Origin of the sequence: Shewanella indica (genome assembly GCF_033842865.1) — a bacterium.
Lineage (GTDB): Bacteria > Pseudomonadota > Gammaproteobacteria > Enterobacterales > Shewanellaceae > Shewanella > Shewanella indica.
On record NZ_JAWXXR010000001.1, the window covers coordinates 3296600 to 3354270 of the forward strand.

Genomic DNA, 57671 nt, shown 5'->3' on the forward strand with positions numbered 1-57671 from the left:
TAGTCGCGGGGCACAGAAGTGCCGGACTGGGAACGATACTCCACCTTGGACAGCAAGGCGTGCAGCGCATGGCCGAATTCATGGAACAGGGTACCGGCTTCATCGAAGGTCAGCAGCGTCGGCTCATTGCCACTGGGACGAGGGTAATTGAGCACGTTGACTATGATGGGCTGCTCGTTGACGCCATCGACCACCGCCTGACGGCGATAGGCATTGGACCAGGCGCCGCCGCGTTTGCTGTCACGGACATAGTAATCGCCAAAGAAGATACCGATAACGCTGCCGTCTTTGTCTTTCACCTCGAAGGTACGTACATCCGGGTGATACTTGGGCAGATCGTCACGCTCGGTGACACTGATGCCATAGAGGCGGTTGGCGGTGTAGAACACGCCCTTGAGGGTGTTTTCCAGCGAGAAGTAAGGCTTGGTCTGCTGTTCGTTGAAGCTGTACTTAGCGACACGTATCTTGTCGGCATAGTACCACCAGTCCCAGGCGGCCAGTTTGAAGTCCTTGCCTTCACTGTCGATAAGCTTTTGCATCTCGGCCTTTTCGGCTTCGGCCTGGGCCAGGGCGGCGGGCCAAATTTTATCCAGCAGGGCGTAGACATTTTCCGGAGTCTTGGCGGTACGCTCTTCCAGCACATAGTGGGCGTGGCTCGGATAGCCCAGAAGCTGGGCTCGTTTGGCTCTAAGAGCCGCCAGCTCTGCCAGCACCTTCTTGTTGTCGTGGGCGTTGTCGTTGTTACCGCGCTCGATATAACCCTTGTAGAGTTTTTCTCTCAGCTCACGATTATCGGCATAGGTCAAAAACGGGGTGACAGAGGGGCGTTGAGTGGTAAATACCCACTTGCCGGAATGGCCGCGCTTGATGGCCGCCTGGGCGGCAACGTCAATCACATCCTGCGGCAGACCGGCCAGATCGGCCTGTTTGTCTATCACAAGTTCAAAGTCGTTGGTTTCTGCCAGCACATTATCGCCGAACTCCAGGCTCAGCTTGCCAATCGCCTCATTGAGCTTTCGAAGCTCCGCTTTACCTGCGTCATCCAGGTTGGCACCGCCGCGGCTGAAGCGTTTGTAGGTGTCTTCGAGCAGCTTCTGCTGCGCCGGGTTCAGTACCAGCTGATCTTTTTGCTGATAGACAGTCTTGACCCGCTGAAACAGGGCGTTGTTCAGGTAAATATCATCGCGACTGGAAGATAACAGCGGGGATACTTCCTTGGAGATCTTCTGCATCTCGGCAGAGGTGTCGGCGCTGGTGAGGTTATAAAACACCCCTGACACCTTGGTCAGCAAGGCGCCACTGCGTTCCATGGCTTCTATGGTGTTGGCAAAGTCAGCGGCGGCCGGATTGTTTATGATGGCCTGAATTTCCGCTTTGCGCTCGGCAATCCCTTGTTTGAAGGCCGGCAGGTAATGCTCGGACTGGATGCGATCAAAGGCGGGGATTTCAAGGTAAGTATTCCAGGGCTGGAAGAAAGGGTTGTCCCGGGTTTGTTCGGCCTTGGCAGCGGCTGGGTTTGTGCCTGTGCCATTCTGGAGCGCAGGCGTTTGGGTTTGGGCAGATGTGTCGCTCTGGGATACAGGCTGGTTGTCGCAGGCGCTCAGTGTCAGCGCCAATCCCAGGGCCAGAGCCACTGGAGAGAGGGTCATTCCCTTCATTGTTATTCCTCTATGCTGGTGTTTATCTCCCGTATGGCGCGGCGGGCCGCGCCGAAGCCGTCCTTAGTAACATGGCGTATTGAAAAAGGCCAATTTTGTCCTGTTTAGTTTGTAACAAAATTTAGCGAATGCAGTATCGAAACTGTATCTGTGGCACACTCTCAGGCCTTTGATAATAAAAGATAACAAAAGCCACCCTGCCATGATGATAAGAACAGTTTCCCGTTTATCCCTGTCGCTGTCCCTGTGCTTGTTCGCTCCTTTTGTAAGCGCAGAGAGCGGCTTTACGCCTCAGGCTTCGAGCCAGACTTCAAGCGTAAGCGCTGCCCAAGGTACTGAGTCTGCATTGAGTAAAGTCTCGCCACTGTCGAAAACCTTGGCCCAGTACAGTCTTGACCGCTACGGCAGCGAGATGGAACAGAGCCTCGCCGAGTTGGTGTACTTCAATACCGAGGCTATCCCAGGGTTGACGCCCGACACCAATCCGGAATTCATCGGCTTCAAGCAGGCGCTCAAGGCCCAAGCGGAGCAGTTGGGGCTGGATTATGCCGATCACGGTTATGTGCTCTTGATAGGCCTTGGCGAAGACAGGGGCGGCGGCGCTAACAAGCTAGGCATTATTACTCACGGGGATGTGCAACCGGCCAATTCAACCCTTTGGCACCAGAGTCCCTATCAACTGGATACTCAATCGCAACCGGGCAAGCTGATAGGCCGCGGCACCGAAGATGACAAGGGGCCGATAGTCACCGCCATGTACGCCATGAAGGCGCTCAAGGACAAGTCGGTAAAACTGAATCGCCGCATTGAGCTTATGGTATATCTGGCCGAGGAGTCGGACTGGGAGCCGCTGAAAGTGTTTCTCAAGGACTATCAAGCGGCCGATATGAATATCACCATAGACGCCGAATATCCTGTGGTCACCGCCGAGAAGGGCTGGAGTCAGATAAAACTCACGATACCTGAAGCCAAAGTCAAGGCGCCTAATTTCGATAAACCGCAGCTGCAGCATTTCAGCGGTGGCTCCTTTGCCAGCCAGATCCCCCAGCAGGCCTTGGCCCTGATCCGCGGAGCCGACAGCGCCATGGTCAGCCGTTTGCAACGCGCCGCAGACTCCCAGCAGGGGATGCGCTATGATTTTACCCTGGATTTCGACAGCCTGGAGATCGCCGCCAACGGCAAATCGGCCCATTCCTCAACCCCTGAAGATGGTGTCAATGCAGTAACGCATCTGGCTGCGCTGTTGGAGTCTGAGGCATTCGCACCGAGCCAGTCGGCATTAACCCTGGCATTTATCAATGAAATGATAGGCTTGGACCTCTATGCCCAGCGCTTTGGTGAGCTGGGCTATAGCGATGACTTTATGGGGCCTATGTCGCTGGCGCCGACTGTGGTGGAGTGGGGGCAGGGGGGGACCAGCATTACGCTTAACCTAAGGCGCCCCGTAGGCAAGAGCCCGGAAACTTTGGATAAACAGCTGTCTGCGGCGCTGGCCGGTTGGCAGCAATCCCACGGCGTGACTCTGGTCGATGTCAGCAGCTATTGGGGCGAGCCCAAAGTGATGGATAAGGCGCCGCATCTGCAGACCCTGCTCAATGTGTTTGCCGAGTTTACCGGTATTGCCGACCCTAAACCTGTTGCTATTGGCGGTTCCACCAACAGTAAACTGTTTCCCAATGCCCTCAGTTTTGGTCCGGCCATGCCGGATGTCGAGTATACAGGCCACAGTGAACATGAGTTTATCACCCGCGAGCAGTTGCAGCTGAACCTTAAGATGTACACCGCCGCCATGGTGGAGTTGGCGGTAAACCCGGGATCATAAGTCTCAGCTTTCTAGGTAATCGCTGCTGAGATAACCGCTTCCGAGTCAGGCACCGCTACGTGGACTGGCAGTAGGCGCCTTTATCACAGTGCTGTGCCCTATACTCTTAAACCGGGCCCTGCTCCAGGCAGGGCACTTGTTCCAAAGCCTGATCCCAAGCGGCGCGCGTCTGACAAAAAATGTGCGCCTGGGGAGTCAGGCCCGGCTCATCGTCCAGGCTGCCTGCGGGTATTTGCAGCAGGCGGCCACCCTCGACCGCTTGGGGCAGCGCCGAGCCGCAAACGGCGCAAAAGTTGCGGCTGTGGCGGGTACCGGGTAGGGTAAACGCAGTAATGGCGTCCTGGCCACTGAGCCAGGTTAACTCGGCGCTGTCTGAAAACAGATTGGCACTGTGGGCCGAACCTGAATCCTTGCGGCAGCGACTGCAGTGACACAAAAAGAATTGCTGCAGCTCAGCGTTGATTTCAAAACGAACCTTGCCGCAAAGGCAACTGCCTCGATAGTGCTTCATACCTCCTCCTTGGTGTTGATAGGTTACTCCCTTTCGAGCCCTTGCCAAAATCTTGGTTGCCCCTCCAGGCTCACTGGAGCAAGGAATAAGCAAACGAGTTCATTCTAATGGCGTCGGTTGCCTGTAATGTAGGTCACCGAATCAAACCGCCAGTGTTGTACTTTGGACTTGAATCCGGGTTATCTGTTACCTAGGAGTCACTTTTTACTTCATAGTGTTGAAAAGTAGCTATAAAAAGATTTGAGCTGTGATTAGTTGCCAGGCTTTATTACTCAGCACGATTCTCTGTTTTGCACTAACAATGCACGCGATATGGCGCAAACTCGGACAGCAACCAGTCGATAAACAGCGCCGATTTACGTGGCAGACTGCTGGACTTGGGGGTTAACAGATAATAGCTGTAGGGGCTGATAAAGGGGGCTTCAAAGGGGATCACCAGAGTGCCGGCCTTGAGCTGATCTTCGATAAAGAAACGCGGGATCAGCGCCGCCCCCATGCCGCTGGCGGCGGCCTGACTCAGCATATAGAAATGCTCGACGCCAAACTTCTGCTCTGTGGTAAGTTTTATCCCCAGTTGCCTGGCCCAGTAAGGCCAAAGCTCAGGACGGGTGGTGTGTTTCAGCAGCGTCACCTGGTTGATATCTTCCAGTTGCTTTAGCTTGGGAGCCAGCAGTGGTGAGCACACCAGACACAGCTCTTCATCCATCAGTTTGATCACATTCACTCCCTGAGGCTCACTGGTGGCGGAGCGAATGGCGATGTCGTAGCGACCGCTGGCAAAGTCGACGGCGAAGTCGCCTATGGTGAGATCCACATACAATTGCGGAAAGCGTGACTTAAATTCCTCCATTCTTGGGATTAACCAGTTGATGGTCAGGCTGGGCAACACATTGATAGCCAGGGTCTGCGCCTTGAGACTTTGACGTTTCAACTCGGCGGTGGCATTGGCCAGGGTCTGCAGTGCCGCCTGCACCTGCGGCAGGTATTGCCGCCCCTCATCAGTGAGCGCCAGTTGCCTGTGTTGACGCACAAACAGACTGAACCCCAGAAAACTCTCGAGTAAGCGCACCTGTTTGCTGATGGCACCGTGGGTCACATACAGCTCCTGCGCCGCCAGGGTAATGCTTTGTAGCCTTGCCGCCGCCTCGAATGAACGCAGGGCATTGAGAGGCGGTAATTCCTGAAACATGTTTTCTCCGCTGTTTATTGTGTGAGAAAATCTCACGTGAAAACGAGAATAACTCCTTTGCCTTTTGCGGGCAAACTGCGTCTAATAGCAATCCTTCAACTCAGTATTCGATAACATAAAAATGGCATTTGAACTCACTCTGCAATTGGCTACGGTTCTGTTTTTGGTTGCTCTGGTGGCGGGCTTTATTGACTCTATCGCCGGTGGCGGTGGTCTGTTGACTATTCCGGCGCTTATGTGGGCCGGACTGCCTCCGGCGACTGCGCTCGGCACCAACAAGCTACAGGCCTGTGGTGGCAGTTTCTTCGCCAGCCTCTACTTTGTCCGTAAAGGAATGGTGAATTTGGGTGAGATGAAACTGGCAATTGGCTGCGCCTTTGTCGGCGCCTCAGTCGGTACGATTTTGGTTCAGTTGATAGATGCCAGTGTGCTGGAGTTGATGCTGCCGTTTCTTATTTTGGCTATTGGTTGTTACTTCTTGTTTTCCAAAAAAATCACCGAAGATGACCGCGCCAGGGTTCTGACACCTGGGGTATTTGCCTTTACCGCCGCACTCGGGGTGGGTTTGTATGACGGCTTTTTCGGCCCGGGCACCGGCAGCTTCTTTGCCCTGGCGTTTGTGTCTTTGGCGGGGTTCGGTCTGGCCAAGGCGACGGCTCATGCCAAGGTACTGAATTTTTCCACCAATATTGCTTCGCTCATCTTTTTTGCCCTCGGTGGCAAGGTGGTGTGGCTGCTGGGGTTGGTGATGCTGGCAGGGCAGGCCGCCGGGGCGACTCTGGGCTCTCGTCTGGTGATCACCAAGGGCAGCAAGGTCATCAAGCCGCTGGTGGTGGTCATGTCTCTGGTGATGAGCCTCAAGCTGCTGGCCGATCAATATCAGTGGAGTTTTTAAACCCAAATAAGACAGACGGCTGAGTGGTAAGCACTCGGTCGCAGAACCTCGGCAGACGCATATACTATTGCATTGATTTTGCATACCATAAGGCTCACGTATTCGCCTGCAATCTTAGCGCCCAATGAAATTTATCCATACCTCGGACTGGCATATCGGTCGGCAACTGCACAACGAGTCGCTGCTGGATGAACAAGCTTATATGCTTGAGCAGATAGTGGCACTTGCCGCTGAGCATCAGGTTGATGCCCTGGTGGTTGCCGGTGACATATATGACCGTTCGATCCCGCCTGCCAGCGCGGTTGCCCTGCTGGATAAGTTCCTCAATACCCTGCTCAATGAGCATCAAATTCCTGTGCTTATGATAGCCGGCAATCACGACGGCCAGGAGCGGCTGGGGTTTGCGGCGCGGCAAATGGCCGCCAGCGGCCTTTATATTAGCGGCCCTCTGCAAGCGCAGGTTAAGCCGCTTATCCTCAAAGGCCGTGACGGCGATGCCTGTTTCTATCCCATTCCCTATGCCGAGCCGGCGCAGGTAAGGCATGTGCTGGAGGTAGATGCCGGCAGTCATCAGCAGGCGATGGCCTGCTTGCTGGAGCAGGTTCAGGCGCACGACAGCCAAGGCCTGCCCAAGGTAGTGGTGGCCCACTGTTTCCTCGATGGCGGCAATGAGTCTGAATCCGAGCGGCCCTTGAGTATCGGCGGCGCCGATAAAATCGACCCTGCACTCTTTTGCGGCTTTGACTACGCAGCGCTCGGGCATCTGCATGGCCCGCAATACAAGGGCGCCGAGCACGTGCGTTATTCGGGCTCGCCGCTGAAATATTCCTTCAGTGAACACAAACAGAAAAAATCCGTGACTCTGGTGGAGCTGAGCGCAGCTAATACCCCAAAAATCACTCTGCTACCGCTAAAACCCAGGCGGGATGTGAGGGTGATTGAAGGCCTGCTCGATGAACTGTTGCAACAGGGCGAAAAAGATCCGGGGCGGGAAGATTACCTGATGGTGCGTCTGCTCGATACCCAGGCGCTGCTGGATCCCATGGGCAAACTGCGCGGCGTCTATCCCAATGTGTTGCATCTCGAGCGCACGGGCCTGATGTCCCGGCAGCAGGGGCAGGAGATTGGCCGCGACAGAATCAAAAAAGGTGAGCTCGACATGTTCAGCGATTTTTTCAGTCAGGTGCAGGGTGAAGCCATGACAGAGGCACAGCAGCAGACCATGAGCCGTTTGATTGAAGAGTTGCACAGGGAGCAGGAACAATGAGACCGCTGATTTTGGAAATGCGCGCCTTCGGCCCCTTCGCCGATTGTCAGCGCATCGACTTTACCGAGCTGGGCGACAAGCCGCTGTTTCTGATCAATGGCCCCACAGGGGCGGGCAAGACCACGATTCTGGATGCCATCTGTTTTGCCCTGTACGGCAAAACCACAGGTAACGAGCGAGAAGGCAGCCAGATGCGCTGCGATAATGCCGATGACGGCCTGCTCACCGAAGTGTATTTCAGTTTTGAATTGGGGCAAAAACGCTACAGCATTCGTCGTTGCCCCGAGCAGCAAAGAGCCAAAAGCCGGGGCGAGGGTTTTACCCTGCAAAAGAGCGAGGCGGAACTCAAGCGGCTGATGCCCGATGGCACTGAAGAGTTGCTGGTGGCCAGTAAGGTCACGGATGCCAACGCCTGCATCGAAGAGTTGACCGGCCTGGATGTGGATCAGTTTCGCCAGGTGATGGTGCTGCCCCAGGGCAAGTTCCGCGAGCTTTTGCTGGCAGACTCCAAAGAGCGGGAAAAGATCTTCAGCCAGCTGTTTCAAACCCATATCTACCGCCGCATTGAAGAGCGCCTCAAACAGCAGGCGCTGGAAATCAAGGCAAAGGCCAGAGACTTGCAATCACGCCGCGCCGGGATTTTGGAAACCGCCGGTGTCGAGAGTCTCGAGCAGTTGACCGCGGAAATTGCCGCTCTGACCCCCTCTTTGACCGAGGCGACAGGTAACAAACAAAAAGCCAGCGAAGCCTTGGCCCAGAGTGCCAAAACGCTCGATAACGCCAAGGCGTTAACCGCCGAGTTTGAGCGCCGCAAGCTGCTACAAACCCAGCTTGATGCGCTTGAGCAGCGGCGCGCTGAAATCGAGCTGCACCAGCAGACATTGGAGAAAGCCCGCAAGGCTGAAAAGCTGCTGCCAAGCCTCAAAGAGTTGCAGTTTCGCCAGCAGGAGTGGCAGCAGGCTAAAGCCAAGGAGGCTGACTATGCCAAGCAGTTGCAGAGCGCCGAGCAGCGTCTGAAACAGGCTACAGATGACAAGGCAACACTCGCCGAGTTGGATGAGCAAGCTAATAAGCTGCGACGAGAGCTTGAACAACTCGACAAGCTGCAGCCGGCTATTAATGAGCTCAAGCAACTGACCGAGGAGCATGAGCTTGGCCTAGTGGAGCTTGGGCGCCTTGAACGGGTAGAGCAGCAGAGCCACACTGAGCTGGAACAATGGCAGCAGCAACAACAACAGCTTAAGTCAGAGGAGAAGGAACTGTGCTCAAGCGCCGAGCGCCAAGGGCCGTTGCATCAAGCTCTGGCGGCGTTGAACACTCGCCTGGAGAAGACGAAGCAGCTCGGGCACATTAAGCAAAAATGGCAGCAAGCCCAAGCTGGCCTGCAGCAGGCCGAGGCCTATGGTCATCAATGCAAGGCTGAAAGACAGAGCGCCGAAACGGAACATCAAAGGTTGCAACTGGCCTGGCATACAGGCCAGGCGGCTATTCTGGCGGCCAAGCTGCAGCCGGGGCAGCCTTGCCCCGTATGCGGCGGCTTGGATCATCCGGCACCGGCCGAGATGGCGCAGGATATTCCGGGTGAAGCCGAGCTCAATCGGGCGAGAGACGCCGAGCAGCAAGCCTCGGCAAGGCATGAGGCGGCCCGCAGTGATTATCGTCATATCAAGCGGCAAACCGAGGAGTTGCAGCTCGAGCTGCAGCGCTTGAGCGCTGAGTTACACGCCTTTATCGCCGCGGATGTTACGACAGGTGATACGGCTGATGTTACGACAGGTGATACGGCTGATGTTAAGACTGGTGTTACGGCTGATGTTAAGACTGGTGTTACAACAGAGGTTAAGGCTGACGCCGCTATGGATGCCGACTCCTATGTCAAAGCCGATCTCGCTAGTGAAATAGACAGGCTTGAGTCCCGGCGCAGGCAGCTGCTCAATGAGTTGCAACAGGCCGAAGCGGCTCAAACCCGCCTCAATAACTGCAGGAAGCAATTGCAGCAGGCCGAGCAGCAAGTGGAGCAGCGACTCAAACACAGCGAGACTCAATTACAGCAGTTGCAGCAGCTAAGAGAGCAGTTGAGTCTTGCGGGAGTCCGTAAAGACGCGGCGCTTGCTGCTCTGCCCGGTGAATATCATGCTTTGGCAGCCGAGGCGGCGCTTGAACTGATGGCGCGGCAACTTGAGCAAAAGCAGAGTGAGTGGCAACAGCTTAAACAGCGACAGCAAGATATCAATCAACAGTATACCGAGGCCGTCAGCCAGCATAAGGCGCTGATGCAGGCCTTGACATCGGGCCGTGAAGACAGCGCCCGGGCCGAGCAGTTTGCCATCAAAGCGCAGCAAACGCTTGATGATGCCCTGAAGCAATCTGGATTTACTGATCGCCAAACTTTGGAACAGGCGCAGCTGGATGAAGCGCAGATGCAGGCATTGGCTGAGAAGATAGAAGTTTGGCGCACGCAGCGCTTTGAGCAGCAGGCGCTGCTCAAAGCCATGGATGAGCGGCTCGCCGGACAAAGCCTGCCTGAGCTTGGGCAGCTTGAAAGCTTCTGGCAGCAACAGCAGCAGCAACTCGCCGAGGCGGAGTCTGCCTGGCAGACGCTCAACAACCGAATGCAGAGCCTTAAAGGCACAGAAGCCCAGCTCAATAAAGAAGCGCTAGCTACGCAGGCGCTGGAGCAGGAATACGCGCTTATTGGCACTCTGAGTGATGTGGCCAATGGCAACAGTCATAGCAAGGTGAGTCTGCAGCGCTTTGTGCTCAGTGTTTTGCTCGATGATGTGCTGCTCGAGGCCAGTCGCCGTTTGGCGCTGATGAGCAAAGGCCGCTACCGCTTGCTGCGCAAAGAGGACAGGGCCAAGGGCAATAAGGCCTCTGGTCTGGAGCTTGAGGTGGAAGATGCATACAGCTCCAAGGTGCGCCCTGTGGCGACACTTAGCGGCGGTGAGAGTTTTATGGCGGCCTTGTCGCTGGCGCTGGGACTCTCTGATGTGGTGCAAGCTTATGCCGGTGGTATCAAGCTCGATACCCTGTTTATTGATGAAGGTTTTGGCAGTCTGGATCAGGACTCGCTGGAGCTGGCGGTTCGCACCCTGATGGATCTGCAATCCAGTGGCCGCATGATAGGGGTTATCTCCCATGTATCAGAGATGAAAGAGCAGATAAGCTGCCGTATTGATATCAACAAGCATGCACTGGGCAGCAGCATTCGCCTGGTTACAGTTTGATGCAAATGGGGCAATTTTGTCGGTCAATTCCGAAATCCACCCAGTAATCATGGGGTTTTGGCGAATAATACTTGTCTCAGGGACTTTTTTTGATATAAGTTTGCAGTTGGCCCCTTGAAAATAGGGGTTCCAGCTATTGGTTTTTTCAGTTTGAACTCGGTGAGGCAACAGTTGCAGACAGATAGAATATCCTGGTTGAGTATAATCCCTATGCGTTTGCAGACCTTACCATCCTTTCACAAGAAGCTGCTGCTCAGCTCTGGGTTATTGGTGGGCGCGGCGCTGCTTTGGCCCGGGACTCATGAAGTCACCCCACAACGTATTCCCTTGCATCTGGATATTGAAGCTCTGCTGCCTCAAGTCGGCACTGAGCCTTCGGTTGTTGAGTTGGCCGGTCCGGACTTTGAACGCGTGATCCAAAGTGGTGACACCCTCAGTGTATTGTTTCAAAAGGCGGGGGTTGGCCAGCAGACCATGTACAAGGTGTTGGAAGCCGATTTGGATATCTTGGCACTCGATACCCTGCAACCGGGTAACAGGATCCGTTTCTGGCTTGATGAACAGGGCAATCTGACCCAGTTGGAACTCTACTTCAACGCCGCGCATCAGGTACTGTTCAAGCGCTTCGACGATGGCGGTTATGGGGTTGAAGAGATCAACATCGAAGGCGTCTGGCAAAACCGGATTGTCAGCGGTGAGATCCAAGGTTCTTTCTATCGCTCGGCGCAGCGAGTCGGTCTGAGCGCCGCCGAAATTCAAAAAATTGAAAGCTTGTTGAAAGAAAAGCTCAATTTTGCCCGGGATCTCCGTGCCGGTGACCACTTTTCTGTGCTGATGAATGATCAGTACATAGAAGGGGAGTCGACCGGTGTCAGCCAGGTGTTGGGATTACGCATTCAAAACGGCCGCAATGAAATCACTGCGTTTCAGAGCACAGATGGCAACTTCTATGATGAGAAAGGGCGGAGTTTGGCGCGGGCCTTCCAGCGGATCCCGCTGGAGAAACGCTATAGGATCAGCTCATCATTCAACCCCAATCGCCGTCACCCGGTCACAGGGCGGGTTTCACCCCATAACGGCACCGACTTTGCCGTACCGATAGGCACCAAGGTAGTAGCACCGGGTGACGGAGTGGTGACTCTGGTGACCAATCATAGATACGCCGGTAAATATATAGTGATAGAACATGGCAACAAATACCGTACCCGATATCTGCATCTGTCCAAACCTTTGGTGCATAAGGGGCAGAGGGTCAGTCGTGGTCAGGTTATTGCGCTTTCCGGTAATACCGGGCGTTCGACCGGGCCGCATCTGCATTATGAGTTTCATGTCAACGGGCGGCCGGTGAATGCCATGAAGGCGGATATCCCCATGGCCAGCCAACTCTCCAAAGAGCAGATGCGTGAGTTCAGTCAATTGGTCAGCACCCGTAAGATGGTGATGGATCTCGGTTAAGTTTATTAATTATTGGTTTTGCAGTAGCCAGCGCTTAACGGCGCTGGCTTTTTTTATAAGCCAATTTTACCCATCCAGACCCATTTGTTAGGGTGTGGAGAAAACCTGAGTGCAACAGGAGGAAAAATGAAGTTATGGCATGCACTGATATTGGTGTTATTGAGCCTGGCGCTGCCGGTTATGGCGGCTGAAGAGCCCCCAAAACCTTATTCGGAGCAGAGTATTTACGACAAACCCTTGATAGAGCGCTATGTGCTCGATGAGCTCAAGTCGATACGGCAAGACATGCAGTCGCTGGAAAAACGGGTCACGGTCGATATTACCGACCGTGAGTTGGCGGTGGCCGACAAGTCGATGAACTACGCCAATGTGACCGTGACCTACTTCTTCTATCTTATTGCCGCCGCTGTGTCATTGATCGCCTTGGTAGGGTGGCAGTCACTCAAGGATATTCGCGACAAGACCCAGGAGATGGCCAACGAGAAGCTGGAGGCGATTGCCGCCCAATATGAGAAAAAGTTTCAGGAGATGGAGCGTGAGCTGAAACGAAAGAGCCGGATCATTACTGAAAACAACAAGGAAATTGAACGGATCAACGAGATACACAACCTGTGGATCCGTGCTCAACATTCGCAGACGCCGGAGCAGCGAATCGAAATCTACAACGATATTCTCAAAATACGTCCGGGCGATCTCGAAGCCTTGACCTACAAGGCCGATGCCGCCATGGAAATGGGCGAGTATCACTGGGCGATGAGCATCTGTAACCGGGTGTTGGAAGTGGATCCCAAGAACGCCAATGCGCTTTATCAGCGGGCCTGCGCCTTTACCCGCATGGGCTCGGAAGAGCAGGCGATTTCCGATCTGGAATTGGCTGTGGGTTTCAGTGCCTCACTCAGTGAGGCGGCCAAGGAGGAGAAAGACTTTGATTCCCTGCATGGCTACAAACGTTTTGACGATCTGATCAGCGACGACTGACAGTAATGTCGGGCAATTATCTAGTTCTGCGGAAGGGTTAACCTGCCTGCTGTAGCCGCTGTTGATACTTAAGGGCGCAGCGGCACAGTTTGCCCTTGAGTGCCGGGCAGCCGCCGCAGGGGGATTTCTTAAAGGGGCGCAGCGCAAAGCTCATGCTGCCGGTCTGGGGTTTTAGGCTGTGAAGTTGTCCGAGTTCGACAGAAGCTTGATTGGCGGCAATCCAGGTGCTGGCTCGGTTTTGCAGCTCTGCCTTGAGCAGTTTCTTTTGCGGTTTTTTGAGCTTCTTTTGCCGGGAGAGTTCAGTGGGCAGTTGCTGCTCTAATGCACTAACCAAGCCTTTGCCAAGGCGTTTGCGGCTGGACTTGCCGAGTGCGGGTTGCGTCTTTTTCAACGCCTTCTTGGCCTGCTTATGGCATATCTTGGAAATATGCTTGCTTATCTTGGGCATAAACCACTCCACATCTAATTGGTATCGTCTGCTAAAACAGAAAAGCGCTGTCATATGCCGACCTGGTTAATCGCAGCATTCAATGACGGCCTGAAAAGTCAGAGTAAAAAAGCAAAGTCGATACCTGGAACTGAAAGTGATTTTAAATGAAAACCATTATCAGTCAATAAAAGATTGTTAATAAACAGAACTCTCCTGTGGTTACTTTTATCTTCAATGAGGGTTTGATAGACGGTTGAAACAGATGACCCGGCAAATGCCGGGTCATAGTTATTCTATCTGACGGGTTATTTGACCTGACAGGTTGAATATCAGATGCAGCGCTGTTTCAGGTTTACTCTTGGGCGAGAGTCACTTCATTCCTGCAAGAGGGGACCGGAGCCGAAAACCCTAACCTTGAATTCGTTTTAGATAATCCAATGCGCCACAAACCGCAGCTACCTGGGCGGCATTGCACTGTTCATCGCTTGCCTGCGGGCTGTCGGGGTAGACTTCCGTGGTGCAGGTGTATGGGGCATTGGTAACCGAGGCACATAAACCAAGTTGCTTGAGCGGATAACGGATAACGCCGTGGTCGACCACAGGAGAGCCGATGATCTTGCCGTCTTTGTCGGCCGGAGCGATATGGGTCACTTTGGCGACCGCTTCGATAATGGCTCGTTGGAATTCAGGTTGCGGCATGGCTTCATCATCTACCACATAAAAACCGTCCGGGATCTCGCCGGGAGCTATGATTTTGCCATCGCGGGCCGCCAGCGCCGGGCGAAACTCGGTTTCATCCGTGTCTGTGGTTTCATGCAGATCGATATGAGCCAGGAAAGGGGCGCCGTGGCTAGCAACCAGAGCCATCAATGCGGCAGACTCTTCTGCCGGGCTGGGTTCAAAGAAGGAGCGGTTGGGATCGATAGCCAAGGGATTCCAACGGTTGATGACTTCGTATCCCCAAGGGCTGACACAGGGGACGACCAGGAGGTTGAAATCCGCTTGATAGCGCTCGGCTTCCTGCTCAAGAAACTGCAGCGCACCTTGAACGCCACTGGTTTCATAACCGTGGATCCCGCCAGTGACCAATACCCAGGGCTTATTTGCCTGTGGTGATTTACTCTGCAGGGCGAGCAGGGGATAACGTTCCGGGTCATAACTTAAGGCGCCGTACCGGCGGCATTCAAAAGCTGTCTTGAGGGCATAGATCTTGTCGAGCACCTGTTCACGGTAGCTGCGTTTAATGCTTTGGGTGGCGCGCCAGGCGGATTTTTCGGCCTCTCCCCAGGGAGTACCTGGAGTGCCTATAGGGTATTCTTGACTCATGGATTGCCTCCTTATTTCTTTTATAAAACGTGTATGAATGGCGTATGAATAGCAAAACGCAGCCCATTGGACTGCGTTTATTCTTGAGGAAAATGTTACTGGGCGTTAAAGGCCTGACCGTTTTCCTGCAGGCTGTCGTCGCCCATCAGATATAGATAAACGGGCATTATCTGCTCTGGCGTCTTGAGATCCAGTGGGTTCTCTGCCGGATAAGCCTTGGCGCGCATGCCGGTGCGGGTTGCTCCCGGATTGATACTGTTGGCGCGCACCTGGGTGCCTTCACATTCATGAGCCAGCACCTGCATCATGCCTTCGGTAGCAAACTTGGAGAAGGCGTATGGGCCCCAGTAAGCGCGGCCCTTACGGCCAACACTGCTGGAGGTAAAAATAATTGAGGCGTGCTCGGCCTTGCGCATCACAGGCAACAGTGCCTTGGTCATCATAACTTCCGCCACCACATTGACCTTGAGCAGATCTTCCAGTGACTGAATATCGATATGTTCAAACGGCCCCAAAGCGCCCAACAGGCTGGCATTATGCAGCAGGCCATCGAGCTTGCCGAATTGCTGCTCTATGGTTTCGGCCATGTCGCGGTAGTTTTGTTCGCTGGCGCCCTTGAGATCCAGAGGTACAATCGCTGGCGTCGGGCCGCCGGCGGCTTCAATTTCATCGTAAACGGCTTCCAGCTTCTTGACCGTCTTGCCCAGCAGGATCACTGTGGCGCCATGGGCGGCATAGGTTTTGGCTGCGGTTTTACCGATACCGTCGCCGGCACCGGTTACCAGAATAGTTTTGCCCTTGAGAAGATCTTTTGCTGCTTGATATTCCAACATGGGGAGTTATTTCCTCTTCGCGCTAAAGCCCGCCAATACTCGACTCACTACAGCGGTATACATCTGTTTAAAACAAATGACTGTTCATAGTTACTTTTCGTTGCGGTCAACTGTGACAAAAATGTAGCTAACTCAATATTTTTACGTTAACTTGAGACAGGCTGAGTACAGATTTCAGCTCCTCTGGTCACAGTGTCTGGGGTATTGTGACCAATTTCTTGGGGAAAACAAAATTATTACAACAAGATTTGGGGAAAAAAGATGAAAAGACTCATTTTGGGTGTTGCAATCACATCTGCACTTGGACTGACAGCATGTGGTGAAGACAGCTATAACGAACTTAAGGATAAGACCGAGCCGCTCATCCCTGAGTCCCATTTGGTGTTTGATCCTGCCAAAGCTGAAGTTCCCTTGCCAAACGACTTACTGCTCAATGGCACCACAGACGGTACCTTGAATATTCCCGGGGAAGCCTCCGGTGACTATACCAATCCGCAGTTGGCGCTGGGTGCGCTGGATGGTTGGTCAACTACCCAGCCGATAACCATAGATATTGAACCTTCCAAAGACAACAGCGGCAATACCCTGAGCCTGCTGGCATCTTCCGTGGCCCAGCCGGGAGCGGTGAGAATGTTTGAAGCCGTCAGCGGCGGCCCGCTTTCATCCAAAGCCGAGTGCCAGACCAAGCCTTCGGTTTCTGCCTGTGAAGTGGGTGAAGAGCTGGTTTGGGGTGAAGACTTCATCACTCAAGCGTCCGGCAACAAGATAGTTATTGTTCCACTGAAGCCGCTTAAGCCCGCTCAGTCCTATATTTACGCCACCACTAAACTCATCATGGATTCGGCTGGGCGCCCGATAGCGCCTTCCTATACCTATGGTTTGTTGAAACTGGATATCGACACAGCGCCGCTGGAAACCGCCGATCAATTGATGCTGCAAACTCTGGTAAACAGTTATGAGAAGGGCATGGCATCGGCTCACGGCGTTGACAAGGAAAGCATTACCTATTCAGGCCTGTTTACCACCCAGTCGGTGGCCGATGTTTATGAAACGACCAAGCTGCTGATGTTGCAACCCGGCTCACCCTATGCACCCAAGTGGCTGCAAACTCCGACTCCCGCCGGTTATACAGTGGCGATGGCAGCTGGGCTCAGCCCTGCTGATGGCATAGCCTATGCGTTGGCGGATTTGGCCGATGTCTACACTGCGGCCATTGAAGTGCCGGTTTACGGTACTTGTTCATCGGCGAGCTGTGATGGCATTAACGGTTACTGGCAAGCCCAGGGCGACAGCCCGGTATCTGTGTTGCTGGCGTTGCAGGCCGGCACTCTGAGCCAGGAGAAGTTTGCCGCCCAGGCGATGGCGTACAATATAGATCCCGCCGCAGCACTGGCCAATCCTTCCTTGTTGGCCGGCAAAGCGTGGAAGCTGGATGATGGCAGTGCAGTCGATAAGACTAAGCACCTAACCCGTTTTAATCCTATTCCGGCTATTCGCAACTACGAAACTGTGCCTGTGCTGATCTCCATGCCCAACGCCACTAAGCTTGCGGCGTTTTATGCCAGCCAGGGCTTGCCTTTTACGCCACCAACCAGTGGCTGGCCCACCACGATAGCGCTGCATGGTTTGGGTGGCGGCAAAGAGATGTCGCTGGCCTATGCTGGCAGTTATGCCGCAGCCGGTGTGGCTACGGTGGCCATAGATATGCCGCTGCACGGTGCCCGTTCATTTGATGCCAATGGTGACGGCATCTATGAAGTCTCGGCCTCAGGTGCGGCCTATGGCAAGGTTGTCGGTAAGCCGGATGCCTTCCAAAATGGCAATCCGCTGGTATTTGTCAATATAGAAAGCACGCTGTCGGTAAGGGATAACTTCCGTCAGGCGACCATGGATCATCTGGCGCTTAGAGTCGCGATAACAGGTATGTCGGCGCAACTTATCGAAATGGGCGCGCCTCAGGTTTTTGACAATAACCAGATAACCGCTCAGGGGCTTAGCCTTGGCGCCATTGTCGGCACCAACTTCGCGACCTATGCCAGCACAGGTTTGAAAGACCCTGCATCCGGCACAGCCTTGCCCAACTACTATGGCATCAAGGGCGCATCTTTGGTGGCGCCGAGCGGCGGCCTGGCGGGCTCTTTCGCCGGTTCTGCCACCTTTGCACCTTTGTTGTTTGCCAATGTGACGGCTTCCGATACCTTCAAGGCCTTGGTGAATGCGGCCAATAAACAAGGATATCAGCCGGGCTCGGCCGAATATGAAGCTCTGGTTCAGGAGGTATACGCCGAATTTATCCCTACCTTTGCCTTTGCGGTGCAAACCGGGATAGAGTCAGCCGATCCTATCAACCAGACTGCCATGCTCAAGGCCACGGGTTTGCCGGTTCATCTGGTGGAAATCGTCGGTGATGGCGCTGGTAACAAGGGCGATCAGGTTCTGCCTGGTACTGTCGCGGGCTTCCCGCTGTCCGGCACTGAGCCTTTGATTGCGACTCTGGGGCTTAACTGCGTCGATCAGACCAGCGCTGGTGGCGGCGCCGTGCGCTTTGCCAAGGGGCATCACAGCTCGCTCATCGACCCATCTGAAGTTCCGGGCGTGACTGATGGCATGGCGGCTCAGGCGACAGCGGAAATGCAGTCTCAAGTGTCTATTTTTGCCTCTTCTGCCGGTAAAGATGGTGCCAGTATTTTGGTAACAAACCCAGCAGTCTTGCAAGGTTGTGGCGGTTGAAACGTTATTTGGTGCAAGTTTCGCCATGAGCAGACGCAGCACTTGAAGTCGCCAAGTCATGGCAAATGATTTCGCAAAGCACTAAAAAATCCGATGACGATGAGTCATCGGATTTTTTTATGTGAAGTTTGATTGTCGTTCAGTGTTTAATTCGTATCAGGGAGATAACTTCATCAGTCATCAAAGTATGACTTAAGCTCAGAAATATGATGAATGCACTGACAAGCGCCATATTGTGGGGAAGACAACCTCAGTCGACAGCTACATAAAAGTTTAATCGTATCTTCAGATCAACTACTGACAACAGGTTGTCAGCAGCATAGGTGCATACTTGCTGTTGCCCCGATAGCCAAGTGTGTAAGGGCGCTGGAGGATGAGCCTCCTGTGATAATTGAATCAAGATGGAGAAGAGAAAATGTCAACAGAAATTCCTTTGGTTTGGAGTGAGATCCCGGTTGCCGATATGGCCCGTGCCAAGCATTTTTATCAAGAGGTTTTGGGGCTGCATTGCAACGAAGATCCTATGCCTGATTGCGAGTATGTCAGTGTCAGCAGTACCAGTAGCGATAGTGCGTGTTTAGGTTTGATCAAACACCCACAGATGGCACCTTCATTGACGGCCTCAGTGGTTTATCTCAATCTGGGTGACAGTTTGGGTACCACAATAGGCAAACTGGAAGCGCAAGGGGTGCAGATCCTGTTGCCGCCCATGGCTATCAAGGAAGGTGAATGTGGTTATTGCGCTCAAATAGCCGACTCTGAAGGCAACCGACTTGGCTTGTGGGCCATGCAGCTGTAAGCTCAGCGCAATTATCCTTATCGGGACCGACGCATTGTCGGTCTTTGTATGGCGTCACCCCACTTTGCATCGAAGTTTACTCATTCTGCGAGGATGAAAAGATGGCGAGGCAAATAGGGCAATGGAAGTTTTGTCTGGCTACATCGACATAGGCCAGTGTCGGATGCGCAGCTTTTCAATTCGCACTTCGGTGGTAAATCAAACATTTATAAGGAATGATATAAGTCATGCGCCGTGCTGATCGTTTGTTTCAGATAGTGCAGATACTGCGTCATCGCCGCTTGACCACGGCGGCCGTATTGGCTGAGCGCTTGGAAGTGTCGGTCAGAACCATCTATCGGGATATTCAGGATCTCTGTCTCAGCGGGATCCCCATCGAAGGGGAGGCGGGACTGGGCTATCTGCTGCGTCAGGAGGTGAGTGTACCACCCTTGATGTTCAACGAGGCTGAACTGGAAGCGATCCAACTGGGGATCCGTATGGTGCAGACCTGGGTCGGTAATGAACTTGGCAAGGCAGCCAAACAGGCGCTTATCAAGGTAGAAGCTGTGGTGCCGGAGCGTTTACGTGCGTTGCAGAGTTTGATGTTTTCACCGGATTTCTACCTTGATCAACAAGATTTTGTCTACCTGGATCCGTTACGTATTGCCGCCAGGCTACGCCATTTTGTGCTGCTCGACTATCAGGATGTCAAAGGCAGTGCCAGTCAGCGCAAGATAAGGCCGCTGGCGATCTACTTTTGGCGCGGCACCTGGACTTTGCTGGCCTGGTGCGAACTGAGAGAAGATTTTCGCTCCTTTCGGGTGGACCGTATTGTTAATCTGTCACAGCTGGCGGAGCGTTTTCCTATCACCCCGGGGCAAGAGATGGAAGATTTTGTTCGCCTTATGGAAGCCGACTATCAAAACCAGGTGTAAAGCCAAGATTAACCCTTATAAATGACGCGGCATCTAATAGTTCTTGATATGTCGGCATTATCTTTTTTGCTCCCAGAATGCTGGATTCCTATGCTTAAAGCCTGCTGGCGCAATAATCCATTCCCGGGAGTTTACCGAGTCATTGCCCTGAGTTCGTTTATCACCCCAGGGTATTTATCTTTCCGCCCTGGTAAGCCATTTAAAGCCAATGATATAGAAAGTAAGCAGGACTTCAGTGAGACGGTGGCGAGTTATCATGAGATGCAAAAAGCCCATGAGGCTTTCGGTGATGAGTTAATTGAAGTGCCCAAATGGTCGGTTGCGAAGAGAGCCGGTTTCATTTTGCTCAAGGTGAGCGAGGCACTGCAAACGCCTTAAGCCGTCGCTCACATTTTCTTCGTTACTTTCTGTTTCTCAGCCATTCAACCAGAGGTTACGGTTTAATCCCCGGGCTGAACCTACCAAACGCTCAGTTTGAATATTGCCAAAATCACAGCAGAGGTCAGCAGTCCAAGACCGCCCAAAACACAAACCACTTTTTCCGGGTAGCGTGAACCCAGTTCGGGAAAGAGGATGGCGCCCAGGCTGAAGCTTGGGATCATCTCGTACAGTAACCCCATTCTCTGGTTGCTTGCCGGTGCAAATGGCGGCAGGTAGAAGTAACAGAGCAGATAAATAGCCAAAGTGACAATCGCGAGCCATTCATAGCCCAGAAAGGGCTCATCGGCCTTGAGCAGACGGCGCAGCAGGATAATCATAATCGCCGCGATTAAAAGTAGCATGACACTTCCCTGTAAATAAATTGGCCGCCAAAAACTAAGGGATCAGAGCTGAGCTGACAAGCGCAAAAGAGAAAAAGCGCCGCAGGGGCGACGCTTTTTGAGGCTATTTACCAGCTCAGGTGGTAATTGATGGCAAAAGTGCGGCCACGGCCGTGATAGTCAAACATCTTCTCCGGGCCGTAAGTCGGGCTGTAGAAGTAAGCGGCTCGCTGGCCCCAAAGGGTGCTGTAGTCCTTATCAAGCAGGTTTTCGATGCCATAGCTCAGGTTGCCGACCGCCAGTTCGATGGAGCCGAGCAGATCCAAAGTGGTATAGCTGCCTAACTCACTTCTCTGGCCATCATTTGCCTTGAAGCGATAGTCAGAGTCGGCGCTGAAGCTGTGCTCGGCCTGCAATCTTAACTGCTGGCTGTCACCGTGCCAGGCGATAAAGGCCGTGGCTTTGGAAGGTGAAGCATAGGTGACTGTCTCATCAATCCAGTCGGAGCCATTTTTGATTTCACTGCGAACCAGATGCAGGTTGCTGCCCACCTGCCAGGCGCTGCTGATATCGAAGTTCAGCTGGGCTTCCAGGCCATAGGTGCGTTTATCCTTGTCCTTGACTTCTATGGTCAGATCGCTGCGATTGACCTCAATCACCTTATCCGAGATGGCGTAATACAGACTGGCCTGGGCCTGCCAACGGTCGGCCAGATAGCGCCAGCCCAGTTCAAAGGAGTCTGTTTTGATGCCATCGAGGCGGGAATCATTGATATTGATGCTGTTGGTCAGTTGCAGATAACCATCGGCATCGGCCTGATAGCTGCCGCGACCATAGTATTTGGACAGATCCGGCAGCTCAAAGCCTTGCGAGTAGGCGAGCCACAGTTGTTGATCCCGGCTCAGTTTAGCCACCAAGCCCAGGTTAACCAGGCCGACATGGTAGTCTGTGCTGCCGCCCTTGATAATATCGGCGCCCGGCGCCTTACCCTGGGCAATCGCCACCTGTTGGTTATAGCCGATAAAGTCATCGACACTGTTGTCCATCTGCTGATAACGATAACCTGCGTTGAGCACCAGATAGTCGTTGATATCCCAGCTGCCCTGCAGGAAGGCTGCGATGGACTCGACACTGAAGTCGACATACCGGCCTGTGGTGAACAGCTCCTTCATGGTCAAACCGCCACTCTGGTTGGCGGCGTCGAGATCAAAACTCATCTGATCCGAGTCGAAGCTCTCCTTGTCCCAGTCGATGCCCCAGGTGAGTTTGAGGCTGTCGCTGGGTCTGGATTCCAACACAGCTTTCAGGCCATAAATGCCGGTGTTTTGTGATGAGGCCGAGAAGTTGTAAACCCCGAGGGTTTCACTGACATAAGGGAAGGGGTGAAAGTCGAGATCTTCCTTGCGGTAAAAGCCTTGCAGGTACAAGGTTTGGCCGAGAAAGTCAGCCTGGGTATAGCTGAGGTTCAGTAAGGTACGATCGGTTTTGGGACTGCGATCGGCATTCAATCCCTTGCGGCTTTCAAGCTGGGAAGCATCTGAGGTGACGCCGCTGAAGTTTTCCCCCATATAGAGGCCGTGGTCGCCATCGGACTCATTGTTGTAAAACTGCACCAGGGCACTGAGGGTGGCATTGTTTGGCAGGCTCCAATCCAGGTTGGCCATCAGATCATAACCTTGGGTGTACTGCATGCCGGTTTGGGTGATATCCGGCATCACCTGATCGCCGCTGCCGTCGAACCACTGGCCATTTTCCTGCCAGGCGGCACTGAAACGTCCCTTGAGGGTATCGCTGCCACCGGCCACGGCAAAGGCAGTGCGGTAATCCAAGTCATCACTGCCGTTAAAACCCGATTTGAAACCTGCCTCGGCTTCAAAGGTATCCAGGCTGTCGGCGGCTTTTTTGGTCACTATATTGATAGCGCCGCCCAAAGCACCGCCGCCATAGAGGGCCGAGGCGCCGGCCAAGACTTCAATGCGGGCGATGTTAAAGGGATCTATGCTGTCCAGCTGGCGGCTGATCCCCCTGGAGGTGTTCATGGATACGCCGTCTATCAGCACCACCATGGCACGGCCGCGCATGTTCTGACCAAAGTTGGTCCGGCCCTGGCTGGATACGTCCATGGAGGGAACCAGGGCGGCCAGCATCTCTTTCACGCCTTTGCCGCTGTTTATCTGCTCACGGATGCTGTTTTCATCAATTAACCAAACTGTGCCGGAGAGCTCACTTATCTGGGTCGGGGTACGGTTGGCACTGACTACCATACGCTCCATCTGGGCTTCTTCGGCCAAGGCGGCTCCCATCAGCAGCAATTGACTGCAGACAGCAGCGGCAACAAGGCTCATCCGAGCCGTGGATTTGGGCATAACATTCTCCTATAAAAATCAGGGGTTAAATGAGGCACCAGACAGGGATCCAGCAGGCGAACACCAGGCTGAGTGTCTTCTTGCCGGGTTGGTATCCCAAGGCTAAAGACAGCACCAAGGCTGGTGCCAACAGCAGGATCAACAGCCGGGCATCCAGCCCAAAACTGGCCAATACCAGCATGATTGCCAGCAAGACCAATCCCTCACACCAAAGCAGTTGGTTACAGCGCAACAACAGCGGGGACGTTTCCATATTATTTTGCCTCCAGAATGAGGCTATATTTTAATTGCAAATAAAAATGGTTCGCAATTGAATTTACAGTGCGGGCGGGAATGGGGGTTACTTGTGAATGAGTCTCACGTTAACGCAATTCATCTTACATATATCGCTTTCACTCGCGTTCTTGAAAGATCAAACTTTTAGCCGGAATAGTATAAAATGACCCACCTAATTTCGGTGCAAGGCTAAGTCAGATATCAATATGGGGGTCTGTCTTGATGAAATGCCTTGCTGTCATAGAAGGAGTGTCAGTGCAGCAGAATAATCCTTATCAGGCCTCTTGTCCGGCGCAAATCTGGGTTGATGCCGATGCCTGCCCGGTTGTGGTCCGCGAGATGTTGGTGCGGGCGGCAGCGCGTACCGGCATCAATATCACTTTTGTCGCCAATCAGGCGCTCAGGATCACAGGTGCTGCCAGTGTCAAAACCTTACAGGTGCCCAAGGGGTTTGATGTGGCCGATAACGAAATCGTGCGCCTGTGTCAGGCCGGTGATTTGGTGATCAGTAATGATATTCCGCTGGCGGCCGAAGTGATAGACAAGGGAGCCAAGGCGCTCAATAGCCGTGGTGAGCTGCTGAATCGCGACAATGTGCGTGCCCGTCTTAATATGCGGGATTTTCTCGATACCCTGCGTGCCAGCGGTATAGATACCGGCGGCAGTCCCAAGTTGAGCCAGGCAGATAGACAGGCCTTTGCTAATGAGCTGGATAAATATCTGCTGCACTGGCAGCGCGCTAAGACGCGTCAGGGCTAAGCCTGCCAAGTAATAGTTCGCTCAGAGAATCAAAAGCCTGGAAACTTGAAAGCTCAGCGATTCGAAAGTTCAGCGATTCGAAAACATAGTGGCACGCAAGTTTCGCGGCTATGCAGGATTCAGAGCCTACGCAGAATTCGTTTCCTATTTAAGATCTGGCTGCAGCTCAAGACCTGTCACCCATTCAAGACTTAACGCTCCATTCAAGACTGGGCATCCACTCAAGACTCGGCCAGATCCGGCGCCTCCGGCAGCGCCTGCTGCAAAAAGTCCAAGAGCAGGCTGACCTTGGGCGACAGATGGCGGTTCTGTGGGTATAAGGCCCAAATCCCCTCCGGCGCCGCCTGGTAAGCCTCAAGCACTGATACCAGGGCACCGCTGGCGAGATCCTCGCCAACATAATAATCGGGCAGTTGCACCAGCCCGAGCCCTTTGCGGGCGGCATCCAATAACCCAGGGCCAGAATTACACACCAAGCGGCCACTCAAACGCCATTGACGTTCCTGGCCCAGCTCGATAAAACGCCAGTAAGGGTGGTTACCCAGCAAACATTGATGCCGGTGCAGCTCGCCCAGAGTGTGGGGCACGCCGTGGTTGGCCAGATACTCCGGGCTGGCACAGACATAATTGCGGCGACTGCCAAGACGCCGCGCCATCAAGCTGGAATCCGCCAGCTTACCCAGTCGAATCGCCAAATCATAACCGCCATCAATCAGATCCAGTGTCTTGTTGTTGAGATCCAGTTGCAGATCCAGCTTGGGGTGCAGGCAGAGAAAGTCATTCAGCAGCGGCAGAATAAACTGCTCGCCGTAAGTGACCGGCGCCGTCACCCGCAGCAAGCCCTGCGGGGTTTGTTTCAAACTGCCAAGGGCGCGTTCGGCTTCTTCTATACCATCTTGCAGCAAGCGGCAGTGGCGATAATAAAGCTGACCCTCTTCACTGAGCGACACCTTGCGGGTAGTGCGATAGAAGAGTTTGCTCGCCAGGCGTTTCTCCAGCGCGGCGATTTGGCGGCTTATCTGCGCCACAGACAAGTTGAGTCGCTCGGCGGCGCGGGTAAAGCTCTGGCTCTCGGCCACGGCGATAAATTCGCTGATCCCTTCCCAGTGGTTCATTATTACTTCTCAGTAAAAGTGATTTGTATATTTGGCTGATTATCTTTTATTTTGGAATAAATACAATGTTGGCATCCGGTTTATGAGCCAAGAGGTTCGATACCGAATCAATCACAACAGAAGGAAGCGACAATGACAGACAAATTTATCAAGTCCCGCGCCGCCGTAGCCTGGGCTGCAGGTGAGCCGTTGAAGATGGAAGAGGTGGATGTGATGTTGCCCAAGGCCGGTGAGGTGTTGGTGCGCATTGTTGCCAGTGGTGTGTGCCATACCGATGCTTTTACTTTGAGCGGCGACGACCCAGAAGGCGTGTTTCCGGCCATTCTCGGCCATGAGGGCGGCGGTATAGTGGAGATGGTCGGCGAAGGCGTCACCAGTGTGGCGGTGGGCGATCATGTTATTCCTCTTTACACGCCTGAATGCGGTGAGTGTAAGTTCTGCCGCTCCGGCAAGACCAATCTGTGTCAGAAGATCCGTGAGACCCAGGGCAAGGGCCTGATGCCGGATGGTACCACCCGTTTCTTCAAAGACGGCAAGCCGATTTTCCACTACATGGGCTGCTCGACTTTCTCTGAATATACGGTATTGCCTGAGATCTCCCTGGCCAAAGTCAACAAGTCGGCGCCGCTGGAAGAGATCTGCCTTCTGGGCTGCGGTGTCACTACCGGCATGGGCGCTGTAATGAACACTGCCAAGGTGGAAGAGGGCGCCACCGTGGCCATCTTCGGGCTCGGCGGCATAGGGTTGTCGGCGGTGATTGGCGCTGTGATGGCCAAGGCCGGTCGCATCATAGGCATAGATGTCAATGAATCCAAGTTTGAACTGGCGAAGAAGCTGGGGGCAACCGAGTGCATCAACCCCAAGGACTATGACAAGCCTATTCAGCAGGTGATTGTAGATTTGACCGATGGCGGCGTCGATTACTCGTTTGAGTGCATCGGTAATGTGGATGTGATGCGTTCGGCGCTCGAGTGTTGCCACAAGGGTTGGGGCGAGTCAGTGATCATTGGGGTTGCCGGTGCCGGGCAAGAGATCTCCACCAGACCTTTCCAACTGGTGACCGGCCGGGTATGGAAAGGTTCGGCTTTCGGTGGTGTCAAAGGACGCTCACAGTTGCCAGGCATAGTGGAAGATTATCTGGCCGGTAAATTCAAGCTGGATGACTTTATCACCCACACCATGGGGCTTGAAGATATCAATGAAGCCTTTGAGCTGATGCATGAAGGCAAGAGTATACGCAGCGTGATCCACTTCTGAGGACCTTCTGATGGAAAATATCAGTAATAACAGGTCGTTTGGAGGCTGGCACAAGCAGTACCGTCATCACTCCAGCAGTCTGAACTGCGAGATGCGTTTCGCCATCTATCTGCCGGAGCAGGCTAATAGCCAAAAGGTACCTGTGCTGTATTGGCTCTCCGGGCTGACCTGTACGGATGAAAACTTTATGCAAAAGGCCGGGGCCCAGCGCCTCGCTTCTCAGCTGGGGCTGGCGATAGTTTGCCCGGATACCAGTCCGCGCGGAGAAGGTGTGGCCGATGCCGAAGATGCTGCTTACGATCTGGGGTTGGGGGCCGGTTTTTATGTCAATGCGACCCAGGCTCCCTGGAGCAATCACTATCGTATGTATGACTATGTGGTAGATGAGTTGCCGGCCTTGATAGAGCAGCACTTTCCGGTATCGGATAAGCGCGCTATTGCCGGTCACTCAATGGGCGGCCACGGCGCGTTGATGATAGCCCTTAAAAATCCGGGCCGTTATCTCAGCGCCAGCGCCTTTGCCCCCATCAGTCATCCTAGCCAGTGCCCCTGGGGCCAGAAGGCGTTTGCCGCTTATCTTGGCAGTGACAGGGAGGCTTGGAAGGCCTATGACACGGTAGAGCTGATAAAAAGTGGTGCCAAAGGGCTGCCGATGCGGGTCGATCAGGGCGAGAGTGATCTGTTCCTGGCCGAGCAGTTACTGCCGCAGGCCTTGCAGGCCGCAGCCACTGACGCCGGAATTGCGCTGAGTTTTCACAGCCACCCCGGCTATGATCACAGCTACTATTTTATCGCTTCATTTATCGACGAGCAGCTTAAGTTTCATGCCGGCCACTTGGGCTTGTAAACGCTGAGCCTCTAAAACGCTCAGGCACTTAAATATAGCGCCGCCGAGGGGTTGCCCCGGCGGCGCTTTTTTATGGGTTATAGCGGCCATTGCCCGGTATCCGCTTGTTGAGTACTTTCTGGTTTACCCCACTTTTGTTTGAGGGGATTAACGAGCGCAGGGGTTAATGGGAGGGAGCATGAAAATAGGCAGATGGCAGACACCCTTCGAGCTGGGGGATCTCTATATCACTGGGCTCTTCTGGGGCGGTGATTTCATATTGCAGCTTCCCGGCGGCAAACGTTATCAAATCAAAAATACGCCCCATCCCGGGGGCGATCTCAGCCTGGAGCTGTTTCATTTACCGAGTGAAGGGCGCTATCGGCTGCATTATCATTCGGTCACTGCGTTTCGTATGTTGGATGAACATGGGTTGCTGGAGCTTTGGCAGGCGCTGAGCGAGCTTGGGGACGAACAGGGTTACAACAGCCGCCTGATTAAAGATCACGCCTGGTCGCGGGAGAGCCCAATCAGTTTCTTCCATGGGCACAGTGACGGTTGGTCACATCTTATCTGCACCGGCGATGAGTGTGTTGAGGTGTTGTGCCCGAGCGCGCCGGAAATCATCTATCTTGGCAAATGTGCTGCCAAGGAGGACTGAAAATCTTTGGGAAACGAGATCAGTTTATTTCGACCTTTTCCATTCCCAGTTGCTGCAGCGCTATCACGGCCTGGGTGCGATTGCGAACCCCTAGCTTTCGGAAGATAGCGGTGGCGTGGGCCTTGATGGTCGCCTCGGATACGCCCAGGTCGTAGGCTATCTGCTTGTTGAGCAGGCCTTCGGCAAACATCTGCAACACCTTGTATTGCTGTGGCGTCAGTTCTGAGAGCTTGCCGGCGACCTTATCGGTATCATTTTCATCATCAATTTCAACCAACTCTATGTCTTGAGGCAGCCAGATATCGCCGAACATTACCGCGGTGATTGCGTCGATAAAGGTTTCCATTGAGGCTGACTTGGGAATAAAGCCGGCGCCGCCGTAGTGCAGGGCACGGCTGATAGTGGCGGCATCTTCATGGGCTGAAATCACTATTACTGGCAGTTCGGGAAAGTGAGCACGTAGATGGATAAGGGTGGAGTAGCCATGGGAACCCGGCATCTGCAGATCCAGCAGCACCAGATCATAGTCCTGGTGAGTTTGCTCAAGCAGCTTTTGCAGGCCATCGGCACTGTCGGCCTCAAACCAGCGAGTGTTGGAAAAGCCGCTGTTAAGCGCCTGGCGCAGGGCATTGCGAAATAATGGGTGATCATCGGCGATGATAATATTTAAGTTTTCTGGCTTCATGGCTTGTTATGGTTATGGCTCTGCACGCTGAAGAAGGGTCAATGTAACAGAAAAGTGACAAATAATCCTATTGCTTTATCAGGCTTTAAGTGACTTTTTGTTACCGTCGCTTTTAGACTTTAGTCGAGAACGACAGTCAATAAAAGCCTTTTCAGCGGCAAACAGGGTTGCCGGATAAAACTTACATAGCCTTTAGCCAGAAACAGGCTCGGATTATGCGAAATAAGCGAACAGGGCCTAGTTGGCTAGATCATCGCTCCAGATCTGGGTCGGCTTTCTGTCTTCATCGACGGCCACGAAGGTGAAGACACCGCGGATAGCGTGCTCGCGCTTATCCTGATACATATCTTCTACAAAAATGTTCACTTCGACTTTCATCGAGGTGTTGCCCACATGGATCACTCGGGCGATCAATTCTGCCAAGCTGCCGGCGGGGATAGGCTTTTTGAAATCGATTCTGTCAGAGCTGACGGTGACCAGTGTCTTGCGACAAAAGCGGGTGGCGGCAATAAAAGCGGTTTCATCCATCCAGGCGAGGGCTTCACCGCCAAACAGTGTGTTGTGATGATTGGTAATGGACGGGAAAACCGCCTTGATCACCCGAGCCTCGGCTTGTTCAATTCGGCGTGCTACGGCCACTTCATATTGGCTCTGTGTCGTTTCTGGCATACGGCAACCTCTGGTTATGCTGGAAAATCAGGGGCGGTATTATAGTTCGACCAAAGGCGGATTGACAGCCTGGGCCAGAAAGCCCTGCATGAAAAATATTGGATGTTCGAAAGTATCCGGGCATGAAAAAGCCCCGGCATCTCCAGCGTGGAGATGGCGGGGCGATTCCATTTCAGTGGCCTGTATCTGGGGGGCTTACTTGCCCAGCAGGCGACGTCTTTCCTTGGCGGCAGCGGCCAGATCTCTGAGCAGTTTTTCCGAGTCTTCCCAATGGAGACAGGCATCCGTGATGCTCTTGCCGTAAGTGAGGGGCTCACCTGCAATAACTTTCTGATTGCCTTCGACAATAAAGCTCTCGGCCATAATACCGGCAATAGCAGTAGAGCCACTGCGCAGCTGTGCCATGATATCTTCGGCGACTTCCAACTGCTTCTTGTGCTGCTTCTGGCTATTGCCATGGCTGAAGTCGACCACTATGCCGGAATGGATCCCAACCGAATCCATCTGCTCTCTGGCTTTGGCTACATCTTGCTCGCTGTAGTTGGGGGTTTTACCGCCGCGCAGAATGATATGCCCATAGGGATTACCATGGGTGCGATAGACCGCCAGTGAGCCGTCTTTGTCCGGAGAGTAGAAGATATGTGGTTCTCTGGCGGCGCGCACTGCATCGACGGCAATATTGATGTTGCCGTCGGTACCATTCTTGAAGCCTACAGGGCAGGAGAGCGCCGAGGCCATTTCACGGTGAATTTGGCTTTCTGTGGTGCGGGCTCCGATGGCGCCCCAGGTGATGAGATCGGCAATATACTGACCGTTCACCATATCCAAAAACTCGGTGGCGATCGGCAGTTTCAGCTCGGTGATCTGCTGCAGCAACTTGCGGGCCAGGCGTAGACCTTTATTGGGGCTGAAGCTGCCGTCCAAGTCAGGATCGGAAATCAGGCCCTTCCAGCCGACTATGGTGCGTGGTTTTTCAAAATAGACCCGCATTAGAATGCACAGATCGTCCTTGAGTTCATGGTGCAGTTTGGCCAGGCGGCCGGCATACTCAAGTGCTGCTTCTGTGTCATGGATGGAGCAAGGGCCTATGATGACCAACAAACGCGGATCGTCACCCTGAATAATGGCTTCGACTTCGCGGCGCTGTTCAATCAGGTAATCTGCGGCTTCCTGAGTCAATGGATACTCAGATGCGAGTTGGGCAGGTGAGATCACTTTACATAAGAGAGAGGTGCGTAATTCGTCTGTTTTAATGGTCATTCATGATACCGGGGGAAATTTCTTGAGCGCTTTGCGCTTATCTTGTGTCGGATTATAACCAATCGAGCCGAGCTGCAAAGTGGCAATTGTCCGATAATTGCCCAAGTGGGCCTTGAAAAAGTGTCAAGACCCACTTGAATCATTCAGAGTTCGCACCGTGGTAACAAGTAGTTAGCCAGAAAATGCCAATATGTAACTCAGTTTCAACTCGAGCAGTATTTGTCGGCTGCTAGGGCGTTTTTTAGAACATATGGCGCTCAAGACCGGTGGCGTCGAGGATCTTGGTGGCAATTTCCTCGACCGATTGGTTGGTGGTGTCTATATAAGGGATGCGTTCTTTCTTAAACATCATCTCCACCTCTTTCACTTCGAGGCGGCATTGGCGCAAGGAGGAATAGCGGCTGTTTTCCATCCGGCTCTGACGTATCTCATGCAGGCGTACAGGTTCAATGGTCAGGCCAAACAGTTTGGATTTGTTGCGTTTTAGCACTTCAGGCAGCTTGAGGTTGTCCATGTCGTCTTGAATAAAGGGGTAGTTGGCGGCCTTGATGCCGAACTGCATCGACAGATAGAGGCTGGATGGCGTCTTGCCGCAGCGGGAAACCCCCAGCAGGATAATGTCGGCCTTGTCCATATGCTTCATGGTCTGGCCATCGTCGTTATCCATGGCAAAGTTGATGGCGTCGATACGCGCATCATAACCCGCTTTGGCCATTCCATGGGTTCGATGCAGTGAAGGGCTGGCGGTGACCCCTAATTGTTGCTCCAAGGGGGCGACGAAAGTGTTGAGGAAGTCGTAGTCCAGGCCCTCACTGGAATAAATGATGTCGCGAATTTCCGGTTTGACGATGGAATGAAACACCAGAGGCCGTTCCCCTGTTGTAATAAAACTATCATTAATCTGTTTTTTAACGGCTTCTGCTTTAACGGTATTTTCCACAAAAGGAATGGTAAGTGAATCAAATTCCAATGGAAATTGAGAAAGCACTGCGTGACCAAACACTTCGGCCGTGATTGCTGTTCCATCAGAAATGTAGAATACTTTACGTGCCATGCCGACCTCATGTAGTAATAAAATTACAAATAAAATTATAGATTTACGCTTGTTGCCTCGGAGTGTAAAATGCCGCTGCCCTCGTGTGAAGGGGCCACTGAAATAAACTTGCGGAGATAGAACTGTGCAGCAATACGTACTCTGGTATCAGGAATTAGGCATGGGTGACGTCAACAAGGTCGGCGGTAAAAACGCTTCCCTTGGTGAAATGATCAGTAATCTGGCCAATGCCGGTGTTCAAGTACCTGGCGGCTTTGCGACCACATCCCACGCGTTCAATGAGTTTCTTGAGCAAAGTGGAGTAAACCAGAAGATATATGACATTCTTGACACATTGGATGTAGATGATGTCAACGCACTGGCTAAAGTTGGTGCACAGATCAGACAGTGGGTTATTGAAACCCCATTTCAGCCAGAACTCGAACAAGCGATTCGAGAAGCTTACGAAAAATTAGCCTCTGAAACCCAAGACGCTTCATTCGCCGTGCGTTCCTCTGCCACCGCAGAAGATATGCCCGACGCTTCATTTGCCGGTCAGCAAGAAACCTTCCTCAACGTGAAGGGCTTTGAAGCTGTATTGGTTGCCATCAAGCATGTGTTTGCCTCTCTGTTCAACGATCGCGCTATCTCCTATCGTGTGCATCAGGGTTACGACCATCGCGGTGTGGCACTGTCTGCCGGTGTTCAGCGCATGGTACGTTCCGATAAAGCGGCTTCCGGTGTGATGTTCACCATGGATACCGAGTCCGGCAACAAGGACGTGGTATTTATCACTTCTTCCTTCGGTTTGGGCGAAATGGTAGTGCAAGGTGCGGTTAACCCGGACGAGTTCTATGTACACAAGCCAACCCTGACTGCCGGTCACAAGGCCGTTGTTCGTCGTAATATCGGCAGCAAGCTGATCCAGATGGTGTACTCAGATGATGCATCTCACGGCAAGCAGGTGAAAATTGAAGATGTCGCCAAAGAACAGCGCATGACTTTCTCCATCAATGATGAAGAAGTGATGGAACTGGCCAAGCAGGCGATGATTATTGAAAAGCATTATGGCCGTCCGATGGATATCGAATGGGCCAAAGACGGTAACGACGGTCGTCTCTACATAGTTCAGGCTCGCCCCGAAACCGTGCGTTCCCGTGAAGATGTGCAACTGATTGAGCGTTATCACCTCAAGAGCCGCGGCGAAGTGATCTGTGAAGGTCGTGCTATTGGTCACAAGGTGGGCTCAGGTGTTGCCAAGGTGCTCAAATCTATCGACGAAATGGACAAGATCCAGCCAGGCGATGTACTGGTTACCGATATGACTGACCCGGATTGGGAACCTATCATGAAGCGCGCGAGCGCCATTGTCACCAACCGTGGTGGCCGTACCTGTCATGCTGCCATTATTGCCCGTGAACTGGGCGTGCCTGCGGTAGTGGGTTGTGGCGACGTGACCGACAAAATTGAAAACGGTCAGGAAGTAACAGTATCCTGCGCCGAAGGTGATACAGGTTATATCTATCAAGGCAAGCTGGAGTTTGATGTGATTTCCAGCCGCGTTGATTCCATGCCTGATCTGCCGATGAAGATAATGATGAACGTGGGTAACCCTGACCGCGCCTTCGACTTTGCCCGTCTGCCTAATGAAGGTGTGGGTCTGGCTCGTCTCGAGTTCATCATCAACCGCATGATAGGCATTCACCCCAAGGCTCTGCTGGAATTCGATCAGCAAACCGACGAGCTGAAAGCCGAGATCACTGAGATGATCGCCGGTTATGAATCTCCGGTTGAATATTATGTTGCCCGTCTGGTGGAAGGTATCTCTTCTATTGCTGCAGCATTCCACCCCAAGAAGGCTATCGTGCGTATGTCTGACTTCAAGTCAAACGAATACGCCAACCTGATCGGCGGTGACAAATATGAGCCAGAGGAAGAGAACCCAATGCTGGGCTTCCGAGGCGCCAGCCGCTACATCTCCGAGTCGTTCCGCGATTGTTTTGCCCTCGAGTGTGAAGCCATCAAGCGGGTTCGTAACGACATGGGGCTGAAGAACGTTGAGATCATGATCCCGTTCGTTCGTACTCTGGAAGAAGGCCGTCAGGTTATTGAATTGCTGAAAGAGCAAGGTCTGGAGCGTGGTAAAGATGGTCTGCGCGTCATCATGATGTGCGAACTGCCATCCAACGCCCTGCTAGCGGATCAGTTCCTGGAGATGTTTGATGGTTTCTCCATCGGCTCCAACGACCTGACTCAGCTGACTCTGGGCCTGGACCGCGACTCCGGCATCATCAGTCACCTGTTCGATGAGCGTAACGAAGCCGTTAAGGCGCTGCTGGCGATGGCTATCAAGTCTGCCAAGGCCAAGGGTGCCTATGTGGGTATCTGTGGTCAGGGTCCTTCGGATCATGCTGACTTCGCCGCCTGGTTGGTGGAGCAGGGCATAGACACTGTGTCTCTGAACCCAGACACAGTGATTGACACCTGGCTGTACCTGGCTGAAGCCCACGGCTAAGTCAGAAACAGTTCTTATGAAGGAAGCCGCTTTTTAGCGGCTTTTTTTTGTTTATAATGGCCCGATAACAAAAAATTTATTCGAGCATAAGATGTTACCCTTACTATCACACCAACAAACTCTGGAACCCCTGTATCTGGAATATCTGGATGCGCTGGATCAGCGCGGTTTTCGCGGCGATATCGACAGGCGTTACAGTGCCCGCTTGGCGCAAGCGACGGATAACTCCGTCTATCAGTTTCTGCCACAGGCGGTGCTCTACCCCAGAGACAGCGCCGATATTGCCATGGCGTTGCAGCTCGCCAGTGAGGCAGCTTTTGCCAAGGTGGTCTTCAGTGCCCGCGGCGGCGGTACCGGAACCAATGGTCAGGCGCTGACTCATGGGATAGTGCTGGATCTCTCGCGCCATATGAACCGGGTGTTGGAAGTTAATCCAGAGGAAGGCTGGGTTAGAGTCGAGGCCGGTGTGGTCAAGGATGCGCTCAATGATGCGTTGCGGCCGCACGGCTTTTTCTTCAGCCCGGATCTTTCCACCTCCAACCGTGCCACCCTGGGCGGCATGATTAATACCGATGCCTCCGGCGCCGGCTCGCTGGTGTATGGCAAGACCTCGGATCATGTGCTGGAGCTTACCAGTGTGTTGGTGGATGGCAGTGTGCTGCACACGGATCCGGTGAGCCGCGAGGCACTGGAATCGGGTGAGAAGGTGACTGACAACCCGCTCGGCAACAAGTTGATTACCGAGGTGGCCCGTCGCTGCCGTGAGCAGCGAGAGCTGATTGAACAGCGCTTTCCAAAACTGAACCGTTTTTTGACCGGTTACGATCTGAAAAACGTCTGGGATCAACAGCTGAGTGAATTTAATCTGTCGCGGATCCTCACGGGCTCTGAGGGAACGCTGGCGGTGGTGACTGAGGCCAAACTGGATATCACCCCTTTGCCGGCCAGCCGCCTTATGATCAACATCAAATATGACTCTTTTGAATCTGCGCTGCGCCATGCCCCCGACTTGGTGCTCGCCAATGCCACTGTGGTGGAAACCGTCGATTCCAAGGTGCTGAATCTGGCGCGGGAAGACATTATCTGGCACTCGGTATCCGAGCTTATCCAGGAAGTGCCCGGCAAAATAATCGATGGTCTTAACATGGTGGAGTTTGCCGGAGAACAAGCCCAGGTAGATGAGCGGGCTGAGCGTCTGGCCGCGGCGCTGGATGCACAGATTGCCGCCGGTGAGAAAGGGGTGCTTGGGTATCAGCTCACCCGGGATGCCGGTTCCATCAATAAGATTTATGCCATGCGCAAGAAGGCGGTGGGGCTGCTCGGGGCCACCAAAGGTCGCCGCAAACCTATAGCCTTCGCCGAAGATACCGCCGTACCACCGGAAAAGCTCGCCGACTATATCATGGAGTTCCGTGCGCTGTTGGATAGCCATCAACTGCAATACGGCATGTTCGGCCATGTGGATGCCGGGGTGCTGCATGTGCGTCCGGCGCTGGATATGTGCGATCCTAAAGATGAAGCCTTGTTGCGCACCGTCTCGGATCAAGTGGCGGCACTGACGCAGAAATACGGTGGCCTAATGTGGGGCGAGCACGGTAAGGGGGTGCGTGGTGAGTATGGCCCTCAGGTATTTGGCGAGCAGCTTTGGAGTGAGCTTGAAGAAGTTAAGACGCTGTTCGACCCCCAGAATAAACTCAACCCGGGTAAGCTGGTGGCGCCCAAAGGCCAACAGCTTATCTACAATGTCGACAGTACCAAGCGCGGCAGTTTCGATAGGCAAATACCTGTCAGTGTCCGCGATGCCTTCCCGGATGTGATGAACTGTAACGGCAATGGCCTGTGTTTTAACTACAGCCGCTTTTCGCCTATGTGCCCGTCGTTCAAGGTGACAGGAGACAGGATCCATTCGCCCAAGGGCCGCGCCGGGTTAATGCGCGAGTGGCTGCGACTGCTGGAATCCGAAGGCGTCGATGTCAATGAGCTGGCCAAGTCCAAACCCATGGGCTTGCTGCAGCGGCTGCAAAACAGCCTCAATGCCAAGAAAGAATACGATTATTCACATGAGGTGATGGAGTCGCTCAAGGGCTGTCTCGCTTGTAAGGCGTGCTCCGGCCAGTGTCCGGTGAAGGTGGATGTCCCCAAATTTCGGGCACAGTTTTTCAGTATCTATTACCGCCGTTATCAGCGTCCCGCCAAGGATTACCTGGTGGCCGGTGTCGAGGATTCGGTGCAGCTGATGGCCAAGGCGCCCCGGCTGAGTAACTTTGCGGCGCAGAACCCTCTATCCAAGTGGGTGATTAAAAAGGCTCTGGGGTATGTGGATGCGCCTGCGCTGTCTGTACCTACGCTGAAACAGCGCCTCGATGCTCACCCCAGCCGTGGTTATGATCTCAACGCCTTGAGTGCTATCCCCGCCGCTGAGCGACAAAATTATGTGTTGGTGGTGCAGGACCCTTTTAACAGCTTTTACGATGCTGAACTGGTTTATCGCTTTATTCGCCTGATTGAAGCGCTTGGGCTCAAGCCGGTATTGCTGCCGTTCAAGCCCAACGGTAAACCGGCTCATATCAAAGGATTTCTGGAGCAGTTTGCCAAGACGGCACAGTCCGCCGCCGATTTTCTCAATCAGGTGCATGCCCTTGGCATGCCCATGGTGGGGGTAGATCCGGCGCTAGTGTTGGTTTATCGCGACGAATACCGTGAAGCGCTCGGCGCCAAGCGCGGCCAATTCAATGTCCAGCTTGCCAGCGAGTGGCTCAGTACTATGCTCGAACAGTTACCGCAACTGCCTGCAAGCGGGCGTGAGTTCACCTGGTTCAGCCACTGCACCGAATCCAGTGCCCGTCCCGGCACTGCCAAAGAATGGCAAACCATCTTCGCCCGTTTTGGTGCCAAGTTGGGAACCGTGAATCTGGGTTGTTGCGGCATGGCCGGCACCTATGGCCATGAGTTGGAAAACCTGCCACGTTCCAAGGCTTTGTATGAGATGTCCTGGGACGAGGCGATAAAGTCGTTGCCAAAGGAGCAGATACTGGTGTCCGGTTATTCCTGTCGCAGCCAGGTCAAACGCTTTGGCGGCTTCAGGCCCAAGCACCCCATCGAAGCCTTGCTGGAACTGACTCAGGCGTAAGCCTGAGAGCGCCAAGAATAGGGCTCCAAAAGTGTGGAGCCCATGAATAGGGAACCCAAAATAGGAAGCCAGGATGAAACAGTCGGCAGACAAGGTGAGTGAGGCCCTGAAAGGGCTGGGGGCAAGGCCTGACTTATGTCAGCAGCAAGCCCTGTTTGAGATAGATGTTAAAGGCGATTGGTATTATCTCAACTCACCGCTGCCGGCCAAGTTTGCCAGGCTCTTCAGTAGTATTTTGCACTGCATCGAGGGTGAACATCTGTTGCTCACCCCGGCAGAGCGTTTGAATGTAGCGGTGGCCGATACACCGCTCATCATAGTTGATTACAAGCAGCTGGATATCGAGGCCGAGAGCAGCCGTTTTGCCCTGGTTTGCTCCCAGGGTAATGAGTTTGAGGTGCAAGGGCTTAATGCCTTTGAGAGCGCCGAATCCGGGCTATTGGTAAGCTTGCCTCGAGGTCTAAAGGCCAGGCTTGGGCGGGCCTGTTTCTATCGCTTTGCCGAAACCTATTTACTGAGTTAAAAATTAACGGAATCGCTTTGCCATTCAGGCAGATATAAAACCTTTATTTACAGTAGCCTGACTGTAAATGCCCCATTATTCTCCTTTCTTGTGTTAGTGAAATATCCAGCAGGTGGTAGTATTAATACCATTGGTATAGAAGTTTGATAGACTCAGAATCGGGTTAGCCACTCAAGTTTAAAGCGGATTGTCGGCTGGCAATCGTGTACCCATAGGGGAGTCATAAAGCCGTATATTTGGGCAAGTCAATGCGGTTTTGTTCCGCTTGAGAGGTCATATGCCGTTTTTCATGCTCCCTGTGTAGGTCAATCAATTTGCGCAGTGGTATAGTTAAACTCGGCAGCGGCATGGCCCGGCGCCAATGAAATAGAATAAGCGATTTTGTTGCATAAAGCGCTTGCCCCTGCCGATAGCGAACAGACAAGCCCTGAAGTACAGGAGGTGTTGCTTGAACCGCAAAGAGAGTCTCGGTTATCTGGTATCCCATTTGAACGTGGAACTGCAACATGAACTGGATAGCCGCCTGAAGCGTTATCAGCTGGATATTAAACTCTGGCCTGTTTTGTTTGCGCTCTGGCAAGAGGAAGGGATAAGCCAAACCGAGTTGTCACGTCGCTGTGATGTGGCCAACTACACCATGACACGCCTGTTGGATCAACTGCAGGTACAAGGCTTAATCTATCGCCATCAGGAAGAAGACAACCGGCGTGCGTTTCAAATTTTCCTGACCGATCAGGCCAAGGCGATGGAGCAGGACTTGATTCGCGAGGCCGAGCGGGTCAACGAGAAGTTTATGGCGGCCTTGGATGAGCCGGAAAGAGCGCAGCTGCTCATGCTGCTCAACAAGATAAATCATACCGACAAGCGTTAACCCTATGGTTAAATGCGCGATCACCGAATCAAAGATAGACTAATAGTACGCACACCAATCCCCCCAGTAGCAACCAGTGTTGCATATGTGAGTTGTTTGGCTGTTGTTTTCCCTGTTTGAGGCTCGCCAGCAGGCGGTTACACTTGTAGATGCGGCAGATAGTCAGCTCTGTGGTGGGGTCAACCAGAAGTTGCATCCGGCAACGTGCGCCATTACGTAATTCAAAGCTGTGTTCGCTCTTTAGTCCCAGATTGAATTTGCTGGATACCATTTTACCGTCGACAAACAAACGCTCAAATCCATTCCAGTTACTGGCCTGTAATTCAACCTTTTGCTGTTCCACTTCATAGCCGAATCTGAGCATCACTGACTCCCTGACATTCGAGATGACGAGTGTTAAGTCAAGCAGAGGCAGATGACGCTCGCCAGTCTGGGAAAATGAATTTTCTGTTTCCGGCGCCTATCTCTTTGCCGACAAGGGGAAAATTTTTTCAGTAATAAAAAAGGGCCTGAAGGCCCTTTTATGGAATATGACTGAGCTTAGGCTTGGGTACCATTGATGATGGCACGGGCCATCTCATCGGCTACTTCAGCCGTGGTGCGGTTCTGCTCATCGGCCTGCTTGAAGATGGACAGCAGGGTGTTGTAAATCTCTTCAACCTTGGCGGTAGACTTGGCGGCATCATAGTCTTTTTCGAAAGACACGTTGATGATACCACCAGCGTTGATTACATAGTCTGGAGCGTAGAGGATGCCCATTTGCTTGAGCTGCTCGCCGTGGCGGGGCTCAGCCAGCTGGTTATTGGCACAGCCTGCGACTATGCCGGCTTTCAGTTGTGGCAGTGTGGTGTCGTTAAGTGTGGCTCCCAGGGCGCAAGGGGCATAGACATCTACGTCCAGAGCATAGATGTCCTGAGGGGCAACCACTACAGCACCAAAGTCGGTGGCTACCTTGTCCAGTGATGCCTGATGGATATCGGTTACAAACAGTTCGGCGCCTTCTTCATGCAGGTGCTTGCACAGATAATAGCCCACATGGCCTACGCCCTGAACGGCTATCTTGAGGCCCTTGAGGCTATCTTTGTCCAGCTTGTGCTTAACGGCGGCCTTGATACCCAGGTAAGTTCCCATGGCGGTAAAAGGGGAGGGATCGCCGCTCATACCTTCCAGGCCAAGCACATAAGGGGTTTCATCATGGGCAATCATGATGTCGGCAGGGGTGGTACCCACATCTTCAGCCGAGTAGTAGCGGCCACCCAGGCTGTGAACAAAGCGGCCAAAGGCGCGGAACAGTTGCTCACGATTTTCTGTTTTGGGATCGGCTATGATAACTGACTTACCGCCACCCATGGCCAATCCGGCCAGGGCATTCTTGTAAGTCATACCGCGGGAGAGGCGCAACACGTCAGTGAGGGCTTCATCATCTGATTGGTAGTTCCACATACGGCAACCGCCTACGGCTGGACCCAGGTTGGTGTTGTGGATGGCGATGATGGCACGCAGGCCACTTTCCTTGTCATGACAGAATACTACCTGTTCATGTTCGTCGAATGATACATGATTAAATACAGCCACGTCTGTTCTCCGCTGTGCTTATTGGGGCGGCGCTTAGCGGCCGCCGACCGCTTGTTATATTTATTGCAGAACCATAGCATTTAGCGATACTCTCAACAAAGCTGATGAGCAGAATAATTGTGATCTATCTGGCAATTTTGCTTTCCACCTTACGTTAACGTAAAGTTGGTTGAAGATTGAAGTCCGCCACCCATAGTCGTCTCATTATGGAGTGGTACTGAAAAAGTCGGCCAGAGGCTTAGTTGAACAGATACAGAATATAAAAACACAATAAAAACAAACAAGAAGAAAGGAAAGTTTATGACTGAACAGACAAGTACACCGCCCAATGCCGAACAGCAGGAAGCCTTGCGCCAGGCGTGGGTGCGTGAACAGTTCCAGAAAGCCAATAAATTTCTTGCAGAGAAAGGGGTGATCCCAAGCAAAGTGCTACCGGCCGAAAGCCGCTATCTGGCGCCTTATGTAGCCATGTGGAAAATCGAATCCAAACAGCCCAGCCACAAGACCTATTGGGTGATGTCCGGTGACTTGCCTTCCGACTATGTTGATGTGAGCGTAGCGGCCACTGCTCGTGAAGCCTTGCGTCACTTTTCGCTAACCTGGCAACTTAAGGCCGAAAACTTAGTGCAATCCGGTGCAACCAAAGACCCAACCCAGGCCAAGTTTGCCCAGTTGTTGGTCTCCAGAGCCGAGAGTCTGTACAAGATCCAAGCGGACGATAAGCTCTGGGGGTGATGTCGCAATCAATTTCTCACTCTCGACTTTGACGATGAACTTCTGATAGTCATAGTGACGCCGGTAGCTTTGGCAGACTGTTGTTTCCTTCCCTGAGCAGTTCTTCTGCGGAAGAGAGAAAGTGCCGTGGCAGATGTGGGGATCTAGCGTGTAAAGCGTTGTGCCAGAGGCTGCTATTTTGTAAGACCACTAAAACAACAACCCAGCTTACGCTGGGTTGTTGTTTATCAAAGAGAGCTTCTAAGTTCAAAGGCGTCAGGCTACGCCGTCGAACAAGGTATCTTCCAGTGTGCGGCCTCGCATCAGGCTGCGATATTGCCAGCCATTTTGCTTAAGTAGCTGCAGCAGTTCAATATCCAAGGTGTCCTTCTCCGGTTGGTAACGGATAAGGTAGTTTTGTTTGCCCTTGGCCGAGATCTCGTAAACGCCTTCGAGGGCGTAGAGTGCTTCCAGCAGTTTTTCCTGATCACAGTGTTGCATCTGCAGCGTCAGATAGGCTTCGGCGCTGCTTTGCTGCATGGTGACAGACTGGCCCAGTTTACCTTTGTCCAGATACAGCACTCTGTCACAAAGCTTTTCCAGTTCATCCAGATTGTGGGAGCTGATAATAAAGGTGGTATCTGCGCTCAGGGATTCTACCAACTCACGAATTTTGCGGGCGTTGGCGGGATCCAGTCCGGCCGTGGGTTCATCCAGCAGTACCAGCTTGGGGTTGCCTATCAGCGCCTGAGCAATCGCGGCGCGTTTTCCCATACCATGACTTAGAGAGTTGGGTTTTTGATTGGCGACCTCCTCAAGGCCTACCAGCGCCAATACCCGCAGGGATTCAGCCTTGGCGGCTTCGGCGCCCATACCCTGCATGCGGGCAAACAGGCTGAATTGAGTCAGCAGGCTGAAGCCGGGATCCAGGGCGGCGTCCTGGGGCAGGGCCGAGACCTGTCCCAAAAGTCCGGTGCTGCCCGGGCGCTGTCCCATCACAGTGATTTCACCACTACTTGGACGTATATAACCCAGCAACAGGCTCATCAATGTGGTCTTGCCGGCACCGTTTGGGCCGACCAGGGCGATGGGACTACCGGGCTCCAGTTGCAAGTCGACGCTATCCAATGCCCGCTTGCTGCCGTAGAGTTTGCTCAGGCCTTTACAGTTGATAAGACTCATAGATCACCTCGCTGCATCATGGTGCGGCCTATCGCTAATAATCCAATGGTTTGCAGCAGTGGCAACCAGGCACTTGACAGCGCTGTTAGCGGCTGGGCATTGAGCATGGTATCTATCTGTGCGCCGGGCACCAGATAACCGATGAAAGAGAGCATGGGCAGCTGAGCATTGATAACCGCCATTACTATCATCATGGCGGCAAAGAAAAGCACCGCAAATACGCTGGCCAGTCTGGCGGAGCTGGCCCAGAGTGAGAACAGCGCCATCAGGGCGGTGTAGGGCAGCAGGATCAATACCAGATTGAGTGTCATCATCAAGCCGGAAGTCAGCGCGGGTAGCACCAACGCCATATCCCGGCTCATGGCCAAAACTACGGTTGCTATGACTGTGATGGCAACCAACAGCAATTGGATCAACATCATGCCGAGGAAGCGGCCGAAGAAGAGGGCATCGCGGCCCGAACGCAGGCAGAGAAAGCGTAGTGTGCCGCGGTTTTTGTCCGAGGCGAACTGATCGCCGCAGATAAGAATGCTGAACATGGGGAACAGGTAGAGACTGATGACCCAATAGACGGCTTGCTCGGCAACCGGCCAGGCAAACAGTTGATCCAGAGTGCCTTCACCGAAGGCGCCGGTAACAAAATGCTTGAAGTCCGGGTTCAGCAGAAAGCTGGCGGCACTTCGGACCGGATAGGCAAGGATCAGCAGCCACACCAGGGCGAAAGCTATCATCGCCAGGGTGCCACGGCGGTGGAAAATGAGTTTATAGAGTTCAAATCCCGCGAGTTGCAGGGCGTTTTTCAGCCCTCCGGGATGAGTGCTGTGAGTTGCAGTTGTCATGTGGTTCCTTGTTTTGCTCCAAATAAGGAGTCCTTGCGGCGACCGGGGCAAACACTGGGTTGCCGATAAGACGTCAGCCTAACACCATGAGGGCAGGCAGGCCACGCCTGGCCGCTATTTCAAGCAGTAGCTGTCGTCTTTGAAGGCTTATTGTGCCAGTTGCGTCTTAAGCTCGGCCAATGCCTGTTTTAGTAAAGCCAGCTCTTGCTTCATTGTCGCCAGTTCTTGTTCAAGCAAGGCTATCCGGCTCTGGCTTGCCGTTTCAGGCTCACTTTCGCACTCTCTTTCGCACTCTCTTTCGCGTTCACCTTCATGGTGAGCTGTAGCTTGATTGGCAATCTGAGTGGTATCTGCGCCGCCGTAACCTTCAGATACACCATCATTTTCTGTGAAGTTCTCGGCAAAGCGTATCTCACGTTTTCCCGGCTCCCTGGGCAGTTGGCGGATAAAGCCTTTGTCTTTCAGCGCCAGCAGGGTTTGCTCCACTTGTGGCAGGCCGTCAAATTCAAACAGCCGTTGAGCCCGGCTTCTGAGTTCACCTGCGGTTTGAGCGCCGCGCAGCAGCAACAAACACACTATTGCCAGCTCTGCGGGGGAAAACTGCAGCTCGCCAAATTCTGTGTTACAGAATCTGTGGCGGTATTTAATGACCCGGCTGCCAAAGCCGGATTGCTCACTCAGTAGACGTTTTTTACTCAGGCTGTCCAAGGCTTGCTGCACTTCAGACTCGCTCAGTTCCATCACGGGATCGCGGCTGGTTTTTTGATTGCAGGCTTGGGTCAGTGAATTGAGAGACAGGGGATAGAGATCCGGAGTGGTGACTTCTTTTTCCAGCAGGCAGCCAATCACTCTGGCTTCGATGGCATTGAGTTGCAACATAATTGACAGTTCCATTCAAGGCAGATGTCGGCCAACTGACCGACATTTTACTCAGTGTTTTTGAGTTATATCAGAGCCTTGAGCCGATGTCGCGGTTTTCCTCGGCTGCGCCTGCCCTAAATAGAGCAGGCGCGTTATTTTTGCTCAATTCTTGGTTCAGTTCTTTGTTCAATTATTGGCGTGGATACCGTCATCTTCGATGCGCAGTTTTCCGGCCTTGAACAGGCCGCCGATGGCTTTCTTGAAGGCTTTCTTGCTCATGCCAAGCTCTGCGTAGATCACCTCGGGCGAGGTCTTGTCGCTGTAGGGCAGGAAACCGCCGGCCTGAGTTAGTTTCTTCATAATCCGCTGTGATTGCTGATCCAACTCCTGACGGTCGGCCTTTTGCAGGGTCAGATCCAGTTTGTTGTCGTGACGCACCTGTTTGATATAACCCTTGAGCTTTTGGCCAAACTTCAGCTTACGGAACACCTCATTTTGATAGATGACGCCCCAATGCTTGTTGTTGACTATCGCCTTATAGCCGAGATCTGTAGTACCTGCAATGATAAGGTCAACCTGTTGACCATTCTTGTACCAAGCCGGGCTCTTATCGACAAACTTATCGATTTTGGACGAAGCGACAATCCGCTCGTCGGCGCGGTTACGGTGAACATAGACCAGGTAACTGCGGCCCTCTTCGGCCTGCTTATGCTGCTCACCGAAGGGCAGCAGCAGATCTTTTTCCAGTCCCCAATCGAGGAAGGCACCGACCCGACCAATGGAAACCACCTTGAGATAAGCAAACTCACCCACCTGAGCCAGGGGCTTTTTAGTGGTTGCGATAGGCATGTCGTTGGAGTCCAGATAGAGGAATACCTCCACCTTGTCGCCCACCTGACAACCCTTGGGCACCACTTTATTGGGTAATAACACCTGTCCCAACTCATGAGCGTTGAGGTAAACCCCGAAATCAACCTGTTTGACCACTTCCAGGGTGCAACTTTGACCTATTTCTGCCATCTGTTTTTGAACCTGATTAACTTTTTTTCAGCTGCGGCGGATTATAACGGATTGCGCTCACCTATGCCCGTGCCTTTTGTTAGGGAGGTGCGAATAAGTCCTCGTGGCCTTCTCTTTTGTAGGGTGTGGCTTGCACAGCAATTGGCGCTCAAGGCATCTGACTGAAGGCATGCCGGGGCCTGTTGAAGTCAGACTTCCCTAAGTTTGAATAAGACTAAAGTTAGCGCTGCTTTTTGCAGCACAGCTGGTTAAGCTGAAAATAAAAACCTTTGCCTATGTTCTCTATTTGGTCTGTCAGCCTGCTGGCACTCTTGTATCTCGGGCTGTTGTTTATCATCGCCTGGTGGGCGGATAAATATAACCCCAAACGTTTTCGGGCACTGTTTTACAGCCTGACACTCGGCGTCTACTGTACCTCCTGGGCTTTTTCGGTACCACGGCCCAGGCCGCCAATCATGGTTGGTGGCTTTCATCTGCTGGAGCGCGCGCCTGGGGTGACTATTGAGGAGATCCGCGCCAAGACGGTGGGCTGACTGCATTGCGGTGAATCAGCGCCGGAAATGACCTTTGATTAATTCGCTAAATTGGGTGGCGTTTTTAGCTGCTGCGATTTTTGCTTGAATCGCCAGGCTTCACGATAACAAACCTTTGTTTGAGGGTGAGTTTTCACCCTCGTGTTCCCCAAGGGGGCTGCATTGAATCAAACTCAGTGCCCGAAGCGGTATCTGGCGATCAAAATGGAGAGTCTGAGTATTTAAAAAATCTTGAACAGATAAAATCAGCTTTCAAAGCTCAATTTATTGATATAAATCGAAAAAAACTCGCTTAAATGGCATGGGTGAATATCGCAACTGTAGTTTATATTTCAAAGCCTTGGATAAACTGTGATTCGTGCTTGCATTATGGGGCACAGCAAGGTTTAATTGCGCCGTTTTGAAGGTACATTCAGTCCTGACAGGCAAACGTGAGTAACAGGGTTATTATGGTTCACGAGTCATTAACCGTGTAAATGAACAAAGCACCATTTACACGGGGTTAAGAGGGTTTTAGCTAATGCACAGCCATTCATTTTCCGCACTGGTTCGCCAAGTGCCACAAAACAGGTTTTCAACCATTGTCAGCTATGACAATACCGGCTTGAAACATCTCACGTTAATCCGCATCAATTCCGGCCGCGAACAGGCCAATAGTCCCAACTGAGCCCGTCGTCCATCTACGACGATACATTGACTCGGCATTCATTTTTGAATCGCCGAGGACGGGTTATTTGTCCACCCTTACATTCAACACCAAGAGTTTTAGGTTAAATGCAAGCCAAGAATATTTACTACGAGACACTGCATCCGGCATACGGACAGTATTTTGAGGTGGAAAAGGTGCTGTTCGAGCAAAAGACTGAACAGTGGCACCTGAGCATTTTTGAAAATGCCGCTATGGGACGGGTCATGGCGCTCAATGGTGCCATCCAGACCACAGAGAAAGATGAGTTTGTCTATCACGAAATGTTGACCCATGTGCCTATTCTGGCCCACGGCGACGTCAAGCGGGTGCTTATTATAGGCGGCGGTGACGGTGGCATGCTGCGGGAAGTGGTCAAACACAAACAGATTGAATCCATTACCATGGTGGAGATTGATGCCGCCGTGGTGGAAATGTGTAAAAGCTATTTCCCAAACCATTCCCAAGGCGCCTATGATGACCCCAGAGTCAACTTGGTGATCAGCGACGGGATGGATTATGTTAGGCAATCACAGCAAAAATTTGATGTGATTATCTCTGACTGCACAGATCCCCTTGGTCCGGGAGAGGTGCTGTTCAGTTCCGACTTTTACGAGGGCTGTAAGCGTTGTCTCAATGAAAATGGGATTTTTGTCGCTCAGAACGGCGTGCCTTTTATGCAGCTGGATGAAGTGCAAAATACCGTCAGACGCATGAGCTCTTATGTGAAAGAGTGTCGGTTCTATATGGCGGCCGTGCCTACCTATGTGGGTGGCAGCATGGCCTTTGCCTGGGCAACCGATGATCTTGAGGCGCGTCAGCATAGCCTGGCGACTCTCGAAGAGCGTTTTGAGCGGGCCGGTATTACCACCCGTTATTACACGCCGGCTATCCATCAGGCAAGCTTTGCGCTGCCGGCGTTTGTCGAACAGGCGGTCGCGTCAGCGATGACGGTTACCGCATAACCCATTTTTTGATAACAGGCTAACGAATATGAGTGATTGGTCTATTGACGATGCCCGCGTCGGCTACAATGTCGCATACTGGAGCCAGGGATTTTACGGAATAAGCGATCAGGGTGAGGTGACAGTGTCACCGAACCCTTTGAATCCGGACAGCAAAATCGGCTTGAACGAGCTAGCCAAAGACATGGTGAAGGCCGGTGTTAACCTGCCTGTGCTGGTCCGTTTCCCGCAGATTTTGCACCACAGGGTCGATAGCCTGTGCCAAGCCTTTAATCAGGCGATTCAAAAGTACGAGTACAGCGAAGATTATCTGCTGGTTTATCCCATCAAGGTGAACCAGCAGCAGACAGTGGTTGAGGAAATCCTCGCCAGCCAGGTCAGCAAAGAAGCACCGCAACTTGGGCTTGAAGCCGGCAGTAAGCCTGAGCTGATGGCGGTACTGGCCATGGCACAAAAGGCTAGCTCAGTCATAGTCTGTAACGGCTACAAGGATAAAGAATATATCCGCCTGGCCCTGATAGGCGAAAAGCTGGGCCACAAGGTCTACATAGTGCTGGAGAAGATGTCCGAGCTCAAGATGGTACTGCAGGAGTCCCGCGAGCTTGGGGTTACTCCGCGTCTGGGGCTACGCGCACGTCTGGCGTTCCAGGGCAAGGGTAAGTGGCAGGCCAGTGGCGGTGAAAAGTCCAAGTTTGGTCTGTCTGCTGCGCAGGTGCTGCGGGTGGTCAACGAGCTCAAGAGTGCCGACATGCTGGATTCGCTGCAGTTGCTGCACTTCCACCTGGGTTCACAAATCGCCAATATTCGCGATATTCGCCATGGTGTGGGTGAGGCGGCGCGCTTCTATTGTGAGCTGAGAAAACTGGGGGCCAAGGTCAACTGTTTCGACGTGGGCGGCGGCCTGGCGGTGGATTATGACGGTACCCGCAGCCAAAGCAATAACTCAATGAACTACGGCCTGAGCGAATACGCCAACAATATCGTCAGCGCTCTGAGTGATGTCTGCGCCGAGTACGAGCAGCCGGTGCCGAGAATTATTTCTGAGTCCGGCCGCTTCCTGACGGCGCACCACGCCGTGCTTATCACGGATGTTATCGGTACCGAGGCATATTCTCCTGAGAATATCCAGCCACCGGCAGAGGATGCCCCACAGCTGCTGCACAATATGTGGCAGTCCTGGAGCGATATCCGCGGCCGCGCCGATTCCCGCGCCTTGATTGAGATTTTCCACGATACCCAATCGGATCTGGCCGAAGCTCACGCTCTGTTTGCTCTGGGGCAACTTAGCCTGGAAGAGCGCGCCTGGGCGGAGCAGACCAACCTGCGTGTCTGTCACGAGCTGCAGGGATTGATGAACAACAAGAACCGTTATCACAGACCCATCATTGATGAACTCAATGAGAAATTGGCTGACAAGTTCTTCGTTAACTTCTCGCTGTTCCAGTCGCTGCCGGATGCCTGGGGTATAGATCAGGTGTTCCCTGTGTTGCCGCTGACCGGGTTGGATACCGCACCTGAGCGCCGCGCCGTGATGCTGGACATCACCTGTGACTCGGACGGTATGGTGGATCAGTATGTGGACGGGCAGGGGATCGAAACCACACTGCCGGTTCCTGCCTGGAGTGCCGAGAGCCCGTATCTTATCGGTTTCTTCCTGGTGGGGGCTTATCAGGAGATCCTCGGTGACATGCATAACCTGTTCGGTGATACCAACTCGGCTGTGGTGCGTCTCGATGAAAGCGGCCTGGCCAACATAGAGTCTGTGCTGTCCGGTGACACAGTGGCCGATGTACTGCGCTATGTGAACCTGGATGCCGTATCCTTTATGCGCACCTACGAAGAGCTGGTGAATCAGCATATTGCCGAAGACGAACGCACCTCGATCCTTGAAGAGCTGCAATTGGGTCTTAAGGGTTATACCTATCTGGAAGATTTTTCATAAGGTCGGTGCATTCAGCAGGCCCTTCGGGGCCTGCAACAAGTAGAGATAAAAGATGTTTTTTGAAGGTTCAGAAAAAAAAATTGAAGTGATAGTGACGCCGGCTACGCCTTCGCTGCGCTCACTGGGAAAGCCCTTCTGGGAAGAGATGGTGGCCAAGGCCAATGCAGAAATCCTCTCTTCCGTCAGCAATGATTATTGCGATGCCTATCTGCTCAGCGAGTCGAGCCTGTTTGTTTGGGACGACAGATTTTTAATGTTGACCTGTGGTACCACCACTCTGGCGCGCTCGACTCTGCATTTTATCGACTCCCTCGGTGAAGAGGCGATAGCCTTTGCGACTTTTCAGCGCAAAAACGAATATCTGTCGCACCTGCAGGCCAGCTCTTTTGAGCAGGACTTACAGGCGTTGAGAGAGAAGCTGTCCGGCGTGGCGTATCGTATCGGCCATCTGGATTCTCATCACCATTATCTGTTTTGCAGCGACAAGGCTTTCAGCGCCGAGAGCAGTGATGCCACCAGTGAGCTGTTGATGTATCACATTCGTGGTGAAGCGGCTGACTACTTGCGCTCCGATAACCAAAGCTGCGAAGGGGTTAGGCAACTGCTGGCACTGGAAGAGATGCTGCCCGGATTCCAGTTTGATGACTTTCTGTTTGAGCCCTTTGGTTATTCCATCAACGGCATTCGCGGCAAAGAGTATATGACTATTCATATCACGCCCCAGGAAAGCAGCTCTTATGTCAGCTTCGAGACCAATCTGGATCTCGCCGCACAACCGATAGATATCTTCGCCCGTTTGCTGGCTATTCTCAATCCCGGCAGCTGGGATGTCATCGGCTTCAACGCCCAGTTGGATACCCGTGGTTACCCGGAACATTTATGTTTGGGAAGTTGCTCTTTGTCCCTGGAGCAGGGTTATAATGTCAGCTTCAGTCATTATCAGCAGATGTGCCACGAAGTGCTGATCCCTGAGTCCATGTAAATATCGGCATTAGCCAAGTTTTGGAGTATTTATGACCACTTTAGCAGATAAACCTGATTACTCGCTTTATTCAAATGCGTTTGGTTATTTGCGTCAGCCACTGGATTTCAAACCGCTAGAAAGCGATGCGGATGTGGTGGTAATAGGTTTGCCTTTCGATATGGCCGTTACCGGCCGCAGCGGTGGCCGTATGGGGCCCGGAGCTATCCGCAATGCCTCGACCAATCTGGCCTGGGAAGAGAAGCGTTGGCCTTGGGATTTCAGCCTCAGCGAATATATCAAGATAGTGGACGCCGGCGATCTGGTATTTAATTGTGGTGATGCCGCCGATTTTACCGAGCGCACTGAAAACTTTGCCAGCAAAGTTCTGGCCTCCGGTAAGACACTGCTGAGCTTTGGCGGTGATCACTTTGTAACCCTGCCGTTGCTTCGTGCGCACCACAAACAGTTTGGCAAGATGGCGCTGCTGCACTTCGATGCCCACACCGACACTTACAGTGAAGGCAGTAAGTTTGACCATGGCACCATGTTCTATCACGCCCCTAACGAAGGCTTGATCGATCCGGCCCATTCTGTGCAGGTGGGGATCCGCACCGAATACACCAAAGAAGGCCACGGTTTTCAGGTGATTGATGCCGCCATGGCCAATGATATGACCGCCGATGAAATCGTGGCGCAGATCAAGGCTCGGGTTGGCGATATGCCTTTGTATGTGACTTTCGATATCGATTGCCTGGATCCTGCCTTCGCGCCGGGAACCGGTACTCCGGTATGCGGTGGTCTCACCAGTGACAAGGCGCTGAAGATTATCCGTGGTCTCAAGGGCCTCAACATAGTGGGTATGGATGTGGTTGAAGTGGCACCTGCTTACGATAGCGCCGACATTACCGCGCTGGCGGGCGCGACTCTGGGCCTGGAAATGCTGCATGTCTGGGCCTTGTGCCAGGGCAAAGTCAAGTAAGCCGCTTCACGTTAAGCCAACGCTTGTCGTTGGCTTTTCTTTCGCTGGGGCATTGCGCCCGGTTCAGGGACAAGGATAGACAATGACAGATTTGAGTGATATTCGCCGTGAATACACCCGGGGCGGCCTCAGGCGCGCCGATCTGGCCACCGAGCCCATGGCGCAGTTTGAGCGCTGGATGGCGCAGGCCAAGGATGCACCTTTGACAGATCCTACCGCCATGGTGGTGGCCACAGTGGATGAAACCGGCCAACCGTTTCAGCGGATAGTCTTGCTGAAGCGTTTTGATCAGCAAGGATTTGTATTCTTTACCAATCTGGAAAGCCGTAAGGCGCAGCAGATTGCCGTCAATGCCAAGGTTAGTTTACTGTTTCCCTGGCATCCGCTGGAGCGCCAGGTGGCCGTGACAGGGGTAGCCGAAGCCCTGTCTGCTACAGAGGTATTCAAGTACTTTGTCAGCCGTCCGAAAGACAGCCAGATAGCGGCCTGGGTCTCGAAACAGTCGAGCAAGCTTAGCGCCCGTCAGGCACTCGAGAGTAAGTTTGCCGAGATGAAGGCCAAGTTTGCCAAGGGCGAAGTCCCCTTGCCCAAGTTTTGGGGCGGCTACCGCATAGTGCCTTCCAGTGTGGAATTCTGGCAGGGCGGTGAGCACAGGCTGCACGACAGATTCCTCTACAGCCGCACAGATGACGGATGGGAGATCAATCGTCTCGCACCTTGATGGCGATATCGCCTAACAAGAGGGACGGCATCTGCCGTCCCTTTACTTTATCCGTCAGCTATTTTAACCGCACTACGTTTTCTGCCTGCAGCCCCTTTTGGCCTTCAGTCACGCTGAAGCTGACCTTCTCACCCTCTTTCAGAGTGCGGCGGCCGCTGCCTTGAATGGCGCGGTAGTGGACGAACACATCGGCGGCGTTTTCCTGGGTTAGAAAACCAAAGCCCTTTTCATCGTTGAACCATTTAACGGTTCCTGTCACCTGTTGTTCTGACATAGTTTCCTCTTTCAGTAACTTAGCCTAGGCTGTTGCTTTGTATAAGTAGATGTAGGGTAAAGAGGATTTGTTTCACTGGTTTGACACTCTGATTTTCCTTGAAAACCAGAGTTTTTTGCGCTTGGCAACAGGTTTTTTATAGCAAGAGTGGGGCTGAAAATAACAGACCGATAGAGATTGCCAGGGATAGAGTCAATATCAACCCCATCAAGAGTGAGTAGCATTCTGCTGGTTTATTGGTTGAGAATGCTACTCTTATGAGCCGGGATTAGGACTGATATTTTATTCAGTACAGAAAGACTGACTCAATCTCATTCTTCACTGAGGTAGAAGTAGCCTTTTTCAAGCAGGTTGCACAGCAGCGCAGCTATCACTTCATAGTTCAGCAATGATTCGAGATCTTCACCGCTGATGCTGGTGCGATTGGCAATAAGCTGCGCCTGCTCTTCACTGCCTTGCGGTAATTCAAAAGCTTCCCCATTGATAAACAGTCGGCAGTTGGGGTCCTCTTCCAGCATGAGAATTTTAAGCCCACCTATGCGCTTGAATACAGCGCCTTCGGCCGCGGCTTCTCTGAGCTCCTCGGTACTCATAGGCTCACCCTGGCAAATATCCAGCTCAAAGCGGTTCTGACTCAACAATTTGCCCAGCATACCCTGATAATAGTCAGGGTTTTCAGTCAGCTCTTTCAGCAGCGCCATCATCCCCTGTTGCTGGCTCTTGGCGATCAGCGCCGGTTGCCCGGCTTCTTCACCCGAAGTGAAGCGTTTGTGGCCGAGATCCTGATCAAGCATAAAGTCGGCCATTTCGCTGATAAGTTCTTGCTGACTCGGTGCCCGGAAGCCTATTGAGTAGGACAGTGCCAGGGTCAGGGTTTCGCCCCTGTGGGGGAAACCGGGCGGTATATACAGCATGTCGCCGGGCTCCAGCACTGTATCTATGATGGGCTCAAAGTCTTCAATCAAAGGGGTATTGGGATTGTTGCCACGCTTGGCGTATTGACCCTTGGCACCCACTGTCCAGCGCCTGCGCCCCTCGCCTTGAATGATAAAGACATCATAGTTGTCGATATGGGGGCCGACACCACCACCCGGCGTGGCAAAGGACACCATTAGGTCATCAAAGCGCCAGTCCGGCAGGAAACGGAAGGCTTCCACCAGAGCTTGTGAGTCCGGATACCAGTGGTTGACGGCCTGCACCAGCAGTTGCCAGTTTTTTTCACCGAACTTGTCATAGTCTTCAAATGGGCCTGAGATCACTTCCCAGTCCTGCTCTTTGGTGATTACCACCCGTGAGGAGATCTCCTCTTCGCAGGCGAGGCCCGCCAGCTCATCGGCGGCGATAGGATCGACAAAGTCCTTGAAGGCTTGTCTGATCACCTTGGGTTGTTGCTGCCATACCTCTTTAACAAAGGCGTTGCTGTCTAGAGTCAGCTGGTAAGTGTTCGTCATCTGTTATCCAATCCTTAAACCGTTTCAATGGCAAGCCAGTTATCCCGCTTGCAACGGCATAAACCCCGGGGCGAAAAAAGGCGGTACTGGAAACCAGTACCGCCCGTGACAGCCAAGAGGCTATCAGTTCAAATCATCAACAAAGGCTTCGGCGCGGCCTATGTAGTTGGCCGGCGTCAGTTGCTTGAGTTCGTGCTTCACACTCTCCGGTAGTTCCAGACCGTCGATAAAGGCTGCAAGCTGCTGACCATCGATACGCTTGCCACGGGTCAGCTCCTTGAGCTTCTCGTAAGGCTTTTCGATGCCATAGCGGCGCATGACTGTCTGTACCGGCTCGGCCAGCACTTCCCAGTTGTGATCCAGTTCATCGCGCAGGTGCGCCACGTTGACTTCCAGTTTACTGACACCCTTGAGTGTGGCCTGGTAGGCGATCAGCGAGTGGGCGATACCCACACCCAGGTTACGCAGTACTGTGGAGTCGGTCAGATCCCGTTGCCAGCGGGAAACCGGCAGTTTGCTGGCCAGATGCTGCATCAAGGCGTTGGCTATGCCCAGGTTACCTTCCGAGTTTTCAAAATCGATAGGGTTAACCTTGTGCGGCATGGTGGATGAGCCGATTTCACCGGCCACTGTCTTCTGCTTGAAGTGACCCAGGGCGATATAACCCCAGATATCACGGTCAAAATCAATCAGCACGGTATTGAAACGGGCCACGGCATCGAACAGCTCGGCAATATAGTCGTGCGGTTCAATCTGAGTGGTGTAGGGGTTCCAGTTCAGGCCGAGGCTGGTGACAAAGCGCTGTGACAGCTCATGCCAGTTAACTTCTGGGTAGGCGGACAGGTGGGCGTTGTAGTTACCCACGGCGCCGTTGATCTTACCCATGATCTCAACCGCTTCAATTTGTTTGAGTTGGCGTTCGAGACGTACGGCCACGTTGGCCATCTCTTTACCCAGAGTCGAAGGCGAGGCGGGTTGGCCATGAGTACGGGACATCAGAGGCACAGTCTTGTAACGTCTGGCCAGCTCTTTAACGGCATCGACCAGTTTCTGGCAGTATGGCAGCAGTACCTGTTCACGGGCTTCGGTCAGCATCAGGCCGTGGGACAGGTTGTTGATGTCTTCACTGGTGCAGGCAAAGTGCACGAACTCGCCTATGGCTGCCAGCTCGGCATTGTCGGCGATTTTTTCCTTGATGAAGTATTCCACCGCCTTGACGTCATGGTTGGTGGTGGCTTCGATGGTTTTGACTCTCAGGGCATCGGCTTCGCTGAAGTTGTCGCGAATATTGTCCAGTAATGCCAGAGCCTCTTCACTGAAGGGCGGGACTTCTTCGATTTCAGGGCAGCTGGAAAGCAGCTTCAGCCAGTTGATTTCGACCTGAACACGATACTTGGTAAGACCGTACTCGCTGAATATCCCCCGAAGTTCGGCGGTTTTACTACCATAACGCCCGTCTACCGGTGAGATAGCAGTCAGTGCGGAAAGATCCATTATAAGCTCCTTGATGAACTTGGCTTTATTATAGGGTGAGGCTTTTTTTAGCTGTATCGACGATCGCCTTGCGAGCAAACACCAGATGTCTGCGTTTACCGCCCAGTTGACGCCAGAGTACGGCACTGCGCATTGCTGCCAGCAACAAGGCGCGTATTTTATGTTGAACCAGTGGCCGCTGCAGTATGTTGGGGTTGCCCGATATTTGGATCTTAGGTCCCAAACTACTGATGATATCGCTGTAGATGCTGGCCAGGTTGGCGATAACCTGCTCGTCGGTTATGGCAAAGTGGCTCAGTTGGCGATGCACCTGATTGATGCGCTCAGACAGCATTCCGAGCGCTGCCCGGTTGCGACTCAGTTTACGCTCAAGCGCCAGAATGCCGACCAGATAGCGGGTGATTTCCACATCTTTCTGGGCACTGTCACCCAGTTGATTAATAATCCACTTATAGCCGTTGGCCAGCACTAACTTATCGGGATAGATCTCATCGATATTCTCGGGATCTGTCACCATAATGCCATCGAGTGCTGCAGCCAACTGCTGCGGATCGCTTTCCCCGTGGCGGGCGATATATTGCACCTGGGCGATTGCCTGCAATATGCCGGCAAATGCCATGGTGCGGTCATGCAATTGCTCGCTCAATGATTACTCCCTAATCAGGGTTTCTATGATGCCGCCACCCAGGCAGACTTCACCGTCGTAGAATACTGCCGACTGCCCTGGCGTGACTGCCGCTACCGGCTCATCGAAGACCACTCTCAGCTCATCATCACCCTGGATATAAACAGTGCAGGGGATATCCTGCTGGCGATAACGGGTCTTGACCGTGATTTTTGCGCCATCGGCAGGGCCTTGCCTGTCGACCCAGTGCAACTGCCTGGCCGTGAGGCCAACCGACATGAGTCTCGGGTGCTGGCCGCCTTGGGCGACAACCAATACATTTCGTTTCAGATCCTTGTCGACCACATACCAAGGATTGTCGTTGCTGTTTTTCATGCCGCCAATCCCAAGGCCTTTGCGCTGGCCCAGAGTGTGGTACATCAGGCCCTGATGCTCGCCTATCACTTCACCGTCGACACTCTCGATTTTGCCCGGTTGCGCGGGCAGATAAGTGCCAAGGAATTCAGTAAACTTGCGCTCACCGATAAAACAGATACCTGTGCTGTCTTTCTTGTTGAAGGTGACCAGCCCTTGCTCTTCGGCGATGCGGCGAACTTCGGGTTTTTCCAGTTCACCCACAGGGAACAGGCTGCGTGCCACCTGTTGGTGACTCAAGGTGTAGAGGAAGTAACTCTGATCCTTGTTGCCATCTATGCCGCGAAGCAGCTGGGTTTTGCCGTCGGTATCACGGCGGCGCACATAGTGGCCCATGGCGATATAGTCGGCATCGAGAATGTCATCGGCAAACTCAAGGAAGGCTTTGAACTTGATCTCCTTGTTGCACATGATGTCCGGGTTAGGCGTGCGTCCCGCCTTGTACTCGGCAAGAAAATACTCGAACACATTGTCCCAGTATTCGGCGGCAAAGTTAACCGTGTGCAACTTGATCCCCAGCTTGTCACAGACAGCCTGGGCATCTTTTAAATCTTCGGCGGCAGAGCAATATTCGTCGGTGTCATCTTCTTCCCAGTTCTTCATGAACAGGCCTTCTACCTGATAGCCCTGCTGGAGCAGCAGATAGGCTGAAACAGATGAGTCGACACCGCCGGACATGCCGACAATGACTTTTTTTCCTGATGCATTGGGAGTGTTAGCTGTCATAGATCCTAAAACCGTTGAATTCATTCATGAACGCCCAAAAAGAGAACTGCTGCTTGTGCCCGGTTGTGACAGGCCGTTATTGGCGCGACGCTGGGGTGGACAAACAGCCATAAGGCGCTCAGTTTCTGCGGGGGCGTATTCTATCACGCCTTGGTGCCCAGAGCTAATCACAACAGCTCGCTATTGAGCAAAGATAACGGCAGCCGTTGTCCCTGCAAATAGCTCTCCAGCGTGGCGCTGACCAAGGGGCTACGAAGCTTGGGTCCCAAGGCCGTGATTTCATCCATACTCAACCAATGGGCGGCCTTGATGGCAGCGTCCAACGGCTTGGTACTCTGACATTCAGCCAAGCGGGCACAGAAGGTGAAACGTAAAAAGGCCAGCTCCTTGGAAGCGCTGAACTGATCTATCCGCACCAGGGCTTCAGGGCTGACCGTCAGGCCGGTTTCTTCCTGCACCTCGCGGCGACAAGCGTCGATAAGGCTTTCATTTGCTTCAAGGTGACCGGCCGGTTGGTTGAATTTCTGTTGACCGTCTATCAACTCTTCGACCACTAAAAAACGCTTCTCTGCCTCAATAATGCAGGCCACTGTCACATTGGGGCGATAACGTTCAGTCATCGAGAAGCTCCTTAATCGCCGCGTCGGAAAGAGCGCGATATTCACCGGGCTGCAGGCATTGTCCTTGCTCGGTATCCAGGCTGAGTTCGCCTATGGCATAACGTATCAATCTTAAAGTGGGAAACCCGACATGGGCTGTCATCCTTCGTACCTGACGATTGCGCCCCTCACGGATACAGATCTCCAGCCAAGTGGTGGGGATATTGCGCCGCTCACGTATAGGGGGATTGCGTGGCCACAAAAATTCGGGTGGCTGCAAACGGCGCACCTTGGCAGGCAGGGTGAGGCCATCTTTAAGATCAACGCCCTGACGCATGGCTTGAATCGCGAGGTCATCGACATC

Annotated in this window: 52 protein-coding genes (2 of these 52 running past the window's edge); 25 read left to right on the plus strand and 27 right to left on the minus strand. The window is 53.0% G+C overall.

Annotated features, from left to right (window positions below):
* On the minus strand, window positions 1-1658 hold the 5' portion of the coding sequence (locus SIL79_RS14725) for a M3 family metallopeptidase (protein ID WP_319619420.1). Its footprint begins 553 nt before the window's first position; the window shows 1658 of its 2211 coding nt (coding positions 1-1658); it begins with the start codon at window positions 1656-1658; the stop codon falls past the left edge of the window.
* Between the two features lie 202 nt (window positions 1659-1860).
* Here SIL79_RS14725 and SIL79_RS14730 point away from each other — a divergent pair, with 202 nt between their 5' ends.
* Complete coding sequence (locus SIL79_RS14730) at window positions 1861-3480, plus strand: dipeptidase (RefSeq protein ID WP_071475889.1); 1620 nt, start codon at window positions 1861-1863, stop codon at window positions 3478-3480.
* A gap of 106 nt (window positions 3481-3586) precedes the next feature.
* Here SIL79_RS14730 and SIL79_RS14735 read toward each other — a convergent pair whose 3' ends face one another.
* Together SIL79_RS14735 and gcvA are read right to left on the minus strand one after the other, a co-directional pair.
* Window positions 3587-3991 carry a GFA family protein gene (locus SIL79_RS14735; protein WP_144360799.1) on the minus strand — a complete coding sequence of 135 codons (405 nt, stop codon included), beginning with the start codon at window positions 3989-3991 and terminating at the stop codon, window positions 3587-3589.
* A 295-nt stretch (window positions 3992-4286) separates the two neighbouring features.
* Window positions 4287-5180 carry a transcriptional regulator GcvA gene (gene gcvA, locus SIL79_RS14740; protein WP_101096744.1) on the minus strand — a complete coding sequence of 298 codons (894 nt, stop codon included), beginning with the start codon at window positions 5178-5180 and terminating at the stop codon, window positions 4287-4289.
* Window positions 5181-5301: 121 nt separating this feature from the next.
* Between gcvA and SIL79_RS14745 the strand changes: the two genes are divergently transcribed.
* The 5 genes from SIL79_RS14745 to SIL79_RS14765 all read left to right on the plus strand — a co-directional run bounded on the left by SIL79_RS14745 (window position 5302) and on the right by SIL79_RS14765 (window position 13002).
* The gene (locus SIL79_RS14745; protein ID WP_162206230.1) at window positions 5302-6075 is read left to right on the plus strand and encodes a TSUP family transporter; all 774 of its coding nucleotides are present in this window, start codon (window positions 5302-5304) and stop codon (window positions 6073-6075) included.
* A 124-nt stretch (window positions 6076-6199) separates the two neighbouring features.
* Window positions 6200-7342, plus strand: a complete 1143-nt coding sequence (locus SIL79_RS14750) for an exonuclease SbcCD subunit D (RefSeq protein WP_039033429.1) — start codon at window positions 6200-6202, stop codon at window positions 7340-7342.
* Window positions 7339-10569 carry an SMC family ATPase gene (locus SIL79_RS14755; protein ID WP_319619421.1) on the plus strand — a complete coding sequence of 1077 codons (3231 nt, stop codon included), beginning with the start codon at window positions 7339-7341 and terminating at the stop codon, window positions 10567-10569. Before SIL79_RS14750 ends, SIL79_RS14755 begins: the two co-directional genes overlap by 4 nt.
* Before the next feature lie 171 nt (window positions 10570-10740).
* Entirely contained in the window at window positions 10741-12024 is a 1284-nt protein-coding gene (locus tag SIL79_RS14760; RefSeq protein WP_405130419.1) for a peptidoglycan DD-metalloendopeptidase family protein, read from the plus strand.
* Window positions 12025-12150: 126 nt separating this feature from the next.
* Window positions 12151-13002, plus strand: a complete 852-nt coding sequence (locus SIL79_RS14765; RefSeq protein WP_071475883.1) for a tetratricopeptide repeat protein — start codon at window positions 12151-12153, stop codon at window positions 13000-13002.
* Window positions 13003-13039: 37 nt separating this feature from the next.
* Here the strand turns inward: SIL79_RS14765 and SIL79_RS14770 are convergent, their stop codons facing one another.
* From SIL79_RS14770 to SIL79_RS14780, 3 genes are all read right to left on the minus strand, one after another.
* Complete coding sequence (locus SIL79_RS14770) at window positions 13040-13450, minus strand: hypothetical protein (RefSeq protein WP_039033426.1); 411 nt, start codon at window positions 13448-13450, stop codon at window positions 13040-13042.
* 390 nt (window positions 13451-13840) lie between these two features.
* Window positions 13841-14758: a M14 family metallopeptidase gene (locus tag SIL79_RS14775; protein WP_319619423.1), complete on the minus strand. Its 918-nt coding sequence runs from the start codon at window positions 14756-14758 to the stop codon at window positions 13841-13843.
* 95 nt (window positions 14759-14853) lie between these two features.
* A complete protein-coding gene (locus tag SIL79_RS14780; protein WP_039033424.1) occupies window positions 14854-15591 on the minus strand; it encodes a YciK family oxidoreductase in 738 nt (245 codons plus the stop codon).
* 261 nt (window positions 15592-15852) lie between these two features.
* On the opposite strand from SIL79_RS14780, the gene SIL79_RS14785 reads away from it, so the two are divergent.
* The 4 genes from SIL79_RS14785 to SIL79_RS14800 all read left to right on the plus strand — a co-directional run bounded on the left by SIL79_RS14785 (window position 15853) and on the right by SIL79_RS14800 (window position 20415).
* Entirely contained in the window at window positions 15853-18321 is a 2469-nt protein-coding gene (locus SIL79_RS14785; protein ID WP_144360803.1) for a VolA/Pla-1 family phospholipase, read from the plus strand.
* Between the two features lie 415 nt (window positions 18322-18736).
* Window positions 18737-19120, plus strand: coding sequence for a VOC family protein (locus tag SIL79_RS14790; RefSeq protein ID WP_039033422.1), 384 nt, complete (start codon window positions 18737-18739; stop codon window positions 19118-19120).
* 227 nt (window positions 19121-19347) lie between these two features.
* Window positions 19348-20037 (plus strand): helix-turn-helix transcriptional regulator, encoded by a 690-nt coding sequence (locus tag SIL79_RS14795; protein ID WP_319619424.1) that lies wholly within the window; start codon window positions 19348-19350, stop codon window positions 20035-20037.
* 48 nt (window positions 20038-20085) lie between these two features.
* The gene (locus tag SIL79_RS14800) at window positions 20086-20415 is read left to right on the plus strand and encodes a hypothetical protein (RefSeq protein ID WP_319619425.1); all 330 of its coding nucleotides are present in this window, start codon (window positions 20086-20088) and stop codon (window positions 20413-20415) included.
* Between the two features lie 80 nt (window positions 20416-20495).
* Here the strand turns inward: SIL79_RS14800 and SIL79_RS14805 are convergent, their stop codons facing one another.
* The 3 genes from SIL79_RS14805 to SIL79_RS14815 all read right to left on the minus strand — a co-directional run bounded on the left by SIL79_RS14805 (window position 20496) and on the right by SIL79_RS14815 (window position 23417).
* Entirely contained in the window at window positions 20496-20819 is a 324-nt protein-coding gene (locus SIL79_RS14805) for a hypothetical protein (protein ID WP_144360806.1), read from the minus strand.
* A gap of 107 nt (window positions 20820-20926) precedes the next feature.
* Window positions 20927-23164 (minus strand): TonB-dependent receptor, encoded by a 2238-nt coding sequence (locus SIL79_RS14810; protein ID WP_144360807.1) that lies wholly within the window; start codon window positions 23162-23164, stop codon window positions 20927-20929.
* A 25-nt stretch (window positions 23165-23189) separates the two neighbouring features.
* The gene (locus SIL79_RS14815; protein WP_039033419.1) at window positions 23190-23417 is read right to left on the minus strand and encodes a hypothetical protein; all 228 of its coding nucleotides are present in this window, start codon (window positions 23415-23417) and stop codon (window positions 23190-23192) included.
* A 278-nt stretch (window positions 23418-23695) separates the two neighbouring features.
* Between SIL79_RS14815 and SIL79_RS14820 the strand changes: the two genes are divergently transcribed.
* Window positions 23696-24199 carry a YaiI/YqxD family protein gene (locus tag SIL79_RS14820; protein WP_226684014.1) on the plus strand — a complete coding sequence of 168 codons (504 nt, stop codon included), beginning with the start codon at window positions 23696-23698 and terminating at the stop codon, window positions 24197-24199.
* Window positions 24200-24420: 221 nt separating this feature from the next.
* Here the strand turns inward: SIL79_RS14820 and SIL79_RS14825 are convergent, their stop codons facing one another.
* The gene (locus SIL79_RS14825) at window positions 24421-25314 is read right to left on the minus strand and encodes a LysR substrate-binding domain-containing protein (protein ID WP_144360809.1); all 894 of its coding nucleotides are present in this window, start codon (window positions 25312-25314) and stop codon (window positions 24421-24423) included.
* Window positions 25315-25446: 132 nt separating this feature from the next.
* Between SIL79_RS14825 and SIL79_RS14830 the strand changes: the two genes are divergently transcribed.
* The 3 genes from SIL79_RS14830 (at window position 25447) to SIL79_RS14840 (ending at window position 28058) form a co-directional block, all read left to right on the plus strand.
* Entirely contained in the window at window positions 25447-26571 is a 1125-nt protein-coding gene (locus SIL79_RS14830; protein ID WP_028781420.1) for an S-(hydroxymethyl)glutathione dehydrogenase/class III alcohol dehydrogenase, read from the plus strand.
* Window positions 26572-26581: 10 nt separating this feature from the next.
* Complete coding sequence (fghA, locus tag SIL79_RS14835; RefSeq protein WP_162206222.1) at window positions 26582-27418, plus strand: S-formylglutathione hydrolase; 837 nt, start codon at window positions 26582-26584, stop codon at window positions 27416-27418.
* 178 nt (window positions 27419-27596) lie between these two features.
* Window positions 27597-28058, plus strand: a complete 462-nt coding sequence (locus tag SIL79_RS14840) for a hypothetical protein (RefSeq protein WP_319619427.1) — start codon at window positions 27597-27599, stop codon at window positions 28056-28058.
* Window positions 28059-28077: 19 nt separating this feature from the next.
* Here the strand turns inward: SIL79_RS14840 and SIL79_RS14845 are convergent, their stop codons facing one another.
* The 4 genes from SIL79_RS14845 to ppsR form a co-directional block, all read right to left on the minus strand.
* On the minus strand, window positions 28078-28743 hold the full coding sequence (locus SIL79_RS14845; protein WP_144360812.1) for a response regulator transcription factor: 666 nt from the start codon (window positions 28741-28743) through the stop codon (window positions 28078-28080).
* Window positions 28744-28980: 237 nt separating this feature from the next.
* Window positions 28981-29412: an acyl-CoA thioesterase gene (locus SIL79_RS14850; protein WP_025011189.1), complete on the minus strand. Its 432-nt coding sequence runs from the start codon at window positions 29410-29412 to the stop codon at window positions 28981-28983.
* Between the two features lie 195 nt (window positions 29413-29607).
* Window positions 29608-30672, minus strand: a complete 1065-nt coding sequence (locus tag SIL79_RS14855) for a 3-deoxy-7-phosphoheptulonate synthase (protein ID WP_039033413.1) — start codon at window positions 30670-30672, stop codon at window positions 29608-29610.
* A gap of 241 nt (window positions 30673-30913) precedes the next feature.
* Window positions 30914-31726 carry a posphoenolpyruvate synthetase regulatory kinase/phosphorylase PpsR gene (gene ppsR / locus SIL79_RS14860; protein WP_039033412.1) on the minus strand — a complete coding sequence of 271 codons (813 nt, stop codon included), beginning with the start codon at window positions 31724-31726 and terminating at the stop codon, window positions 30914-30916.
* A 124-nt stretch (window positions 31727-31850) separates the two neighbouring features.
* On the opposite strand from ppsR, the gene ppsA reads away from it, so the two are divergent.
* From ppsA to SIL79_RS14880, 4 genes are all read left to right on the plus strand, one after another.
* A complete protein-coding gene (ppsA, locus tag SIL79_RS14865; RefSeq protein ID WP_144360813.1) occupies window positions 31851-34220 on the plus strand; it encodes a phosphoenolpyruvate synthase in 2370 nt (789 codons plus the stop codon).
* A 91-nt stretch (window positions 34221-34311) separates the two neighbouring features.
* Window positions 34312-37350 (plus strand): D-2-hydroxyglutarate dehydrogenase YdiJ, encoded by a 3039-nt coding sequence (ydiJ, locus tag SIL79_RS14870; protein WP_319619430.1) that lies wholly within the window; start codon window positions 34312-34314, stop codon window positions 37348-37350.
* Window positions 37351-37423: 73 nt separating this feature from the next.
* Window positions 37424-37873, plus strand: coding sequence for a DUF1285 domain-containing protein (locus SIL79_RS14875; protein ID WP_234500790.1), 450 nt, complete (start codon window positions 37424-37426; stop codon window positions 37871-37873).
* Between the two features lie 448 nt (window positions 37874-38321).
* The gene (locus SIL79_RS14880) at window positions 38322-38744 is read left to right on the plus strand and encodes a MarR family winged helix-turn-helix transcriptional regulator (protein WP_039033408.1); all 423 of its coding nucleotides are present in this window, start codon (window positions 38322-38324) and stop codon (window positions 38742-38744) included.
* A gap of 28 nt (window positions 38745-38772) precedes the next feature.
* On the opposite strand, the gene SIL79_RS14885 is transcribed toward SIL79_RS14880, so the two are convergent.
* Both SIL79_RS14885 and SIL79_RS14890 read right to left on the minus strand, forming a co-directional pair.
* Window positions 38773-39108: a hypothetical protein gene (locus SIL79_RS14885; RefSeq protein ID WP_039033407.1), complete on the minus strand. Its 336-nt coding sequence runs from the start codon at window positions 39106-39108 to the stop codon at window positions 38773-38775.
* Window positions 39109-39284: 176 nt separating this feature from the next.
* Complete coding sequence (locus SIL79_RS14890) at window positions 39285-40319, minus strand: Glu/Leu/Phe/Val dehydrogenase dimerization domain-containing protein (protein WP_071475871.1); 1035 nt, start codon at window positions 40317-40319, stop codon at window positions 39285-39287.
* 300 nt (window positions 40320-40619) lie between these two features.
* Between SIL79_RS14890 and SIL79_RS14895 the strand changes: the two genes are divergently transcribed.
* On the plus strand, window positions 40620-41054 hold the full coding sequence (locus SIL79_RS14895) for a DUF4826 family protein (RefSeq protein WP_039033405.1): 435 nt from the start codon (window positions 40620-40622) through the stop codon (window positions 41052-41054).
* A 255-nt stretch (window positions 41055-41309) separates the two neighbouring features.
* On the opposite strand, the gene SIL79_RS14900 is transcribed toward SIL79_RS14895, so the two are convergent.
* From SIL79_RS14900 to SIL79_RS14915, 4 genes are all read right to left on the minus strand, one after another.
* Entirely contained in the window at window positions 41310-42215 is a 906-nt protein-coding gene (locus SIL79_RS14900; protein ID WP_071475870.1) for an ABC transporter ATP-binding protein, read from the minus strand.
* Complete coding sequence (locus SIL79_RS14905; protein WP_234500791.1) at window positions 42212-43054, minus strand: ABC transporter permease subunit; 843 nt, start codon at window positions 43052-43054, stop codon at window positions 42212-42214. The genes SIL79_RS14900 and SIL79_RS14905 overlap by 4 nt, the downstream gene beginning before the upstream one ends.
* Window positions 43055-43201: 147 nt before the next feature.
* On the minus strand, window positions 43202-43930 hold the full coding sequence (locus SIL79_RS14910) for a YceH family protein (RefSeq protein WP_234500822.1): 729 nt from the start codon (window positions 43928-43930) through the stop codon (window positions 43202-43204).
* 171 nt (window positions 43931-44101) lie between these two features.
* Complete coding sequence (locus tag SIL79_RS14915; protein WP_234500792.1) at window positions 44102-44935, minus strand: CvfB family protein; 834 nt, start codon at window positions 44933-44935, stop codon at window positions 44102-44104.
* A gap of 275 nt (window positions 44936-45210) precedes the next feature.
* On the opposite strand from SIL79_RS14915, the gene SIL79_RS14920 reads away from it, so the two are divergent.
* The 6 genes from SIL79_RS14920 (at window position 45211) to pdxH (ending at window position 51724) form a co-directional block, all read left to right on the plus strand.
* Window positions 45211-45468: a hypothetical protein gene (locus tag SIL79_RS14920; protein WP_039033401.1), complete on the plus strand. Its 258-nt coding sequence runs from the start codon at window positions 45211-45213 to the stop codon at window positions 45466-45468.
* A gap of 774 nt (window positions 45469-46242) precedes the next feature.
* Complete coding sequence (speE, locus tag SIL79_RS14925; protein WP_028779304.1) at window positions 46243-47118, plus strand: polyamine aminopropyltransferase; 876 nt, start codon at window positions 46243-46245, stop codon at window positions 47116-47118.
* A gap of 28 nt (window positions 47119-47146) precedes the next feature.
* Window positions 47147-49060 (plus strand): biosynthetic arginine decarboxylase, encoded by a 1914-nt coding sequence (gene speA, locus SIL79_RS14930; RefSeq protein ID WP_039033400.1) that lies wholly within the window; start codon window positions 47147-47149, stop codon window positions 49058-49060.
* Between the two features lie 52 nt (window positions 49061-49112).
* On the plus strand, window positions 49113-50042 hold the full coding sequence (locus SIL79_RS14935) for an adenosylmethionine decarboxylase (RefSeq protein WP_039033399.1): 930 nt from the start codon (window positions 49113-49115) through the stop codon (window positions 50040-50042).
* A gap of 31 nt (window positions 50043-50073) precedes the next feature.
* Window positions 50074-51003, plus strand: a complete 930-nt coding sequence (speB, locus tag SIL79_RS14940) for an agmatinase (protein WP_039033398.1) — start codon at window positions 50074-50076, stop codon at window positions 51001-51003.
* 82 nt (window positions 51004-51085) lie between these two features.
* Window positions 51086-51724: a pyridoxamine 5'-phosphate oxidase gene (gene pdxH, locus SIL79_RS14945; protein WP_071475868.1), complete on the plus strand. Its 639-nt coding sequence runs from the start codon at window positions 51086-51088 to the stop codon at window positions 51722-51724.
* A 58-nt stretch (window positions 51725-51782) separates the two neighbouring features.
* On the opposite strand, the gene SIL79_RS14950 is transcribed toward pdxH, so the two are convergent.
* The 7 genes from SIL79_RS14950 to SIL79_RS14980 all read right to left on the minus strand — a co-directional run.
* Window positions 51783-51998 (minus strand): cold-shock protein, encoded by a 216-nt coding sequence (locus tag SIL79_RS14950; RefSeq protein WP_025009621.1) that lies wholly within the window; start codon window positions 51996-51998, stop codon window positions 51783-51785.
* Between the two features lie 311 nt (window positions 51999-52309).
* Entirely contained in the window at window positions 52310-53449 is a 1140-nt protein-coding gene (locus SIL79_RS14955) for a ribosomal protein uL16 3-hydroxylase (protein WP_071475867.1), read from the minus strand.
* A gap of 123 nt (window positions 53450-53572) precedes the next feature.
* Window positions 53573-54943, minus strand: a complete 1371-nt coding sequence (gene purB, locus SIL79_RS14960; RefSeq protein ID WP_319619431.1) for an adenylosuccinate lyase — start codon at window positions 54941-54943, stop codon at window positions 53573-53575.
* A gap of 28 nt (window positions 54944-54971) precedes the next feature.
* Window positions 54972-55589, minus strand: coding sequence for a high frequency lysogenization protein HflD (hflD, locus tag SIL79_RS14965; protein ID WP_100142771.1), 618 nt, complete (start codon window positions 55587-55589; stop codon window positions 54972-54974).
* A gap of 3 nt (window positions 55590-55592) precedes the next feature.
* Window positions 55593-56708: a tRNA 2-thiouridine(34) synthase MnmA gene (gene mnmA / locus SIL79_RS14970; RefSeq protein WP_162206218.1), complete on the minus strand. Its 1116-nt coding sequence runs from the start codon at window positions 56706-56708 to the stop codon at window positions 55593-55595.
* A 167-nt stretch (window positions 56709-56875) separates the two neighbouring features.
* Window positions 56876-57328, minus strand: a complete 453-nt coding sequence (locus SIL79_RS14975; RefSeq protein ID WP_071475865.1) for an NUDIX hydrolase — start codon at window positions 57326-57328, stop codon at window positions 56876-56878.
* Window positions 57321-57671: the final stretch of a pseudouridine synthase gene (locus SIL79_RS14980; protein ID WP_319619432.1), read on the minus strand. 465 nt of this gene lie beyond the right edge of the window; 351 of the gene's 816 nt are visible here — the last part of the coding sequence; the start codon falls outside the window, past its right edge; it ends in the stop codon at window positions 57321-57323. Before SIL79_RS14980 ends, SIL79_RS14975 begins: the two co-directional genes overlap by 8 nt.

What these genes read in the sequence shown, in the direction of transcription:
- speE (WP_028779304.1), top strand. Translation starts at nt 46,243, where the DNA reads ATGCAAGCCAAGAATATTTACTACGAGACACTGCATCCGGCATACGGA.
- pdxH (WP_071475868.1), top strand. Translation starts at nt 51,086, where the DNA reads ATGACAGATTTGAGTGATATTCGCCGTGAATACACCCGGGGCGGCCTC.
- SIL79_RS14905 (WP_234500791.1), bottom strand. Translation starts at nt 43,054, where the DNA reads ATGACAACTGCAACTCACAGCACTCATCCCGGAGGGCTGAAAAACGCC.
- fghA (WP_162206222.1), top strand. Translation starts at nt 26,582, where the DNA reads ATGGAAAATATCAGTAATAACAGGTCGTTTGGAGGCTGGCACAAGCAG.
- purB (WP_319619431.1), bottom strand. Translation starts at nt 54,943, where the DNA reads ATGGATCTTTCCGCACTGACTGCTATCTCACCGGTAGACGGGCGTTAT.
- SIL79_RS14840 (WP_319619427.1), top strand. Translation starts at nt 27,597, where the DNA reads ATGAAAATAGGCAGATGGCAGACACCCTTCGAGCTGGGGGATCTCTAT.
- SIL79_RS14805 (WP_144360806.1), bottom strand. Translation starts at nt 20,819, where the DNA reads ATGCTACTTTTAATCGCGGCGATTATGATTATCCTGCTGCGCCGTCTG.
- SIL79_RS14950 (WP_025009621.1), bottom strand. Translation starts at nt 51,998, where the DNA reads ATGTCAGAACAACAGGTGACAGGAACCGTTAAATGGTTCAACGATGAA.
- SIL79_RS14765 (WP_071475883.1), top strand. Translation starts at nt 12,151, where the DNA reads ATGAAGTTATGGCATGCACTGATATTGGTGTTATTGAGCCTGGCGCTG.
- mnmA (WP_162206218.1), bottom strand. Translation starts at nt 56,708, where the DNA reads ATGACAGCTAACACTCCCAATGCATCAGGAAAAAAAGTCATTGTCGGC.
- SIL79_RS14975 (WP_071475865.1), bottom strand. Translation starts at nt 57,328, where the DNA reads ATGACTGAACGTTATCGCCCCAATGTGACAGTGGCCTGCATTATTGAG.
- SIL79_RS14935 (WP_039033399.1), top strand. Translation starts at nt 49,113, where the DNA reads ATGTTTTTTGAAGGTTCAGAAAAAAAAATTGAAGTGATAGTGACGCCG.
- SIL79_RS14885 (WP_039033407.1), bottom strand. Translation starts at nt 39,108, where the DNA reads ATGCTCAGATTCGGCTATGAAGTGGAACAGCAAAAGGTTGAATTACAG.
- SIL79_RS14895 (WP_039033405.1), top strand. Translation starts at nt 40,620, where the DNA reads ATGACTGAACAGACAAGTACACCGCCCAATGCCGAACAGCAGGAAGCC.
- SIL79_RS14785 (WP_144360803.1), top strand. Translation starts at nt 15,853, where the DNA reads ATGAAAAGACTCATTTTGGGTGTTGCAATCACATCTGCACTTGGACTG.
- SIL79_RS14755 (WP_319619421.1), top strand. Translation starts at nt 7,339, where the DNA reads ATGAGACCGCTGATTTTGGAAATGCGCGCCTTCGGCCCCTTCGCCGAT.
- SIL79_RS14830 (WP_028781420.1), top strand. Translation starts at nt 25,447, where the DNA reads ATGACAGACAAATTTATCAAGTCCCGCGCCGCCGTAGCCTGGGCTGCA.
- SIL79_RS14845 (WP_144360812.1), bottom strand. Translation starts at nt 28,743, where the DNA reads ATGAAGCCAGAAAACTTAAATATTATCATCGCCGATGATCACCCATTA.
- SIL79_RS14735 (WP_144360799.1), bottom strand. Translation starts at nt 3,991, where the DNA reads ATGAAGCACTATCGAGGCAGTTGCCTTTGCGGCAAGGTTCGTTTTGAA.
- speA (WP_039033400.1), top strand. Translation starts at nt 47,147, where the DNA reads ATGAGTGATTGGTCTATTGACGATGCCCGCGTCGGCTACAATGTCGCA.
- SIL79_RS14920 (WP_039033401.1), top strand. Translation starts at nt 45,211, where the DNA reads ATGTTCTCTATTTGGTCTGTCAGCCTGCTGGCACTCTTGTATCTCGGG.
- ppsR (WP_039033412.1), bottom strand. Translation starts at nt 31,726, where the DNA reads ATGGCACGTAAAGTATTCTACATTTCTGATGGAACAGCAATCACGGCC.
- SIL79_RS14810 (WP_144360807.1), bottom strand. Translation starts at nt 23,164, where the DNA reads ATGCCCAAATCCACGGCTCGGATGAGCCTTGTTGCCGCTGCTGTCTGC.
- ydiJ (WP_319619430.1), top strand. Translation starts at nt 34,312, where the DNA reads ATGTTACCCTTACTATCACACCAACAAACTCTGGAACCCCTGTATCTG.
- SIL79_RS14875 (WP_234500790.1), top strand. Translation starts at nt 37,424, where the DNA reads ATGAAACAGTCGGCAGACAAGGTGAGTGAGGCCCTGAAAGGGCTGGGG.
- SIL79_RS14855 (WP_039033413.1), bottom strand. Translation starts at nt 30,672, where the DNA reads ATGACCATTAAAACAGACGAATTACGCACCTCTCTCTTATGTAAAGTG.
- SIL79_RS14800 (WP_319619425.1), top strand. Translation starts at nt 20,086, where the DNA reads ATGTCGGCATTATCTTTTTTGCTCCCAGAATGCTGGATTCCTATGCTT.
- SIL79_RS14770 (WP_039033426.1), bottom strand. Translation starts at nt 13,450, where the DNA reads ATGCCCAAGATAAGCAAGCATATTTCCAAGATATGCCATAAGCAGGCC.
- SIL79_RS14850 (WP_025011189.1), bottom strand. Translation starts at nt 29,412, where the DNA reads ATGCCAGAAACGACACAGAGCCAATATGAAGTGGCCGTAGCACGCCGA.
- SIL79_RS14780 (WP_039033424.1), bottom strand. Translation starts at nt 15,591, where the DNA reads ATGTTGGAATATCAAGCAGCAAAAGATCTTCTCAAGGGCAAAACTATT.
- SIL79_RS14955 (WP_071475867.1), bottom strand. Translation starts at nt 53,449, where the DNA reads ATGACGAACACTTACCAGCTGACTCTAGACAGCAACGCCTTTGTTAAA.
- SIL79_RS14795 (WP_319619424.1), top strand. Translation starts at nt 19,348, where the DNA reads ATGCGCCGTGCTGATCGTTTGTTTCAGATAGTGCAGATACTGCGTCAT.
- SIL79_RS14775 (WP_319619423.1), bottom strand. Translation starts at nt 14,758, where the DNA reads ATGAGTCAAGAATACCCTATAGGCACTCCAGGTACTCCCTGGGGAGAG.
- SIL79_RS14915 (WP_234500792.1), bottom strand. Translation starts at nt 44,935, where the DNA reads ATGGCAGAAATAGGTCAAAGTTGCACCCTGGAAGTGGTCAAACAGGTT.
- SIL79_RS14750 (WP_039033429.1), top strand. Translation starts at nt 6,200, where the DNA reads ATGAAATTTATCCATACCTCGGACTGGCATATCGGTCGGCAACTGCAC.
- speB (WP_039033398.1), top strand. Translation starts at nt 50,074, where the DNA reads ATGACCACTTTAGCAGATAAACCTGATTACTCGCTTTATTCAAATGCG.
- SIL79_RS14790 (WP_039033422.1), top strand. Translation starts at nt 18,737, where the DNA reads ATGTCAACAGAAATTCCTTTGGTTTGGAGTGAGATCCCGGTTGCCGAT.
- SIL79_RS14900 (WP_071475870.1), bottom strand. Translation starts at nt 42,215, where the DNA reads ATGAGTCTTATCAACTGTAAAGGCCTGAGCAAACTCTACGGCAGCAAG.
- SIL79_RS14825 (WP_144360809.1), bottom strand. Translation starts at nt 25,314, where the DNA reads ATGAACCACTGGGAAGGGATCAGCGAATTTATCGCCGTGGCCGAGAGC.
- SIL79_RS14745 (WP_162206230.1), top strand. Translation starts at nt 5,302, where the DNA reads ATGGCATTTGAACTCACTCTGCAATTGGCTACGGTTCTGTTTTTGGTT.
- SIL79_RS14815 (WP_039033419.1), bottom strand. Translation starts at nt 23,417, where the DNA reads ATGGAAACGTCCCCGCTGTTGTTGCGCTGTAACCAACTGCTTTGGTGT.
- gcvA (WP_101096744.1), bottom strand. Translation starts at nt 5,180, where the DNA reads ATGTTTCAGGAATTACCGCCTCTCAATGCCCTGCGTTCATTCGAGGCG.
- SIL79_RS14730 (WP_071475889.1), top strand. Translation starts at nt 1,861, where the DNA reads ATGATGATAAGAACAGTTTCCCGTTTATCCCTGTCGCTGTCCCTGTGC.